The organism is Pseudomonas sp. Sample_24 (genome assembly GCF_004307605.1).
Lineage (GTDB): Bacteria > Pseudomonadota > Gammaproteobacteria > Pseudomonadales > Pseudomonadaceae > Aquipseudomonas.
Genome location: NZ_RCNW01000143.1, coordinates 1 through 55,644 on the forward strand (window position 1 = coordinate 1; position 55,644 = coordinate 55,644).

Consider the following 55,644-nt stretch of genomic DNA (forward strand, 5'->3'; position numbering starts at 1 on the left):
GTGATCGAGGTTTTTCAGCAGTTTGTCGATGGAGGGCGATTCGTCGGTCATCGGGGATGCAATTCAGTCTTCTAGTGGCGCAGGGGGGCGATTGTCGCAGAAAAGCAGCTTCAAGCGGCAAGCTACAAGCCGCAAGTTGATCGTTCCCACGCTCTGCGTGGGAATGCAGCCCGGGACGCTCTGCGTCCCAAGAGCGACGCGGAGCGTCTATTGAGGCATTCCCACGCGGAGCGTGGGAACGATCAGTCGCGGAGCGCGGGAACGATCATGTGGTGTTACTCGGTATCGTGGCCTTTACGCCGATAAGGAAATACATCAATCACCTTCCCCGCCCGAATCGCCTCTTGCAGGCTTTTCCAGTAATCGGCGTTGTACAACTCGCCATGCAAGCGATCGAACAACTTGCGTTGCCCGGAATCGGCAAACAGAAACGGTGGAAACTCTTCGGGGAAAACATCCAGCGGCCCGATCGAGTACCACGGTTCGGACGCCATTTCGTCTTCCGGGGTCCGCGGTTGCGGGATGTGGCGGAAATTGGCTTCGGTCAGGAAACAGATTTCGTCGTAGTCGTAGAACACCACGCGACCGTGACGGGTTACGCCGAAGTTTTTCAGCAGCATGTCACCGGGAAAAATGTTCGCCGCCGCCAATTGCTTGATCGCCAGGCCGTAATCTTCCAATGCCTCGTGTACCTGCGCTTCGTTGGCGTTTTCCAGGTACAGGTTCAGCGGGGTCATGCGGCGTTCGGTCCAGCAGTGGCGGATCAGCACCGTGTCGCCATCCACCGACACCGTCGATGGCGCGACTTCAAGCAACTCTTCCAGGCACGCCGGATCGAACTTGCTCAACGGGAAACGGAAGTCGGCAAACTCCTGGGTATCGGCCATGCGCCCGACGCGGTCGACGCTTTTCACCAGGCGGTACTTTTCGATCACCGTGGCGCGGTCGACGTTTTTCGACGGCGAAAACCGGTCCTTGATGATTTTGAAAACGGTGTTGAACCCCGGCAGGGTAAACACGCTCATCACCATGCCACGCACGCCGGGGGCCATGATGAACTGGTCGTCGGTGTTGGCCAGGTGATTGATCAACGCCCGGTAGAACTCGGACTTGCCGTGCTTGTAGAAACCGATCGAGGTGTACAGCTCGGCGATGTGCTTGCCCGGCAGGATGCGCTTGAGGAAGCCGATGAACTCCGCCGGAACCGGCACATCCACCATGAAATACGAACGGGTGAACGAGAAGATGATCGACACGTCCGCTTCGTCGGTGATCAGCGCATCGATCTGGATGCCGCGCCCCTCAAGGTGCAGCAGCGGGATTGCCAGCGGCCATTGCTCATCGGCGGTGTAGATGCGCCCCACCAGGTAGGCGCCCTTGTTGCGGTACAGCACCGAGGAAAACAGTTCGACGCTCAGGTCCGGGTCCTTGCACACCCAGTCCGGGAGGTTCTCGCGCAGTTGTGCTTCGAGACGCTTCAGGTCGCCGGGCAAGTCGGCGTATTCCTCGCTGAAACGGTAGTCGGCAAAGATGCTCGCGAGCATCCCGGACAACTGTCCCTGAGGCTTGTAGGTGCGGGTTTGCGCAGCACGAGCCCGGCGCAGGCTTGGCCGGGTGGTGTGGATGAACATGCAGCCATCGCTGATCAGGTCATGGCTGAACAGGCCGCAGAAAATCGAGTTGTACCAGGTTTCGGACAGTTCATCGTCGAAGCGCAAGTCGATCAGACTGATGTAAGCGCTTTTCACCAGTGGCCAGCAACTGACGTCCAGTGTGTCGGGGTCAAAGGCAGTGCGCAGGCGGCCCACCGTTTCACTGACCTTTTCTTCGTACAGGTTGATCCGCGCGGCCGACGCCGCCTGCGCCTCCTGCCACTTGGCCTGTTCGAAGCGCGCCCGGGCGCCGTCGGTGATCTGGCGAAAATGCTCGCGGTAATCGTCAAAGCCATCGAGGATCAAGCGGGCGATGTCGGCGGCTGGCCATTGCTGCGGCATGGTGAGACCTCTGCGGGAATTCGTGAGCCCTGAGCTTAGCCAGTGAAGCGGGTGCAGGAGAAGCGTAATTTTCCGGGCGCCATGGGATTGAGGCGCTTGAGAGTTCTCTGCTCGTTTTCCGGTTGCCATCGATCAGGCGCTCGGCAACACTCTCGTCCCCAACAAGGAAGGAATGTGCTGTGAACCCTGTCGATTTATTCCGATTACTGTCGCTTGCGGCCATTTGGGGTGCGAGCTTCCTGTTCATGCGCATCATTGCGCCGGTGATTGGCAGCCTTCCCACCGCTTTTTTCCGCGTCTCGATCGCCGCTGCCGGACTGCTGGTGATCCTCGGGCTGATGCGCATCAGTTGGGATTTCAAAGGCAAACTCAAAACCGTGATGCTGCTCGGGGTGATCAACTCCGGCATTCCGGCGACGCTCTATTCGGTGGCCGCGCAGGTGCTTCCGGCCGGCTATTCGTCGATTTTCAATGCCACCACACCGTTGATGGGCGTGCTGATCGGCGGCCTGTTTTTTCATGAAAGGCTCACTGGCGCCAAGCTCGGCGGCGTATTCCTCGGGTTGTTCGGCGTGGGCGTGCTGACCCGTGCCGGTCCGGTGGCGTTCGATATGGAACTGCTGATGGGAGCCGTCGCCTGCCTGCTCGCAACCACTTGCTACGGATTTGCCGGGTTTCTGGCCCGCCGTTGGCTGGATCAGGCCGGCGGTCTGGACAGCCGTTTGTCGGCGCTGGGCAGCATGCTGGGGGCGACGTTGTTCCTGCTGCCGCTATTTGGCTACAGCGTGATCAGCCAACCACCCGCCAGCTGGGGCGGTTGGAGTGTCTGGCTATCATTGCTGGGATTGGGCCTGGGATGCACGGCGTTTGCGTACATCATTTACTTCCGCCTGCTGAGTTCGGTTGGCCCGGTAAAGTCGATGACCACGACCTTCCTGATTCCGCTGTTCGGCGTGTTGTGGGGGGCACTGTTTCTGGATGAGCCGCTGTCGATGGCGCATGTCTATGGCGGCTTGTTGATTGCGGTGGCGTTGTGGATGGTGTTGAAGCCCACAGTGATGAAGGGCGCTGTGGTGGCGGCCAAGTAGATTTGTAGTGCGGCTGATGACGCCATCGCTGGCAAGCCAGCTCCCACAGGGTTCAGTGCCAAGCACAAATCATGTGCACGATACCCATCACTGTGGGAGCTGGCTTGCCAGCGATGGCGTCAGTTCAGACACTACAAGGCCGAAGCACTCACCTCCCCATCCACCAGCCGCCGAATCCCCAGCGGATTGCTGTTCTGCAACGCCTCGGGCAACAACCCATCCGGATAATTCTGGAAGCACACCGGTCGCAGAAAGCGGTCGATGGCCAGCGTGCCCACCGACGTTCCCCGCGAGTCGGACGTCGCCGGATACGGCCCGCCATGCACCATCGCCTCACACACTTCGACTCCGGTCGGATAGCCGTTGAGCAGGATCCGCCCGACTTTCTCTTGCAGCATTTCAGCCAGCCAGCGGTACTCCAGCAACTCGTCCGGCTCGCCGATCAACGTCGCCGTCAATTGCCCGCGCAGGCCGTGCAACGCTGCCGCCAACTGCGCGCGATCTTCAACTTCGATGACGATGGTGGTCGGCCCGAACACCTCCTCCTGCAACAATTCATCGCCCTTGAGCAACAGGCTGACATCGGCCTTGAACACTTGCGGCTGCGCCTGATTGCCCTGTTGCGGCTTACCGGCCACATGCGTCAGGCCCGGATGTTCGTGCAACTCGCCAAGACCTCGACCGTAACTGGCCAGGGCACCAGCGTTGAGCATGGTTTGTGGCGGTTGCTGGTTCATGCTCGCGCAGAAGGTTTGCAGAAACAGGCTGAACTGCGGCGACCGCAGGCCGATGACCAATCCCGGATTGGTACAAAACTGGCCACAGCCGAGCGTCACCGAAGCGGCCAGTTGTGCGGCGATCTGTTCGCCGCGCACCGCCAATGCTTCGGGCAGCAGGAATACCGGGTTGATGCTCGACATTTCGGCAAACACCGGGATCGGCTGCGGCCGGGTGGCGGCCATGTGGCTCAAGGCATTGCCACCCTTGAGCGAACCGGTGAAGCCCACCGCCTGGATCGCCGGATGCTTGACCAGCCATTCGCCGACGCCACCGCCATAAATCATGTTGAACACGCCCGCGGGCATTTCCGTGCGTTCGGCGGCACGGATGATCGCGTCCGCTACCCACTCGGCGGTTGCCATGTGCCCGCTGTGAGCCTTGAACACCACCGGGCAACCGGCGGCGAGCGCCGAAGCGGTGTCACCGCCAGCCGTGGAAAACGCCAGCGGAAAGTTGCTCGCGCCGAACACCGCCACCGGTCCCAGGGCGATGCGGTACTGACGCAGATCCGGGCGTGGCAGAGGCTGGCGATCAGGTAACGCGCGGTCGATGCGCGCGCCGTAGAAATCACCGCGTCGCAGCACCTTGGCAAACAGGCGCAACTGGCCGCTGGTTCGCCCGCGCTCACCCTGGATACGTCCGACAGGCAAGGCGGTTTCTCGGCAGACGGTGGCGACGAAGTCATCGCCCAATGCATCGATTTCATCGGCGATTGCATCGAGAAACTTCGCGCGCTTTTCCGCGCTCAGGTTGCGGTAGATCGGGTACGCCGCCGCGGCGGCTTTGGCGGCGGCATCCACTTCGGCTTCCGATGCTTGAAAGAAATGGCCGGGCAAGGGCTCGCCGGTGGTCGCATCGAGGCTTTGCAGTTGCAAGGTGCCGTTGGCGCTGCGACGGCCGCCGATGTAGTTGTGTCCGAGAAGCGTGGTCATAAGAAACTTCCTGAAGATTTGCAGGAACGGGTACGCGACCTGTGGGAGCCGGCTTGCCGGCGATGGCATCCGAAAAATCGGTGCAGGGCTTGAGGGCCAATCGCTGGCAAGCCAGCTTCCGCAGGTTCGTCGGATTTTCCCGATCCTTGTCAGAGGGTGCGCACCTGCCCGATGCCCAACGGCTGGGCACTTTCGCCGATACCGTTGACCAGCGGCGCGCCGAACTCATCGAGACTGATCTGAAAACGATCCCCGGGCTGGGTCTTCACACCGTCGGCGAATGACAGGGTAGCGGTGCCGAAGTAATGCACATGAACATCGCCGGGACGCAAAAACTGCGCGTATTTGAAGTGATGGAATTCGAGGTTGGCCAGGCTGTGGCACATGTTGTCTTCGCCGCTGAGAAATTCCTTCTCCCAGATCGTTTCGCCATTGCGTTTGATGCGGCTGGTGCCGACCAGGTGCTTGGGCAGTTCCCCAACGCGCAATTCCGGACCGTAGGAGCAACTGCGCAACTTCGAGTGGGCGAGGTACAGGTAATTGCGCCGTTCCATGACGTGGTCGGAGAACTCATTACCCAATGCATAACCGACCCGATACGGCAGGCCATCGTCGCCAATCACGTACAGGCCGGTCAGCTCCGGCTCTTCGCCGGCATCTTCGGCGAACGGCGGCACGGGGAAGTCCGCGCCGGGGCGCACGACAATACTTCCGTCGCCCTTGTAGAACCATTCCGGTTGCGCACCGACCTGCCCCGCTGCGGGCTTGCCGCCCTCAAGGCCCCACTTGAAGATGCGCATGGTGTCGGTCATGCCGGCTTCGACCGCACCGTCGTGCTGGTGCATTTTGTCCCGCGCCGAGGCGCTGCCCAGATGCGTCAGACCGGTGCCGCTGATCAGGCAATGCGCCGGGTCTTCATGGTCCAGTGGTGGCAGGACTTTGCCTTGTTGCAACAGCTGTGCGTAATCCGGGCCCGGCGCTGTACCGCGCGAGGCGACCTCCTCTTGCAGGCTGCGCTTGCCGCGGATCGCTGCAAGTGCCAGTTCACGGGTGTTGCGGGTGCCCTGAAGCACTTGGACTTGTGCCCCGTCGACGAGTCCGACCTGGCGTTCCCCGGCGGCGTTTTCGAATTGAATCAGGCGCATGGTGGCCCTCCAGAAAGTCAGGGTGGGCGCCGCTGAGTGACGGCGCCTGCAGGTCACTCGATGATGTTGAAGTCGCTCAGGTATTCATCGGAGATTTCCAGGCCCAGGCCCGGCTTGTGGTCATCGAGCTGGATGTAGCCGTTGACCGGTTGCGGCTCGCCTTTGAACACGTAGTAGAACAGTTCGTTGCCGACTTCGACGTCGAACACCGGGAAGAACTCTGCCATCGGCGAGGCGGTGGTAGACATGGTCAGGTGATAGTTGTGCATCTGCCCGGCGTGAGGGATCACCGGCACCGACCAGGCTTCGGCCATGGCGTTGATCTTGCGCGCAGCGGTGATGCCGCCGACGCGGTTGGTGTCGTACTGGATCACGTCGACGGCGCGGCGTTCCAGCAAGTCCTTGAAACCGTAGGAGGTGAATTCGTGCTCGCCGCCGGAGATCGGCATGATCCCCATTTTTTTCAGTTCGATGTAGCCTTCGATGTCATCGGCGATCACCGGCTCTTCCAGCCAGCGCGGTTCGAATTCGGCCAGCTTCGGCAACATGCGACGTGCGTATTCCAGGGTCCAGCCCATGTAGCATTCGAGCATGATGTCGACGTCAGGGCCGGCCAGTTGGCGCAGGGCACGCACTTGTTCGATGTTGCGACGCATGCCCGCCGGGCCGTCTTTCGGACCGTAGCCGAAGCGCATCTTCAGCGCGGTGAAACCCTGATTCAGATAGCCTTGGGCTTCTTCGAGGAACAGGTCGAGGTTGTCGTTGGCGTAGAGCTTGGAGGCGTAGGTCCAGATCTTTTCCTTGGTGCGCCCGCCAAGCAACTTGAACACCGGTTTGTTGACGGCTTTGCCCATGATGTCCCAGATGGCGATGTCGATCGCCGAGATCGCCGCCATGCCGATACCTTTGCGCCCCCAGGCGTGGCTCTGGCGGTACATTTTCTGCCAGATGTATTCGTTGTCGAACGGGTCTTCGCCGATGGCGATCGGGGCCAGGTAGGTGTCGATGATTTCCTTGGCCACACGGGGTGCCAGGGCGCAGTTACCGATGCCGACAAGACCGGTGTCGGTCTCGACTTCCACCACCAGCCAGCCGTGGAAACGGAACGAGCCCATGGCGTCGCCGCGCTCGAACAGGATGTCGCTGGCGTTGGTGCAGAAGTGCGCTTGCGGTGGAACGACTTTGCCTTTCCACTCGAATACGCGGGTACGGATCGCTTTGATTTTCATGAATACAATTCCTTGGGCTGTCGGCTTCTTGTCATTGTCAGTCGTGTGCACAGCGCCTTTTCTGGGAGGGCTCCGGCATTCGATGGGGCGACTTTAGCCAGCGTACGGGGACTGCGGATAATCACTTATGCGTATCCGGCGATAACCAGGGGTGATCACATAAAGGATTTTGTAGCGAGGTAGGGTTATCGAACCGGCACGCAAAAAAACTGTGGGAGCGGGCTTGCCCGCGATGGCGTCAGGTCAGTCACATGTGCTGTAACTGACAGACCGCTATCGCGGGCGAGCCCGCTCCCACAGGGAGTTCAGGTTGTTGGAAAAAGTGGATCAGTAGCTGTTGGCGCCCATCCGGCAAGCAATCTCGAACGCCTGGCGCGTGGCGCCGACATTGGCCTTGCCCCGCCCTGCAATATCAAACGCAGTGCCATGGGCCGGAGTGGTGATCGGGATTGGCAAGCCGCCCTGCACCGTCACGCCACGGGAGAAGCCCATCAACTTGATCGCGATCTGGCCCTGGTCGTGGTACATGGTGACAACCGCGTCGAAGGCACTGGCATCGCCCTGTACCTTCAAGAAAATCGTGTCCCCGGGATACGGCCCTTCCGCTGCAATGCCCAGTGCCTGCGCCGAGCGCACCGCCGGGCCGATGATGTCCAGTTCTTCGCGGCCGAACGAGCCGTTGTCGCCGTTGTGCGGGTTCAGGCCGCAAACGCCGATGCGCGGTTTCTCCAGGCCGTTGCGCTTGAGCGCGGTATCGATCAATTGAATCGCTTCCACCACCCGCTCCTGGCTTAGCAGGCCCGAGACCTCGGCCAGGGCGACGTGGGACGTCACCCGTGAAGTCCACAGATTGTCGAGCACGTTGAATTCGCAAAACGGTCCGTGGAAATCCAGCAACTCGGCAAACCAGTGCAATTCGTCGTTGTGCGCCATACCGGCCATGTGCAGTGAGGTCTTGTTCAGGGGGCCGAACAGGATCGCATCGGTAGTCCCCGCTTCGGTCAGGCGCAGGGCCTGTTCCAGCGTGTCGAGGCTGTAGCGACCGCCAATCACACTGGCTTCGCTGCGCGGGAATTCACCGATCGCGTCGCCGCGAAAGTCGTAAAAAAGTGGCGTCTCATCAACGAACGATAGCTGCTCAAGTGACTCTACCCGGCGATAGGGGAATTCCACGGCGGCGATGCGCATGCCGCGACGCATTTCCGCTTCGTCGGCGATCAGGATCACGTTGGCCTTGTTGCGTACTTCCGGTTCGGCCAGCAGACGTGCAATCAACTCCGGGCCAATGCCCGCAGGGTCTCCGAGGACCATGGCAATTGTGGTTTTTTTCATGCTTCACTCCTCAAGGGTTCAGGCCACGCTGGGACGAGCCATGGCGCGAACCTCTTTTATTGTTCTTGTATGGGACATCATCAGCCTCCCACATGCGGCATTGCTGAGTACTATCAAAGGCCTGGTGATAACCGTCTAATCAAAACTTGAAATAAGGCGATAGCCTCGGGTTATGTCATGTGTCGATTCCATTGCGAGCAGGCTCACCCCTGCAATAACTTCAGCCTCGTTTTACAAGCTATAACCCCAGGCTATCGGTGTATGTATTGTTTTGACTAGACGCGGCGACAACACCTTCCCACACTCAGGACCAGGCTTGCGGCTTCACGGCGCAGACAAGTCACTTATAACAAATACAAAAACGAGGCTCTTCCATCATGCGAAATGCATTCGTCCGTCGCACTTCCCGTCTGTTTCTTGGCTGCACCCTGGTCGCCGCTGGCGCGCTTCCTGCTCTTGCTCAGGCCGCCTGGCAACCGGACAAGAACGTCGAAATCGTCGTTGCCGGTGGCCCCGGTGGCGGCACCGACCAACTCGGTCGCCTGATCCAGTCGATCATCACCACCCACAAGCTGCTCGACGTCAACACCATCGTTCTCAACAAGGGCGGCGGCAACGGTGCCGAAGCGTTCCTCGACATGAAGATGAACAAAGGCGATGCCGAGAAACTGGTGATCGGCACCAACAACATTTACCTGCTGCCGCTGGTGTCCAAGCTCGGCTATCAATGGCAGGAACTGACCCCGATTGCCGCCGTGGCCGAAGATGACTTCATTCTCTGGAGCTACAAAGGCGCGCCGTGGAAAGACGCGAAAGGTTTCTACGAAGCGGCCAAGGCTGATCCATCGAAACTGCGCATGGGTGGCAGCCAGTCCAAGGACGTCGACCAGACCCTGACCCTGCTGCTCAATCAGACCAACAACAGCAAACTGGTGTACATCCCGTTCAAGAGCGGCAGTGAAGCCGCCACCCAACTGGCTGGCAAACACATCGCCGCCAACGTCAACAACCCCAGCGAAAGCATCAGCCAGTGGCGTGGCGATCAGGTCGAACCACTCTGCGTCTTCAGTAAGGAGCGCATGGGCTATACCGAAAAAGTCGCCGGCGACAAATCCTGGGCCGACGTACCGACCTGTCATGAGCAAGGCCTGGGTATCGACCAGTATCGCTTCCCACGCACCGTGTTCATGCCCGGCGATGTCAGCGCTGAACAACGGGCGTTCTATGTCGAGCTGATGCGCAAAGTCACCCAGACTGATGAGTTCAAGGCTTACGTCAAACAGAACGCGCTGGTGCCGACGTTCCTCGAAGGCGAACCTTTGACCGCCTACATCGAAAAAGACACCGCCCGCGTCACTCCGGTGTTCAAGGAAGCCGGCTGGCTGAAAAACTGAAGTTGCCAGGGCCGCTCGCTCAAGGGCGGCCGTCACCTGCTGGAGGTGTTTGATGTCCCATTCTTCGGATTCACCGGCGCTGGTCGGCACCCGTTGGGTCGAACTCGGCCTGACGCTGTTCACCACCCTGATCGGCGCCGTGGTGATGTTCGGCAGTGTCGAACAAGGCATCGGCTGGGGTGATGCCGGCCCCGAGCCGGGTTATTTCCCGTTCTACATCGGCCTGCTGCTGAGCGCCGCCAGCGTCGCCAATGGCGTGTTGACGCTGGTGCGCTGGCACGCCTTGAGCGTGGCCTTCGTCAATCGCGATGCCTTCAAGCAAGTGATGTCGGTGTTTGTACCGATTGCGCTGTTCGTGGCTGCCATGCCGTTCACCGGTATCTACCTGGCATCGGCGGCGTTCATTGCCTGGTTCATGTGGCGTGACAAAGTCCGTGCAAAACCGTACGGCAAATGGATGATCGCCAGCGTGTCCCTCGGCGCGGTACTTGCCAGCTATCTGATTTTCGCGCTGTGGTTCAAGGTCCCGCTGGATGCCGGTCCGATGGGCGACTGGATTGCCCTGGCCGGGAGAAACTTCAAATGAGCGAATTCGATTCCCTGTTGCAAGGCATGAACCTGATCCTGACCCCGGGCCACATTGGCCTGATGGTGGTCGGCGTTTTGCTGGGCATCCTGGTCGGTGTGTTGCCCGGTCTCGGCGCCCCCAACGGCGTGGCACTGTTGCTGCCATTGACCTTCACCATGTCGCCCGTGTCGGCGATCATTCTGCTGTCGTGCATGTATTGGGGCGCGCTGTTCGGCGGCTCGATCACCTCGATCCTGTTCAACATCCCCGGTGAACCCTCATCGGTGGCGACCACCTTCGACGGCTACCCGATGGCCCGTGAAGGCCGCGCTGCCGAAGCGTTGACCGCCGCGTTCAGTTCGGCCCTGATCGGTGCCTTGTGCGGCGTGTTGCTGCTGACGTTCCTGTCGACGAAAATCGCCGCGTTCGCCATGTCCTTCAGCTCACCGGAGTTCTTCGCGGTGTACCTGCTGGCGTTCTGCACTTTCATTGGCATGAGCAAGAACCCGCCACTGAAAACCGTGGTGGCGATGATGATCGGTTTCGCCATGGCGGCCGTTGGCATGGACACCGTTTCGGGCAACCTGCGCCTGACGTTCGACCAGCCGATCCTGATGACCGGGATCAGTTTTGAAGTGGCGGTGATCGGTCTGTTCGGCATCGGCGAAATCCTCTGCACCGTAGAGGAAGGTTTGGTATTCCGCGGTGAACACGCACGTATTACGCCGATGGTGATCTTGCGCACCTGGGCGAAATTGCCACGCTACTGGTGGACCATTGTGCGCAGCACCCTGGTCGGTTGCTGGATGGGCATCACCCCCGGCGGCCCGACGGCGGCATCGTTCATGAGCTACAGCCTGGCACGGCGCTTTTCGAAGAACCGCGAGAACTTCGGCAAAGGCGAAGTCGAAGGCGTGATCGCCCCGGAAACCGCCGACCACGCCGCCGGCACCAGCGCGCTGCTGCCGATGCTGACCCTGGGTATTCCGGGTTCGGCCACGGCGGCGGTAATGCTCGGCGGCTTGATGATCTGGGGCCTGCACCCCGGGCCGACGCTGTTTGTCGAACAACATGACTTCGTCTGGGGCCTGATCGCCAGCATGTACCTGGGCAACGTGGTCAGCCTGATCGTGGTGTTGGCCACTGTGCCGCTGTTCGCCTCGATCCTGCGCATCCCGTTTTCGATCATCGCGCCGATCATCATCATGGTCTGTGCCATCGGCGCGTACTCGGTGCACAACTCGTTCTTCGACGTCGTGCTGATGCTGGGCTTCGGTGCGCTGGGTTACCTGTTCAAGAAACTCGGCTACCCGATTGCGCCGCTGGTGCTGGCGGCGGTTTTGGGAGACAAGGCCGAAGATGCATTCCGTCAGTCGATGCTGTTCTCTGACGGGCAACTGGGGATTTTCTGGTCCAACCCATTGGTCGGCAGCCTGACCACTGCAGCGCTGCTGATGCTGTTCTGGCCGTTGATATCCAAGGCGCTGGGCACGCTGTTGGGCTTGCGCAAATCCCACGTCGCCAAGGCAAAATCGGTGCTGTGACACAGCAAAGCTGGCAACGCCTGACATTTGTTGTCAGGCTTGCCGCAGACTTTTCTGCGAGCGCAGCCCATGACCCGAATTCCTGTTGCCAATGTCATCCATAGTCGACTGCGTCTGCGCCAACTGCGCCTGATGCTGGCGTTACAGGAATTCGGTTCGCTGCGCCGCGCCGCCGATCACATCGGCATGACCCAACCCGCTGCCACCAAAATGCTCCACGAAGCCGAGGACTTGCTCGGTGTCGAGTTGTTCGAACGCCTGCCCCGCGGCATGCGCTCCACCCCGTTCGGGGAAACCGTCATTTACTACGCGCGCATGGTCTTCGCCGAACTCAGCGGCATGCGCGAAGAACTGGTCGCACTTGAATCCGGCAATCTGGGCCGGGTGGCAGTCGGCGCGATCCCGGCACTGGCTTCGGGTTTGCTGACACGCACCATCGCGACCTTGAAACAAAGCCATCCACGCTTGTCGATGAGCATTCAGGTCGACACCAGCGACGTGCTGGTGCAGGCGCTGTTGCAGGACCAACTGGACGTGGTACTGGGGCGGATTCCGGTCGGTGCACGGGCCGAAGAACTGCTGTTCGACAGCCTTGGCGAAGAAGCCCTGTGCGTGATCGCCGGTGCGCAAAACCCATTGGCGAAGGAGACGCAACTGAGCTGGGCCGAGTTGCAGAACATGACCTGGGTCTTGCAACAGCACCCGAGCCCGATGCGCGCGATCATCAATCAGGTGTTCCACAACGCCCGGGTCGACATCCCGAGCAGCATCGTCGAAACCACCTCGATCATGACCTTACTGTCGTTGATTCAACAAACCGACATGCTCGGCGTCACACCGCTGTCGGTGGTCGAGGATTATCCCGGCCGCGACTTGCTGGCTGTGTTGCCGATCAAATTCGAAGCACGCTTGCCACCGTATGGATTGATCACACGACGTCATCGCATCCAGTCATCGGCGATGCAGGCGTTCATGAATTCGGTAAGGGCCGAGCATGCGTTGAGCAAATGAAAAAGGCCCGGCGCCTAGTGCCGGGCCTATGCTACATCCGAGTTTTTGTGATGCAGGCAATCACCCGAACAACCAGTACCCCAACACCATCAGCACCACCACCACCAACACCGGGCGCAAGGCTCGGTAGGCCTTGGGATTACCGCGTTTCCACTGTTTGACTGCCCCGCTGAATGTGTCGCTGAAGCGCTTGCTCCAGGCATACGCCTGATTGATACCGCCTACCCGTTCGTCATCGAGGTTCTGCGGCGCGGTGGCGCGGCCCAGAAAAGCACTGATCGAACGGTTGATGCGGGTCATCAATCGGTTGCTTAACGGTCGCTCGATATCGCAGAACAGGATGACGCGAGTCTTGTCGGTCTCGTTCTTCACCCAATGCACATAAGTCTCGTCGAACATCACGTCCTCACCGTCGCGCCAGGCGTACTCCTGACCGTCGACGAAGATGCGGCAGTCATCGGAGTTCGGGGTTGACAGGCCCAGGTGATAACGCAGGGAACCGGCGAATGGATCACGGTGCGGGTTGAGGTGACTGCCGCCTGGCAGAAGCGCAAACATCGCGCCCTTGACGTTGGGAATGCTGCTGACCAGTTCCACTGTTTTCGGACATAGCAGCTCTGCCGAAGGTAATGGTTTGTCGTACCACTTGAGATAGAAACGCTTCCAGCCTTTCTTGAAGAACGATCCAAATCCGGCGTCGTTGTTTTTCTCCGCAGCGCGGATGTAACCCTCGTCGAACAGGTCCATCGCTTCGTCGCGAATGACTTCCCAGTTGTCCTTGAGACAATCCAGCTCGGGAAACCGGCTGCGGTCCAGATAAGGTTTCGAAGGCACGCTGGAAAACAGATACATCAGGGCGTTATAAGGGGCAAAGAGGGCCGAGTGGTTGACGAACTGGCGCAGGACCGGCAAACGCGCCTTGCCACGTAAATGCACATAGAGGGTACTGCCCAGAAACAGCAGCAACAACGACGCCTTCGCGGCAAAGGAAAAGGTCATCAACAGCTCCTTGGTGACAGACACGTTACACAACGCCATTTACCCGACGTTGCTGCTGGCATGATAAACATGACCAACCAAGGGAAAAACCCGCCGGCCCCGACATTCAGTGTTAACGATTACGCAACAAAGCACTTGTTAACACGCAGGGCCTGAACGCTGGCTGACGACCATCAGCCTCGATGGAGAAGGCCTATGCCCCTTCTCCATCCTCACCCGAACGAAAGCGGTTTACTGCTGGTTCTCCTGGTCGGTAAACAGATCGCTGAACAACATGCTCGACAAGTAGCGCTCCCCAGAGTCCGGCAGGATCACCACGATGGTTTTGCCCTGCATTTCCGGGGTTTCGGCCAACCTCACCGCTACCGCCATCGCCGCACCGCAGGAGATACCGCACAGAATGCCTTCCTCCTGCATCAGACGCAGGGCCATGGCCTTGGACTCTTCGTCGCTGACCAGCTCGACGCGATCAACCATCGACAAGTCGAGGTTCTTCGGCACGAAACCGGCACCAATTCCCTGGATCTTGTGCGGGCTCGGCTTGATTTCCTGACCGGCCATCAACTGAGTGATCACCGGCGAAACGACCGGTTCGACCGCCACCGAGAGAATCGGTTTGCCCTGGGTATTCTTGATATACCGCGACACACCGGTAATGGTTCCACCGGTTCCTACACCTGCCACCAGAACATCCACCGCGCCATCCGTGTCATTCCAGATTTCCGGACCGGTGGTTTTTTCATGGATGGCCGGGTTTGCCGGGTTATCGAATTGTGCCGGCATGAAATACGTGGACGGATCGCTCGCGACGATTTCCCCGGCCTTTTCAATGGCACCCTTCATGCCTTTGGCCGGCTCGGTCAGTACCAGTTCGGCCCCCAGTGCCTTGAGCACCTTGCGGCGTTCGATGCTCATGGATGCCGGCATGGTCAGCATCAGTTTGTAGCCCCGCGCGGCGGCGACAAATGCCAGGCCAATACCGGTGTTACCGGAAGTCGGTTCGACAATGGTCATGCCCGGCTTGAGTTTGCCGGTGCCTTCGGCATCCCAGATCATGTTGGCGCCAATCCGGCATTTGACCGAGTAACCGGGGTTTCGCCCTTCGATCTTGGCCAGGATGGTCACACCGCGAGGGGCAATACGGTTGATTTGAACCAGCGGCGTATTGCCGATGGAATGGGCGTTGTCAGCAAAAATACGGCTCATGGCTGGGTCCTTACGACAGCATTGAAATAGGGCATCAAGGTAAGCCTCTTGCCGGTAGGCGTCCAGTCGGGTCGAACGTCCAGACGCCAGTGCAGTCAATGGCTTTAGATCGCCAGAGATTTGCCACTATGAAACGTCGATACAGCTGGCCGCTATGGACCCTCGCCGGCCTTGTTGTGCTGCTGATTGCCCTGCATTTCGCACTGCCCTACCTGGTGCGTGACTACTTGAACGACCGGTTGGCAGACATGGGTGATTATCGCGGCCAGATTACCGACGTGGACCTGGCCTTGTGGCGTGGCGCCTACAAAATCAACGGGCTGAAAATCGTCAAGGTCGATGGCAAGGTACCGGTACCCTTCGTCAATGCGCCGTTGATCGACCTCTCTGTCAGCTGGCACTCGCTCTGGCACGACCATGCGGTCGTCGCCGAAGTCCAGTTCATCAAACCCGAAGTGAACTTCGTCGACGGTGGCGCCAACAAAAAGAACTCTCAGACCGGCCAGGGCACCGACTGGCGGGCGCAGCTGGGCAAACTGTTGCCCATCACCTTGAACGAAGTGCGGATCCGGGACGGCAAAATCAGTTTCCGTAACTTCAATTCAAAACCTCCGGTGAACATGAATGCCACCAATGTCGACGCGAGCATTTTCAACCTGACCAACGTGGTCGACACCGAAGGCAAACGCGACGCACGGTTCGAAGGCAAGGCGTTGCTGCTGGGGCACGCACCGCTTGAAACCACTGCGACCTTCGATCCAATGAGCAATTTCGAGGAGTTTGAATTCCGCATGCGAGCCAGGAAAATCGAGCTCAAACGCATGAATGACTTTGCTTCTGCCTATGGCAAGTTCGACTTCAATGCCGGCCATGGCGATGTGGTGATCGAAGCCGAAGCGAACAAAGGCCGGCTCAAGGGCTACATAAAGCCGCTGTTGCGCGACGTCGATGTATTCAACTGGCAACAAGACGTGGAAAACGAAAAAAAAGGCCTGTTCCGATCAGTCTGGGAAGCGCTGGTGGGCGGTACCGAAACCGTGCTGAAGAATCAGGGTAAAAACCAGTTCGCCACCCGGGTCGAACTCAGCGGCAGCGTGCACCAGCAAGATATCAGCGCTTTCGAAGCGTTTTTGCAGATTTTGCGCAATGGTTTCATCCAGGCATTCAATGCGCGCTACGAGCGATCGAAGCCGGATAGCGATTAACGCTTACGCGTGACGATGTAGCGGCCGTTTTCCTCGGCTGCCCTGGGGCTTTTCGATTGCAGTTGCAAATAATCCCAGCCCAGACACGCCAAGGCCAGAGAACGTGGCACCGCCTCGCGACCGCTGCTGTAGCGGCTGATACTGCGGCTGCTAACTCCCAGTGCCTCGGCGGCCTGATTGAGTGACAAGCCGGTGCGTGCACGCCAGTCGATAAAAATGCGGGTATTTTCATCCGACGCATTTTGCGCGAGAGCATCCAGATACAAGGTATCGGCGCCAATCTGGATGTCCTGCTCGGGCCATTCGACGAACCAGCCGTCATCCCCCAGCACGACCTGTTCAAAAGCACTTCCCAACAGCGGTTGTAGCCCCGCAAAGGCTTGCAGGTCTTGGCTCAAATCCAGAATCAATTGCTGACCGTCAATGAAGGTCAGGGCCATCCGGTAATCCGGCAAAGCCTGAACCGCCGACAATCGTGGTCGTTTCATGGGTAACATTGTTTCCAATCCTCCAGCAATTGCGCCTGATGAGCCCTGACCCATTGCTGCGCCTCCTTGATAATCAGCGGCGGTGCCTTGCCCGCCATCACTTCGATGGTTTCCAGGCTCAACATCACATCCAGCCCGCCACCGACCAGGTGGACGTGAGGTGGCGGATGATCCTTTTCGCGCAACTGAATGCGATAGGTATCTCGAAACCGATATTTGGTAGACATGCATCGCAAGCTATCGCCATTGTGGCGATAGCTCAATACTGGCCAGCCGCCGAGACTGAGTCAAGATGTGACGCTCCATTCAGAGACTGAATAAGCCGTCTGCGTTCACAGTCGACCGGGCAGCGCGTTATAGTCGGGGCTGACTATTTTATTGCGCCCCGCCCTGCCTCTTCAGGTCGGCGTTACCGTTCGAGGATTAGCAGATGAAGTTCGAAGGCACCCAGGCCTACGTCGCCACCGATGACCTGAAGCTGGCGGTCAACGCCGCCATCACCCTGGAGCGGCCATTGCTGGTCAAGGGCGAACCGGGCACCGGCAAGACCATGCTCGCCGAACAACTGGCCGAATCCTTTGGCGCCAAGCTGATCACCTGGCACATCAAATCCACCACCAAGGCTCATCAAGGCCTTTACGAGTACGACGCGGTGAGCCGTCTGCGCGACTCGCAACTGGGCAACGAAAAGGTCCACGACGTCCGTAATTACCTGAAAAAAGGCAAGCTCTGGGAAGCCTTCGAGTCCGACGAACGGGTGATCCTGCTGATCGATGAAATTGACAAGGCCGACATCGAATTCCCTAACGATCTGCTGCAAGAACTCGACAAGATGGAGTTCTACGTTTACGAGATCGACGAGACCATCAAGGCGAAAAAGCGTCCGATCATCATCATTACCTCCAACAACGAAAAAGAGCTGCCGGACGCTTTCCTGCGTCGCTGCTTCTTCCACTACATCGCCTTCCCGGACCGCAGCACCCTGCAGAAAATCGTCGACGTGCACTACCCGGACATCAAGAAAGACCTGGTCAGCGAAGCGCTGGATGTGTTCTTCGATGTGCGCAAGGTGCCGGGGCTGAAGAAGAAGCCATCGACCTCCGAACTGGTGGACTGGTTGAAGCTGCTGATGGCCGACAACATCGGCGAAGCGGTGCTGCGCGAACGCGATCCGACCAAGGCTATCCCGCCGCTGGCCGGTGCCTTGGTAAAGAACGAACAAGACGTGCAATTGCTTGAACGTCTGGCGTTCATGAGTCGTCGCGGCAGCCGCTAAGCACTACTGAACAGGCGTCAACCCATGTTGCTCAATCTCTTCAATGAAATGCGCGCAGCCAAGGTGCCGGTCTCGGTACGCGAGCTGCTGGACTTGATCAACGCGCTGAAACAGCGCGTGACCTTCGCCGACATGGACGAGTTCTACTACTTGTCCCGGGCGATCCTGGTGAAGGACGAAAAGCATTTCGACAAGTTCGACCGGGCCTTCGGTGCTTACTTCAATGGCCTGGAAAAGCTCGACGACCACCTGCAGGCCTTGATTCCGGAAGACTGGCTGCGCAAGGAGTTCGAGCGCTCGCTGACCGATGAAGAGCGCGCCGCGATCCAGTCCCTCGGTGGCCTGGACAAGCTGATCGAAGAGTTCAAGAAACGCCTGGAAGAACAGAAGGAACGCCATGCCGGTGGCAACAAATGGATCGGCACCGGTGGCACCAGCCCGTTCGGTTCCGGTGGTTTCAACCCGGAAGGTATTCGGGTCGGCGACGCCGGCAAGCGCCAGGGCAAGGCGGCCAAGGTCTGGGACCAGCGTGAATACAAGAACCTGGACGATTCGGTCGAGTTGGGCACCCGCAACATCAAGGTCGCCCTGCGAAGGTTGCGCAAGTTCGCTCGCCAGGGCGCGGCAGAAGAGCTGGACATCGATGGCACCATCGACCACACCGCCAAGGACGCGGGGTTGCTGAACATCCAGATGCGACCGGAGCGGCGCAACACCGTCAAGTTGCTGCTGCTGTTCGATATCGGCGGTTCGATGGATGCGCACGTGAAGATCTGCGAAGAGCTGTTCTCGGCCTGCAAGACCGAGTTCAAGCATCTGGAGTACTTCTACTTCCACAACTTCATTTATGAATCGGTGTGGAAGAACAACATGCGCCGCACGTCCGAGCGCACCTCGACCATGGACCTGCTGCACAAGTACGGCGCCGACTACAAAGTGATCTTCATCGGCGACGCCGCCATGGCGCCGTATGAAATCACCCAGGCCGGTGGCAGTGTCGAGCACTGGAACGAAGAAGCCGGTTATGTGTGGATGCAGCGGTTCAAGGAAAAGTACAAGAAACTCATCTGGATCAACCCGTATCCGAAGGACACTTGGGGCTATACCTCATCGACCAATATTGTGCGGGACTTGATCGATGACCAGATGTATCCGCTGACCTTGCGCGGGTTGGAGGAAGGAATGCGGTTTCTTTCCAAGTGATTTGTGTTGCCTGGTCTGACGCCATCGCGGGCAAGCCCGCTCCCACAATGATTTGTGTTGTTCATAAATTTTGTGAACAACGTTCAACCCTGTGGGAGCGGGCTTGCCCGCGATGCTTTTAGCGGCTCAAAAACCGCTGTAAATACTCGACCTGTTCCCGATGCGCCACCTCCTGCACCACCGGCTTCAACCGCACCTGCCCCCCCGGCAGACACTGCGCCAATCGTGCCAGCGCCAACGGCGTCAACGCCCCCAATCGCGGATACCCACCAATGGTCTGCCGGTCATTGAGCAATACAATCGGCTGCCCGTCCGGCGGTACCTGGACCGCCCCCAGCGGAATGCCTTCGGAGATCATCGGTTTGCCCTGGTACTGCAACGCCGTGCCCAACAGGCGAATGCCCATGCGGTCGGCGCGGCTGTCGAGGCTCCATGCGTTGTTGAACGCATCGAACAGGCTTTGTCCGCTGAATTGGCCGATCTGCGCGCCGATGACCAGGTCCAAAGGAGCCTCGAGACTCAGGTCCGGCCGCTGGCCTGCGGTCAATTCCCGCAACAACATCACTGAATTGCCCGAATAGCTCAAACTCGCGCCTTTGGTCAGCGCGTGGCCCATGCCGTCCAGCCCGCCGAGCGCCTCACGGACCACTGTCGCGCTGCTGCCCAACACCTTCGGCGCATCGAACCCGCCCGGTGCGGCCAGATAGGCACGCGCACCGAGCAATGGCTGAGTGAATTGCAAACGCTGACCTTTGTTCAGCCGGAAACTGCGCCAAGGGGCCAACGCCTCACCATTGATGCGTGCACCGAGGTCCGCTCCGGCCAACGCCAATACACAATCTTCTTCGGCCACAACAGTGAACCCGCCAAGGGTGATTTCAATCACCGCGGCATCCAGCGCGTTACCCAGCAACCAATTGGCCCAGGACATCGAACGCCAATCGGCGGCGCCACCCTGGGTCACGCCCAGATGCCGCACACCGAAACGGCCGGCGTCCTGCAACAGACACAACGGCGTACTCGCCTCAATCGTCAACTGGCTCATGCCTGGGCCTCCAGAGGCGTATCGTCCCCGCCCAGATTGATGAATTCGGCATGACCTACAGCTTCAAAGCGCACCGTATCGCCCGGTTGCATCAGGCTGTAGCCGTCACGGTTGCGGTCAAACAATCGGGCGGGCGTGCGGCCGATCAGATTCCAACCACCCGGCGACACCACCGGATAGGCTGCCGTTTGTCGCTCGGCAATGCCGACACTGCCGGCGGCGACTTTCTTGCGCGGGGTGTTCAGGCGCGGTGCGGCCAGCACCTCTTCCACCAGCCCCATGAAAGCGAAGCCGGGGGCAAAGCCCAAGGCGAACACCTGATACTCACGCTCGCTGTGACGCCGGATCACCTCCTCCACTGCCAAGCCGCTGCGTTGCGACAACAGCCTCAGCTCGGGGCCGACACTCAGGTCGTACCACACCGGCAACACGTGACAGGTGCCACGAGTGCGCGCGTTGGGCGACAGATCGATCAACGCTTCGGCGATCAATTCACGGGCCTGGGCCGGGCTCAATGCTGTCAGGTCGTAATGCACCATCAACGTTGTATAGGACGGCACAAGATCGATCAGATGCCCGGCAAACGCTGCCCGCAGACTTTCGCTGGCGGCGAGCATCCACGGCATGTTGGCTTCTGCGATCTCATCGAACAGGCGCACCATCAGGCAATCCAGCGCGACCACTTCCACCCGCAGTTTCATGACGTGCTCTGCTGGTTCAGGGCTTGGCGGATCCGTTGCACCGCGGCCACCGAACTGGCGTTGTCGCCGTGCACGCAGAGGGTGTTGGCCTGCAGGTGCAAGGCGCTGCCATCGCTGGCGGTGAGGTGTTCGCCACGGGCAATGGTCAGCGCCTGCCCGATGATTTTTTCCGGATCGTGATGCACCGCCCCCGGCAGTTGTCGCGAAACCAGCATGCCGGCGCTGTCGTAGGCACGGTCAGCGAAGGCTTCGAACCACAGGGTCACGCCATATTCATCACCCAGTTGCTGCGCGGCGCTGTTGTCCCTGGTGGCCATCAACATCAACGGCAGGTCGCGGTCATAGGACGCCACAGCTTGCAGCACCGCACGCAATTGCGCCGGATTGGCCATCATGTCGTTGTACATCGCACCGTGGGGCTTGACGTAACTGACGCGTCCGCCCTGCGCCCGGCAGATGCCATCAAGCGCGCCGATCTGGTAATGCACAATATCCTGCAGTTCCTGGGTGGCGTAGGCCATGGAGCGCCGGCCGAACCCCACCAGGTCCTGATAGGCCGGATGGGCGCCGATCTGCACGCCATGGCTGAGCGCGAGGCTGACAGTCTTGCGCATGATGCTCGGATCACCCGCGTGAAAGCCGCAGGCGATGTTGGCGCAATCGATGAAAGGCATGACCTCAGCGTCCAGACCCATGGTCCAGTTACCGAAGCTCTCGCCGATGTCGCAGTTCAATAGCAGGCGGCTCACGGTGAACACTCCTGTAGGCTTTGTTCTTTTTGGCTGCGGGACATATCCGTATGACACGTCCGCAGATTATCAGTTACTGAGCGTCGAGTTGCTTGCCACGGGTTTCCGGCAGGCTCAAGGCTGCAAGGATCACCACGCCGTAGGACACTGCTGCAAAGGCGCCGATGCCCACGCTCAGCGGCACGGTCTGGCTGAGCAGACCGATCAGCAGCGGGAACAACGCCGCCAGCGCCCGACCGATGTTGTAGCAAAAGCCCTGGCCGGAACCGCGAATGCGCGTAGGGAACAATTCGGTCAGGAACGCGCCCATGCCACTGAAAATCCCCGAGGCGAAGAACCCCAGCGGAAAGCCCAGCCACAGCATCACGCCGTTGCTGACCGGCAATTGGGTGTAGAGCAAAACGATGGTGAACGAGCCGACAGCGAACAGGATGAAGTTCTTTTTGCGGCCGAGGATGTCGGTCAGGTACGCGCTGATGACATAACCGACGTAGGACCCGACGATCACCATCGCCAGATACCCGCTGGTATTGAGCACGCTCAGACCGCGCTCGTTTTTCAGGAAGGTTGGCAGCCAGGACGTGATTGCGTAATAACCGCCCAGCGCGCCGGTGGTCAGTAACGAAGCGCGAATCGTGGTGAACAGTATGCCCGGAGCGAAGATCTCGTAGAACTTCGACGGATTGCTTGGCTCCTGCCTGGCTTTGGCTTCGCGGTAGATTTCCGGATCTTTCACCAAGCGACGGACGAAAATCACGAAAATCGCCGGCACGATGCCGAGGATGAACAGCGCGCGCCAGGCGTCTTCCGGCGGCAATACAGAGAACAGCAGCGCGTACAGGATCGCGGTCAGGCCCCAGCCCAGCGCCCAGCCCGATTGCACCATGCCCACGGCCTTGCCACGGTCCTTGGCGCGAATCACCTCGCCGATCAACACCGCGCCCGCGGTCCATTCGCCACCGAAACCGAAGCCCATCAACGTACGGGCAATCAGCAGCTGTTCGTAGTTCTGCGCGAACCCGCAAAGGAAGGTGAAGAAGGCAAACCACAGGACGGTCAGTTGCAACGTTCGCACCCGGCCGATCCGATCGGAGAGAATCCCCGCGACCCAACCACCGATGGCGGACGCAATCAACGTGCTGGTGTGAATCAACCCGGCCTGGCCAGTTGTGATGCCCCACATGGCAATCAGGGTCGGCACCACGAAGCTGAGCATCTGGGTGTCCATGCCATCCAGGCCATAGCCGATCTTGCAGCTCCAGAAGGTGCGGCGTTCCTGCTGATTGATATTGCGATACCAGTCGAAAGGTCCCGGGCGAGCCGTGGCTTTCGCAATGGCGGGGGTGTCGGACGCACTCATGGCAAATCTCCGCGCTGATTTTATTGGTATTGTTCTGAGCCCCGACGACGCCTATCGTGGGAACCGGATGGCCAGATTTTTGTGCGCCCTGCCGTGCTGCGTCCAACTAATAAAAACCTGCCTTAGGCATAAGAAATCTTTATCCCATGAACCTGAAGTTCCTCGAGACCTTTGTCTGGGTCGCCCGACTCAAGAGTTTTCGCCTGACCGCCGACAAGTTGTTCACCACCCAGGCGTCGATTTCCAGTCGCATCGCCGTGCTGGAAAGCGAACTTGGGGTGAAGTTGTTCCTGCGTGATTCACGCGGCGTGAGTCTGACGCCCGAAGGCTTGAAAGTGCTCGATTACGCCGAGCAAATGATGGACACCATGCAGGCACTCAAGCAGTCGATCGAGACCCGCTCGAGCAAGGCCGGGCGCGTGCGCATCGGCGTGATGGACACCGTGATCCACACGTGGCTCAGCCCGTTGGTGGCGCAGATGACCGATCACTATCCGCTGGTGGAAATCGAGCTGGTGGCCGATACCTCGCTGAACCTCTGCGATCAGCTGCAAAAAGGCTTCCTCGATGTGATCCTGCAGACCGACCTGTTGCGTCAGGAAAGCGTGCGCAGCCTAGAACTGGCGAGCCACCCGATGGGCTGGATCGCTGCCAGTAACTCCCTCTATAACCGCGCGTATTCGGGCATTGCCGACCTGGCGAATGAACGGATCATCACCTACTCGAAGAACTCCCACCCGCATCAGGAAGTGCTTGCCCTGATGCAGGCCAATGGAGTGGCCGCACCGCGACTGAACTGCGTGAATTCGGTGTCGGCAATTACCCGGTTGCTTCGGGACGGGTTTGGAATTGGCGCGTTGCCCCCGGTACTGGTGGCCGAGGAACTGGCGCGCGGAGAACTGACCTTGCTCGACATCGATCAACGCCCACCGGACTTACAGGTGGTGGTGTCGTGGCGCGTGGGCGTGGAGTGGGCCGAAGAGATTGTGGCGCTGTGTCAGCAGGTGCTGGAGGGGTATGCACGGAAGGTGGGTGAGAATTACATCGTTTTGGCCAGCGGATGATCGTTCCCACGCTCCGCGTGGGAATGCAACCCGGGACGCTCCGCGTCCCATTAGAGCCGAACGCGGAGCGTCCGTTGAGGCATTCCCACGCAGAGCGTGGGAACGATCTGTCAAAGTCCGCGTAAATCCCGCTCTTCAATCGGCCGGCTCTGGCGCAGGCGTTTGCCGCCCAGCACCACCCAGTCGATCAGGCGAAACAGGCACTCGATGCCGAACGACAGCAGCAACGCACCGCTCATGCCCCAGATCATCGCTTCCGGGGTCAGCAGGATCTGGTAGCTGTAGCCATTCCAGGTTTCCTTGCGGATATCCGGGTCGGCCGCCAGCACCACTTGCAGGAACCGGATGTACCACGGGCCTTGCATCGCCTGGAACTGTTTATCCAGCGCAACCTGACGGCTCAGCAGGTTTCCCAGGCTGTCGGCATCGCTGCGAAAGATCGGGTCTTCACTGGCACGGTAATGCGCCACCAGCGCCTGCATATCGCCCTTGAAAAACTGATTGGCGGTGTTCTGGAAGCCGCTCAACCCGGCCTGAGCTTCAATCAGGTGCGCTTCGACCCGCTTGGCGTAATCGTTGATGAACCCCGGCACCTGGACACCGATCAACAGTCCCGCCGCGAACAACACCAGCCGTAGATAACTGAGCAACATGGGTATCGGATCCTTATGAGGTCTGGCCCTGACTGACGCATTCACCGCGTCGCCACAGGCTCCATTGACCCGGTTCGTAACGGGTCCAGGTTTCGTTTTCGGTCAACGGTTCGGTAGCGATCACCGTCACCACGTCGTTGGGAGTGGTTTCAGCCTGGAAGTCGACGATCACATCGACATCCTTCAAGCGTGCCGGGCCAAACGGGGCGCGCCGGGTGATCTGTGCCAGCTTGGTCGAGCAATAACAGAACAACCAGTCGCCATCGCTGAGCAGGCAGTTGAACACGCCTTTGCTACGGTATTCGGCGCACGCAGCCACCAGATCCGGCAACAACGCTTCGACGTCGACCGGCTCGGGGAACGCCGCACGTACGCGGTTGAGCAAATCGCAGAACGCCGCTTCGCTGTCGGTATCACCCACGGGGCGATAGAAACTGGCCGTCGGCTGAAAATCCGCCAGTTGGCCGTTATGCGCGAAACACCAGTTGCGGCCCCACAGTTCACGGACGAACGGGTGCGTGTTGGACAGGCAGACCTTGCCGACGTTGGCCTGACGAATATGGCCGATCACCACTTCGCTCTTGATCGGGTAGCGCTGCACCAGATTCGCCACTTCCGACTCGCAACTCGCGGCCGGGTCCTGGAACAGCCGCAAGCCGCGACCTTCATAGAAGGCGATGCCCCAGCCGTCACGGTGCGGACCGGTGCGCCCGCCGCGCTGCATCAGCCCGGTGAAGCTGAACACGATATCGGTCGGGACATTGGCGCTCATGCCCAATAACTCACACATGCTCGGACTCTCGCTCAATGGCAGGGGGCAAGGTTACAGGCGAGGTTCGACCCGCATGCGCTGGGGATTGCTCGGCACAGGTGGACGGCCGTAACGATCATCGCCAGCACCACCAAAAGGATGCTCCTCTTCTTCCGGATCATCGGCACGGGCGGCGGCTTTGGCGGCGGCAGCCTGTTCCTTGCGAGCGTTTGCTCCACGTTCGATGGCGAAGCGGATTGCCACGAAGACCAGGTAGAGACCGAAGGCGATCATGCCGTACATGAACAGATCGGAGATGGCCCGCCAGGCGTTGTTGCCGACCTTGAACAGCAGGTCCAGGGCGGTAATGGCGATGGCCGGGGCGACTTTTTCCTTCACCGGGTCAATAATCGTCGGGCTGAACAACAGCACCGCCACCAGCAACCGCAGCGGCTCACGCAGCCAGCGCCACATCCAGCGGGTAATGCGCATCCACACCAACAGGCAGCCCAAAGCGGCAAAGGCGTAGAGGCCCCAAGCGATCAGATAGTCGTTCTCGGTCATGGTGTCCATGGCAAGGCAGGCAAAGAGGCGCTTATGATAACGGCTTTTCGCCCGTCAGGCTGCCCCGCTGATGGCGTCGACCATTTCGTACATTGTTCGAGAGCCCTTCATGCCCATATCCGCCAACATTTGCGACGCCCCGATCGCCCACAAGGCCGAAGGCGCCGACCCGTATGCCTGGCTGCAGGAGCGCGACACCGATGCGGTGCTCGACTACCTAAAGGCTGAAAACAGCTATCAGCAAGCGCAAACCGCCGATCAGGCCGAACTGCGTGAAACTCTGTTTGAAGAGATCAAGGGACGGATTCTTGAAACCGACCTGTCCCTGCCCTCGCCATGGGGACCATACCTGTATTACACGCGCACCACGGCGGGCGATGAATACGCCCGTCATTACCGCTGCCCGCGTCCGGCCGACGACAGCCTGACCCTCGACGAAAGCCGGGAACAACTGCTGCTGGACCCGAACGTGCTGGCCAACGGCGGTTTCTTTTCCCTCGGCGCGTTCAGCATCAGCCCGGACCACCAACGCCTGGCCTACAGTGTCGACGCCACTGGCGATGAGATTTACACGCTGTTCGTGAAGGAATTGTCCGACGGACGTGTCAGCGAACTGGAGTTCCAGGACTGCGACGGCAGCATGACCTGGGCCAACGACAGCCTGACGCTGTTCTTCGGCGAACTGGACGACACCCACCGCCCGCACAAGCTGTACCGCTATCGCCTGGACGGCACGGCGGCCGAAGAAGTGTTCCATGAACCGGACGGCCGCTTCTTCATGCATTGCTACCGCGCCAGCTCTGAACAGCAGTTGCTGCTGTCCGTGGGCAGCAAGACTACCAGCGAAGTCTGGGTGCTCGACGCCAACCAGCCACAACAGGCCTTTGCCTGTATTGCGCCGAGGGTCGAAGACCACGAGTACGACGTCGACCATGGCGCACTCGATGGCCAATGGACCTGGTTCATCCGCACCAACCGCGACGGCATCAACTTCGCGTTGTACACCGCTGTCGATACCGGCGTGGCACCGATCGAGGCCCAATGGCAGCTCCTGATCCCCCACAGTGACACGGTGATGATCGACGGCATGAGCCTCAACGCGAGTGCCATGACCCTGAGCCTGCGTGAAGGTGGCCTGCCCATCATCGAAGTTCACCCGCAGGATTTGCCGAGCTACCGGGTGCAGCTGCCGGACGCGGCGTACAGCCTGCATGTGCAGAACAGCCTGGAGTTCGTCAGTGAACGGATTCGCCTGCGTTATGAAGCACTGAACCGTCCGGCACAGATCCGCCAATTGCAATTGAGCAACGGCGAACAGCAAGTGCTCAAGCAAACCCCGGTGCTCGGTCCGTTCGATGCCGACGCCTACGTCAGCCAGCGTCTGTGGGCTACCGCCCCCGACGGCACGCAGGTACCGATCAGCCTGGTGATCAAGCGCGAAGCGCTGGGCAAACCGGTGCCACTGTATCTGTACGGCTACGGCGCCTATGGCGAAAGCCTCGACCCTTGGTTCTCCCACGCGCGCCTGAGCTTGCTCGATCGCGGCATGGCGTTTGCCATCGCCCACGTGCGCGGCGGTGGCGAATTGGGTGAAGCCTGGTATCGCGCAGGCAAACAGGAACACAAGCAAAACACCTTCAGCGACTTTATTGCCTGTGCCGAGCACTTGATCGCCAATGGATTCACCCGTGCACCGCAACTGGCGATCAGTGGCGGCAGCGCCGGTGGCCTGTTGATCGGCGCGGTGCTCAATCAACGCCCGGAGCTGTTCGGTGCGGCGATTGCAGAAGTGCCGTTCGTCGACGTGCTCAACACCATGCTCGACCCGGACCTGCCGCTGACCGTCACCGAATACGATGAGTGGGGCAACCCGCAGGAGCCGGATGTCTATGATCGACTCAAGGCCTACGCCCCGTACGAAAACGTCAAGGCGCAAGCCTATCCGGCCATGCTGGTCATCGCCGGGTACAACGACAGTCGCGTGCAATATTGGGAAGCGGCCAAGTGGGTGGCGAAATTGCGCACGATGAAAACCGACACCAACCCCCTGCTGCTCAAGACCGAACTGGGCGCCGGCCATGGTGGAATGAGTGGCCGATACCAGGGATTGCGTGACGTAGCACTCGAATATGCATTTTTGTTCAAGGTTTTGGGCGTTGCCTGAGGAACTTGGCCTGATGAACCGGTCTTAATTCCGGACACCGGAAGCCGACAGAACACCGTCCGCTGTAGGAGCACAGCTTGCTCGCGATGGCGGCGACTCATTCAACATTGATATTGAATGTGGCGGCCTCATCGCGAGCAAGCTTTGCTCCTACAGGGCAATGTGAAACCCGGAACAGACACAACAAAAAAGACCGCACGACATGTCAGAACCGACCTTACTGAACAACGAAATCCGCGACTGGCTGATGGACTGCGGCCTGTTCAATCAGCTGTTTCCAGCCGACTTCGCCGCGGCTTCGGGCTATTTCAGCATCAGCACCATTACCGAGGGCGAAGAGATATTCCACGAGGGTGATGCCGGCACGTTCATGTGCATCATCCACACCGGCCAGGTGGCCGTGCGGAAAACCACCAGTGACGGCCAGCAGGTGACCATCGCCACGTTGCGCAGCGGTCGTTCGTTCGGCGAAATGGCCGTACTCGACGGAGAGCGGCGCTCTGCCAGTTGTGTGGCCGCGAGCAACTGTCAGTTGCTGAACCTGGGCAAGGACTCGCTGGAAAAAATGCTCAACGACGCCCCGAAAATCGCCGCCAAGATCATCCGCGCCCTCGCCGTCTCCCTTTCCAAACGCCTGCGCATGGCTGACGGGCAACTGCTGACACAGCAGGTCTAACCACCGGGCGACTTGGCTTTCGGCGGGTTTGTCTCAATGCCAGGCAACGGCTGATCCTTGATCGGCGGGCTCGGCCTTTCGATCGGCACCAACGGCGGACCGCCGCTGCCCGGACCCACTTTGGGCAAAGGCGCCGGGCTGATTTGCGGATACGGCGTAGGCGTCGCGGTACCCGGTGAACCGGGCATGGGTGCAGGGCTGACAGGCAGAGATTGCAGCGGTTGGGCCTGCACTGCAGTAATCGAGAGCGCGGCCATGGCAATGACCGTTAGAATGGTGCGCTTCATCAATGGCTCCGTTGGCCTTGTTGTCATTTGCAGGCTACTCCCAACTGCGTCGGTTTGCCTTCCCCTGTGCTGCCATTTTTCCTCAAGTGAGCCCCATGAAACGTTTCGTTCTGCTCGATACCGCCCCCATTCCCGAGAACGGCGGCGCCCTGTGCCTGTTCGAGTATGGCGAGGATTTCGTCATCAAGATCCAGGGCGGCGACGGCGGGCAGTTGATGAACACGCGAATGCACGGATCTGAAGATGCTTTGGCCGAAATCCCTTGCCGCAAGGTCGCCGGTCGTCCGAATTCACGGGTGTTGATCGGTGGCCTGGGCATGGGTTTCACCCTTGCCTCGGCACTCAAGCACCTGGGCAAGAGCGCTGAAGTGGTGGTCGCCGAATTGGTACCCGGCGTGGTGGAGTGGAACCGTGGCCCTTTGGGCGAGAAAGCCGGCAACCCGCTACTGGACCCGCGCACTGTCGTGCGCATGGAAGACGTGGCCAAAGTGCTGCAAGCCGAGCCGCAGGGCTTCGACGCGATCATGCTCGACGTCGACAACGGCCCCGAAGGCCTGACCCAGCGGGCCAATAGCTGGCTCTATTCCGCCGGCGGCCTCAGCGCCTGCGCCAAAGCCCTGCGCCCCAAAGGCGTGCTGGCAGTCTGGTCAGCCAGCGCCGACCGGCAGTTTTCCGACAAACTGAAAAAAGCCGGGTTCAAGGCCGAGGAAGTGCAAGTCTTTGCCCACGGCAACAAGGGCACCCGCCATACCATCTGGATTGCCGAGAAGCTCAAGGGCTGAGCTAAACTGGCTGCATAACCGTCATTAGTCTTTCTACAAAGGTGAACCCATGAGTTCGTCCACCCCAACCAACACGTCGAAGCTCGATCGCATCCTTGCCGACAATCAGCGCGACAAGGAAATGGGCTACCGTGACAAAGCCCTGAAGATGTATCCGCACGTGTGCGGGCGCTGCGCCCGTGAGTTCTCCGGCAAGCGCCTGAGCGAACTGACCGTGCACCACCGCGACCACAACCATGACAACAATCCACAGGACGGCTCGAACTGGGAGTTGTTGTGCCTGTACTGCCACGATAACGAGCACTCGCGTTATACCGACCAGCAATACTTCGGCGAAGGTTCGCTGAGCACGCCGAAAATCGCCAAGGCCACGCATAACCCGTTTGCCGCGCTGGCCGGCTTGATGAAGAAAGAAGACTGAAGGTCTTGCACTGATCGTTCCCACGCTCTGCGTGGGAATGCCGCCAGGGACGCTCCGCGTTCCGCTTCTGAATGTGACGCAGAGCGTCACGGGATGCATTCCCACGCGGAGCGTGGGAACGATCACTGACCACCCCTCCCCCAATCCCCGTATAATCGCGCTTTTTTCGCAAAAGGCACCCCGCTCGTGGCAGACAAACGGTACAGCTGCATTGGTTTGTTCAACCCCAAATCACCGGAGAATGTCGGCTCCGTGATGCGCGCCGCTGGTTGCTATGGCGTGGCGTCGGTGTTCTACACCGGCAAGCGTTATGAACGGGCCGCCGATTTCGTCACCGATACCAAGCGCGTCCATTACGACATCCCACTGATCGGCATCGATGACCTGAAGAAAATCCTGCCCCTCAATTGCGTTCCGGTCGCCGTGGAACTGGTCGAGGGCGCCCGTCCGCTGCCCGAGTACACCCACCCGGACCGCGCGCTGTACATCTTCGGCCCGGAAGACGGTTCGCTGGATAAGGAAATTCGCGACTGGTGCGAAGACGTGGTCTACATCCCGACCACCGGCTGCATGAACCTGGCCGCTACGGTCAACGTCGTGCTCTACGACCGCATGGCCAAAGGTCTCAATACTCGTTCGGGACCAAAATTCCGCTGAGTTGCCGCACATTCGATGGAACAAGCGGCACGCCTGCGCAGTCAGCTTAACTATCGATTACTGAAACAGTCCTTGCTGCCTGGAGACAGATCATGAGCGAACTCAAACGCGTAGAACGCATCGAATCCACCCCCTTCCAGAGCCCGTCCGATCAAAACGTTCAGGGCTGGGAACGCATCGGCTCGCTGGCCGGGGGCGTGGTAATGGTCGGCAAGGGTCTGCGGCGCGGCGGCATCTTTGGCCTGATCCAGGTGGCTATCGGCGGCGTGGCCCTGGCCCGTGGCATCACCGGCCACAGCTCGGCCAAAAGCCTGCTGGAAAAAAGTCGTCAGGACATGGACAACGTGCGGGCAAGAATCCAGCGTGCCGGTGAAGAGTTGAAGACGCTGAAGGCCAATGCCGAAGCGGCGACCAAAACCGCTACGGTCACCGGCAATGATTCGTTGAAGTCGCCGAAAGCCTGAAAATCACAAGATCGCAGCCTGTTGCCGCTCCTGCACAGCTCATTTGCAGGAACTGCGGCAGGCTGCGTCTTTTGATCTTTACCGAAGCAACTCGCTATCCAACACCCTGGAAGGCTCACCAAGTACGCTCTCACTGAGCTGCACGAACACCTTGGTATCGATGCTTTCCAGCCGCATCGCTCCGCGCACCACATCATCCAGCGAACGCTTGTTGCGCGTCTTCAGGCGAATCTCGCGGTCCAGATCCTGCAACAACACCACTGCCCTGGCCACTTGCGCCGGATTGACCTGCTCCCCGCGCAATGTCGTGACCTTCTGGCCAGACTTGAGCAGTTTTCCATGCAGGCTCTCGAACCGCTCATCGCTCATGCCGCCGGCGCGGCGCAGCAATTCAATGGCGTAGTACTCGGCAAATCCTTCGCTGATCCAGTCACTGCGCTGTGAGTCATTGATCCGACCGAACACCTGGGCCAGTTCACGCACCAGCGCGCTGCCGCCGCTTTCGCTGACCAGTGGCAAGCGACTGTTGAAGTAGATCGACTCATGCGCCGCCACGCTGCCGCGCCACATCGGTTCGTTGGCACCCACAATCAATAACTTGGTGGGGTGCCGAGGAAACACAGCTTGGACTTGCGGCCAGACAAACGTCAGCAGCGTCAGTACATCCATTCGCCGCATGCCCTGGCCTTGCGGGGACGTCACCGTGACTTCGGTTTCACCGAGCCGGGTGCGGCGGCTGCCAAGGTTGCCCGCAAGCATCCAGCCCGTGGGCCGGTCGAACAGACGGGAAACGTTGTCGATGCGGAACTTGTTCTTGCCGATTCGCGGCCAGGCCGTCTCGACGCTTTTCCAGCCATTGGGCAACTCAAACTCAAGGCGTGAAACCAGTTCGATCCCGTCTTGCTGATCAAGCCTGGCGGCGGGCACCAGATCGTCGCCGCGCATCAACGCCCAACTCGGTGTCATGCGTGTATCGAAGCTGGCGCTTTTGCGGCCATGGCTGATACGCACGCGATAGGTCAGGCTGGCCTTGTCCGACGCCGGGCGCCAGATGCCGCGGGCCTGCTTGCCGGGTGTGAGCTGCCATTGACCGTCGGCCTTGAAATCGCTGTAACGGCTGCCGTCGCCGAGGGCGAAATCCAGGCTGCGTACCGCCGAGCCCTGGGCCAGGGTCAAGCGCACTTGCGCCTGATCACTGTGCGGTAACAGCAGCACGTGGTAATCCAGATCGACCTTCTTCGCCGCCCACACCGGCGAACTCAATAGCCATATTCCTGCGATCAGCGCCCGCTGCCACCCCACAGCCATACACACTCCTTGGTGAAACCGTTGACTCGCAGTTCGCTTAACCCGCGCGGAAAATCAGGTGATCTTCCCAATCATCTTCCGGCACGCTGCCTTCGGCGAGCATGCGTCCGGACTGGGAAATACGCTCGTGGTGCACTGCGTCGCGATCACCACAGACCAGGTGATGCCAGAGTGGCAAATCCTTGCCTTCGCTGACCAGGCGATAACCGCAGGTCGGTGGCAGCCACTTGAACTCGTCAGCCTTGCCGGGCGTGAGCTGGATGCAATCGGGTACGGAGTCGCGACGGTTCGGGTAATCGGTGCACTGGCAGGTTTTCAAGTCCAGCAGTTTGCAGGCGATGCGCGTGTAATAGACGCTGTTGTCGTCTTCATCTTCAAGCTTTTGCAGGCAGCACAGGCCACAACCGTCGCACAGCGATTCCCATTCCTCTTGATCGAGTTGATCGAGGGTTTTGCGTTTCCAGAACGGTTCTACTTTGGCGGCCATGGTTCGAGCATCGACATCAGGTGATGAAAAGGCCGCCAGTCTAGTGCCCGCAGCCCTGCGGGCCAAGCATTGGCGACTGTCGGTAGAACGCGCTTGTCAGTTTTGGCGGCGCCAAGTAGGGTTTTGCGTCGCCCCGATGTTCAAATGTCACAAGGAATCTCTTGATGAGTGCAAATCCACGCGTTGCCGATTACGCCATTCACCCTCAGTTCACCGATCGCTGGTCGCCCCGCGCCTTTACCGGCGAGGCCATTCCAGAAGAAACCCTGCTGAGCTTCTTCGAAGCCGCCCGCTGGGCACCGTCGGCGTACAACTCGCAGCCTTGGCGCTTTCTTTACGCGCGTCGCGATACGCCAAACTGGGAACGCTATCTGGGCCTGTTGAACGAGTTCAACCGAAGCTGGGCGCAACACGCCTCGGCACTGGTCATCGTGATTTCGAAAACCACTTTCGCGGTACCTGGCGCCACTGAAGAAACCCCGGCGCTGTGGCATACCTTCGACACCGGTTCGGCCTGGGGCCACCTGGCGCTGCAAGCGAGCCTGAGTGGCTGGCACACTCACGGCATGGCCGGTTTCGACCAGGAACTGACCCGCAAGGAGCTGAACATTCCTGAAGGCTATGCCCTGCACGCGGCCGTGGCAGTCGGCAAGCTGGGCGACAAGGCCACCCTGGCCGAGTACCTGCAAGCCCGTGAAGAGCCAATCCCGCGTCGTCCGTTGAGCGAACTGGCCACTGAAGGCGATTTCTCCCTCTAAATGAGGGCACCGTTGTACCTGTAGGAGCCAGCCTGCTGGCGAAGAATGCCCAGACGCCGCGATCATTCAGACAGGGCACGTTATCGTTCCCGTCCATCGCGAGCAGGCTCGCTCCTACAGTTTTGATCGCACTGGGCTCAATACCCGCGATTGAAATCCACTTCCCCGCGCAATGCCTCGCCCGCCTGATAGGCCCGCAGGTTCTCGACAAACAGTTTGACCATCAACGATGGCGAAGTCGGTGCCGAACTGTGTCCCGTCAGCAACAGACCCCAGGCTGTCCAGAACGGATGGCGCTGCGGCAGTGGCTCCTGGCGGCAGACGTCAATCACCGCACCTGCCAGATGACCTTCTTTCAATGCTTCCACCAGATCAGCATCGACCACCGCAACGCCACGCCCGACATTGATGAACAGTCCGGTTGGCTTGAACTGCCTGAACAGCGCCGCATCGTAGATATCGTGGGTGTTTGGGGTGTTTGGCAGCAGATTGATTACATAATCCACTTCACCGACCAAGCGCGGCAAATCCGCCATCGTGCCGACTTCGACAAATGGCGCCTGCTCCCGGGCACTGCTGGCAATGCCATACAGTTCAACGCCAAACGGCATCAGGAACTGCGCAACGGTCTGGCCGATGTCACCCGTGCCGACAATCAGCACCTTGCGCCCCGCCAGGCTCTGACCATGGCGACTGTCCCATTTGCGTTCGACCTGGCTGACCAACCGCGCCAGCACTTCGCGCTCATGGCCCAGCATGTAGGTGAGCACATACTCGGCCATCACCTGGCCAAAAATCCCCACGGCGCGGGTCAGGCGGTAGTGCCGCGGCAGGCCGTCCGCCAGCAGCGGCGTAATGCCAGCCCATGTCGATTGCAGCCATTGTGGTTGGTGACCCTGGCGCAGCAAAGTCGCCAGTAAATCAGGCTGGCCGAGCCAGATCGGGCAATCGGCAGCCTGTCGGGCCAGTTCGGCAGAGTCGCCACTGGTCAAGACTTCCAGATCAGGCGCGGCCTCCCGCAACAGGCGGGCGTACACCGGGTGGTCGTGTTCAGCAATCAGAACGCGCATGCATCAAACCTTTCAAAAACAGTGCAGACGGCCGCCGGCAGAGCTTCGCCCTGCCAGCGCGACCATCGCCAAAATCATTCCAGTGTTTCATCAAGACTCTGAACAGAGCCTGTCTGCCGATCACATAGGGTCGTTGCGTCGCAATAACTCTTCCGGCAAATGTTCGATGTACTCGTCCTCGGCCGGTGGCATTTGCAGGTGGTAACCCTGCTTGTCGAGGTTCTCCAGCACCACCGTGATGTCCTCGCGCGACAGTTTGCGCTCCGGGCTCAACACCAGGTCGAAGGCGTGGATGGCTTTGCCGAAGGCGGCCATCAAGGTTTCCGGTACGCGTTCCAGAGCATCGCTCTTGAGTACATAAAGGTACATTTCATTGCGTTTGGTGCTGCGGTAGATGGAGCAAATACGTTTCAAGGCTGTTCTCCGGCGGTGGCCAGGCTGTCGAGCAGCGCCTGGCCCATCAATTCGCGGCGCCAGCCACGCAGCGAATCAGGCAATTGGTAGGGACCATTGGGGAAGCCGCTTTTGAGCAGCGCTTCCAGGGTTTTCTTGCGCAGCATCAGTTCCGGCGCAATGTTCAGACGCTCGGCTTCAACCTGGCCGATGGCTTTCAGCTGTTTGAGCAGTGCGGCGGCGTCCACTGGCAACGGCTCCGGCACGGCGGGCGGCCATTGATCGGGCGACACACTGCCAGAGCGCTTGATCAGATCAAGCAGAAACTCGCCGTCCTGACGCACGGTACGCGGATGCATGTCTTCGATCTTCGCCAACGCGCCAAGGTTGTCTGGCTGCGTGCGCGCCAGCGGCCACAGCGAATGCTCGCGGATGATGCGATTGCGCGGCAGGTCACGGGCACGGGCTTCTTTTTCGCGCCAGGCGCAAAGTTCACGCAGTACCGCGAGCTGAGCGCGGGACAGCTTCCAGGCCAGTTTGGCGTCGCGATAGACCTCGTACGGGTCGATCTCGCGACGCAGGTTGGCGACCAGTTCGGCACCGTCCTCCAACACCCAGGCATATTTGTCGTCGGAAAGCTTCGGGCGCAGTTTTACGAACACCTCTGCCAGATGTACGGCATCTTCAGCGGCGTAACTGATCTGTGTTTCGGAAAGCGGACGTTGCAACCAGTCGGAACGGGTCTCGCCCTTGGGCAGATCGATGCCGAGCACTTCCTGCACCAGTCGCGAATATCCCATCGAGAACCCAAGGTTCAGGTAAGCGGCGGCCAGTTGCGTATCGAACAGCGAGGCCGGCAGGCTGCCGGTCAGGCGCAGCAAGACTTCAAGGTCTTCACTGCACGCATGCACGACTTTGACCACGGCTGAGTTTTCCAGCAACGCGGCCAGAGGTTGCCAGTTATCGATGGTCAGCGGATCAATCAGGTAAGCGCGTTCGCCATCGCCAATCTGCAGCAGACCTGCGATCGGATAAAAGGTGTCGACCCGCATGAATTCGGTGTCGAGGGCAACGAATGGCAACTTTTGCCACTCGGCGCAAAATTGACCGAGGCTATCGTTGTCGCGAATCCAGTGAATATCGATGGCCACACGGCTCTCCCTTGAAGAATGGCCCGCAGTATATATCGCCCCCGGCGATTTCCGCGCATCCACTGAACAAGAGCATCAACGAAAACACCTGGCGTACCCGAAGAATAGGCCGTCAACTCCCATTCGACCTGCTTTGCAGGACATGCAGGCCAAACCATCTCGGATCACGCAACACTCATTTATTCGCCAACACGCCATCGATCACTGCTGCGCGGCATCCGGCAAACATATCCAGATCCTGGTTATAGACTTTGCTGTTGACCTCCAGCAACCCCAGCATCGAGTGGAACAGGTTGTCCTGGCTAAGAGGCTTTTCACGGCTTAGCTGCAGACAATGGGTGTCGACGGAGAATGACTTTTGATAACTGTCGGAGAACCAGGCGAGCATCGCCACATGCTTTTGTTGGTCCGGCGCCAGCATGTACGGCGTGCCGTGGAGGAAAAGGTTGTACTCGCCCAGAGATTCGCCATGGTCCGACAGGTAAAGCATCGCCGTATCGACCTTGTCCTGATTGTTGCGCAGCAAATCGATCAGTGTCGACAGCACATGGTCGGTATACACCAGGGTATTGTCATAGCCATTGACGATACTTTCACGGCTGCAATTGTTCAGCGCATTACTCTCACAAACCGGCGTGAATCGTTCGTACTCTTTCGGGTAGCGCTTGAAGTATTCCGGGCCGTGACTGCCCATCTGGTGCAACACCAGTACCGTGTCTTTATCCAGGTTATCGATGAAATGCTGCAGGCCTTGGAGCAGGATCTCGTCGCGGCACTCACTGTTGGCGCACAACACCGGGTCCTTCAACTTGCTGACATCTTCGAGTGTGACCCGATCACAAGTGCCTTTGCAGCCCGACTGGTTGTCGCGCCAGATCACGTCCAGACCCGCGCGCTTGAGCACGTCCAACAGCCCCTCTTCGTTCTTCGCCTTGCTCGCGCTGTAATCCTTGCGCCCCATATTGGAAAACATGCACGGCACCGAGACGGCGGTTTCAGTGCCACAGGAATGCACATCGGTAAAGGCGATCAGGCCGGCTTCTTTACTCAGCGTTGGCGTGGTGTCGCGGTCATAGCCGAGGATGCCAAAGTTCTCGGCCCGGGCGCTTTCACCCACCACCAGCACCGTCAGGGATTTGCGGCCATGGGTCTGCCAAACCGGATTTCGCTGGGCGTCTTCGCCAACAGTGGCAAAGGGTTGTCGGGCAGACGCGACCTGCTCACGCAAGTAGCCAAAAGATGCCCCGATGTAGTTGCTGGGCACCACCATCAGTCGCAATTCGTGGTGATTGCGAAACAATGAAGCAAGGCCCTGATAGTTGACCAGTGCCACACCGCCGATGACGGCTAGCGACGCCACACTCACCAGAACTTTACTCAACAGTTCACGGTGCCAGCGACGGTAATTGATCGGTGTTTTCCACAACAGCAACGACGGTAATACACCCAACATCAGAATATAAACAAACAACTTTAGTGACAGTAAGTCACGAACTTCCGTGGCATTGGTTTCAGCAAAGTTACGAAACATGCCGGCATCGATCAGTACGCCGTACTGACTCATGAAATAGGCGACGCCAGCGCTGACCATGAACAACAGCGTCAGCACGGGCTTCATGACGGGCCGAAACGCCAGCAAGGTCAGCACAATGTTGAAGGCGGCGAGGATCATCGCACCGAAAGCCACGCGCATGACGACACCCTTGCCATCTGCCGCCGTAATCTCGAACAAGTGTTGCCACAAGACAAAGTTGAAAGCTGCTAATAAGAATGCGCTGGCAATCAGTGTCACCCACTCGGAGCGCACGGCTTTAATCTTCAACATGAGATTGGCTGTTCCTGAAAAGAAGTGCCCACGGCGTATGTGAAAATTTCATTTACCGCGACAACACTGATTCTGCGCAGTCGACCATCAATTTTTTGTGAAAAAGAAGCCAACGATTAGTTGGCCTCTGAGATTAGCCTGACACTTTTAGAATATTTGAGAATGATTCAGCTGTAGTTCAGGGAGCGGGTGAATACAACTCCATTCCCTTATGGGAGCGAGCCTGCGCGCGATCGCGGTTTATCAGGCAACGGTGATGCTGAATGTCATGCCCTCTTCGCGAGCAAGCTCGCTCCCGCAGGGACCTATTTAATTTTTGAATACCGCGGCGGATTTTCTGATTTGCCGCCTCCCCCACTGGCGCGCCTAATCGATCTCCTGTTTCTCAAGGACCGATTATGGAAAACGTTCGCGCAACCTCCCGCCCTGCCCTCTGGTTAATGCTCAGCATCATTCTTGTAGCCCTGAACCTGCGCCCCTCCATGGCCGCCGTCGGGCCTTTACTGTCGGCCATTCGTGGCGACATCGCGCTGAGTTTCAGCCTGGCGTCACTGCTGACCATGCTGCCCGTCATGGCGATGGGCCTGGCGATGTTCTTCGGGCTAGCCGTCAGTCAGCGCCTGGGTTCACAACGCACCGTTGTGCTTTCGCTATTGATCATCGGTATCGCCACCGTCTCGCGGTTATTCATCGATTCGGCGTCCGAACTGATCCTCAGCGCCGTACTGGCCGGCATCGGTATTGCGCTGATACAGGCGCTGATGCCGGTGCTGATCAAATCCCGCTTCAGCGACCATGTATCCCTGTGCATGGGGCTTTACGTCACGTCGATCATGGCCGGTGCCGCTATCGCCGCTTCTTTCGCGCCACTGGTGATGGTCCGCACGGGTAGCTGGCGTGCCGGCCTGGCGATCTGGGCCCTGCTGGCGGTGTTGGCGTTGCTGTTCTGGTACGGCCAACGCGCCAGGATGCCGGTTCAGGACGCAAAGCCATCGAGCAATGGATCTTTCTTCGGCAATTCCCGCGCCTGGCTGCTGGCGGTTTTCTTTGGTTTGGGCACGGCGTCCTACACCTGTGTTCTGGCCTGGCTGGCGCCGTATTACGTGGAAAAAGGCTGGAGCGAACAAAACGCCGGACTGTTGCTGGGCTTTTTGACCGCCATGGAGGTGCTGTCGGGCCTGCTGACGCCCGCCATCGCCAATCGCAGCCGTGATCGACGCCTGGTGCTGGCGGCGTTGCTGGCGTTGATCATCGCCGGTTTCTGCGGGCTGATCTTGAGTCCGCAACACCTGAGCCTGCTGTGGCCGTGCCTGCTGGGCCTGGGCATTGGCGGGTTGTTCCCGATGAGCCTGATCGTGTCGCTGGATCATCTGGATGAACCCCGACGCGCCGGTGGCCTGACCGCATTCGTGCAAGGAATCGGTTATTTGATCGCCGGGCTCTCGCCGCTGTTGGCCGGGATGATCCGCGATCAGCTCGGCAGCTTCGAATGGGCCTGGTGGTCACTCACCGCAGTGATGGTCCTGATGCTATTGATGGTCTTGCGCTTCAATCCGCGGCACTACGCCCGACACTTTCACTGACTTGCCAACAGCTGCTCACAGTTGCATGCCTGCGCGAGATTCTCCTCGCGCTGGCATTCCGCTAGGATCGTTCGCACAAGTTTGCGCACGATCCGCGCAATATGCGCAGTGGGACGCAAGGAATGCTCAACAGTAACGTGTTACGAAAGCTCGACATGCAGGACCTCATGGTGTTCGTCGCCGTGTATGAGCAACAAAGTGTCACCGAGGTCTCCGAAGCGCTGAGCGTCAGCCAGTCCACCGTGAGTTACTGCCTGAAAAAACTGCGCAACGGTTTCTCCGACGACTTGTTCATCAATACCCGCACCGGCATGCACCCCACTTCCAAAGCCAGCAGCATGTACCCGCATGTGCTGAAGATTCTCGAAAGCATCAACCTGTGCCACAGCGGCGCACCGGCATTCGATCCGGCCTTGCAACCGGCGACCTTCAACATTTGTGCCCCGGAATACTTCGAGCAGTTGATCCTGCCGCAATTGCTGAAGCGCTTTGCTATGGCCGACCTTGCGGTGATGGTCAACGTGCACAAATTCGAAACAGACATTCCGGTCGATGCTCTACGGAATGGCAGCCTTGATCTGGTGATTGGCTTCGGCCCGAACTTTCACCGCAGCCACGGCGATTTCAATGCGCAGGTGCTGATGGAGGATGATCTGGTGTGTGTCTTCGACAGGCGTGCCACGCCGCTGGAACCGCGGCTGAGCCTGCAAACTTTCGTCGAGCGCCGGCATGTGTTCCCAACGCCCTGGACTTCCACCACCAATATGGTCGACGGTTGGTTGGCGCAGCAGGCGCAACAACGGCAGATTGTCGCTCGAGCCAACAGCTACGGCGCGGCGCTAAAGATGATCACCGGCACTGACTTCATTCTGACCTTGCCCAGACGGATCCAGCAATTACTGGCCGAGCAGGCCGCCTTCGACCACCGTGAAGCCCCCGAGGGCTTGCCGGGCTTCACGCTCGACATGCGCTGGAGTCAAAGGCTGGATCAAGACAGCGCCAACACCTGGTTGCGTGAGCAAGTGATGATGGCTTGCGCCGACCAGAAGATGTCCTGAAATTCAGACGGCGATTGCGGTCTTGGCGTACGACTCGCGATCGATGTCGAGAATCTCCACACATAGCTGAACTTCAACGCCGGCCGGCCACGCACACAAATCCTGCACCACCGCTAACAGGCTGGCGGACAACTGCTGCTTGATCTGCGCAGAACGACCGCTCAACACCGCCAGCTTCACGTGCACGAACGCCCGCTCGGCCAATGCGGTCCCGATCTTGAACGTCTCGACCTTGACCGCGCGACTCTTGATGTCGGACTCGGCACCGAACTGACCGGAAGCCACCAGCGTATTGTTGAGCCGCATCAGCGCCACATCGGCATTCAGATCAGGCAGATTGGCGGTATATTCCAGGTGCAGGTGAGGCATGGCAGGATTCCTGTAGATCAATGGCAAGTACGTACATATAGCACAGCGCTGCCGTGGTTATTGGGGTAGCGACATCAGATCGCGTTCACCCATGAATGCTTCAATTCGTGACCGCAACCAGCGTTCGGCGGGATCGCTGTCGGCATGACTGAGCCAGACCATGGACAGTTCCAGGGTCGGGGTCTTGAACGGAAACGGCTCCATGAACAACTGACCCGAAGCCGCCATCGCTGCAGCGGTGTAGTCCGGCAGGCTTGCAATAAGATCGGTCCCGGCAAGCAACGCTGGCAGCGAACTGTATTGAGGCACCGAGAGCACCACCTGACGCGACCGACCGATCTGCGCCAGCCACTCATCCGCAAAACCGCTGACGTTGGCGATATGGGACACCAGCACATGCGGGCGCGAGCAGTATTCATCAACCGTCAATGGCGTATCGCATGCGTCGGCGCGCAATACGCTGGGAGAGATGTGACGCAGCAATTTACGCTTGGCATTGGCGGGCAGGCCGCGAGTCTGGCTGATACCCACCGTAATATCCCCCGACGCCAGCAGGTCTGGAATTCGCCAATAATCAACATTCTGCACAACGAAAACCACCTTCGGCGCCTCCTGGCGCAACGCGCGCAGCAGGGGCGGCAACAGACCGAACTCGACATCGTCGGACATCCCGATCCGAAAGGTCATGGTGCTGTTACCCGGGTCGAAATCGTGGGTCAGGCTCAACGCCACCGATAACGAATCCAGTGCCGGCGACAGATAGCGAAAGATCTCTTCGGCCCGCGCCGTCGGCTCCATGCGATGACCGACGCGAATGAACAAAGGATCATCGAACATCGTACGCAAGCGGTTGAGCGCCGAGCTGATGGTTGGCTGGCCGAGAAACAGCTTCTTCGCCACCTTGGTGACATTACGCTCAAGCATCAGCGACTCAAACACCACCATCAGGTTGATGTCGGCCTTGCGTAGTTCGTTGCGATTCATCCATTGCCCCCGCGCTAAAAAACTGCCGACAGTTTAGGGAGCTGCTGCAATCGGCGTCTATGCGAGTAAACAAATGTTTCAGGGATTTTTGCGTTATATGCAAACACGCTCACGCGGGTGGCCCCTACCGTTTCTTCATCGGGCGGGATTTACCGCCGCCCCGTTGAAAACGAAGCTGCCCTGCTCGAGCAGCTTCACCACCTGACAGCTAGATTTCCTTCACCGGCGTCTGGTCGCACGTGCCCTTGATCAAACTGATGGCGTGCACGCAATCAGACTTGTTCACGTAGGCCTCCCCACTGGCTACCGTTTCATGATTCCCCGCCCTCAAACGCCAGCGCCATTGGCCTTTGCCAGTCATGACGGTGCCACGGGTTTGCCTGTAGATCTCGAAATACATTGCTCGCTCCTTGCGATTGATAATGGTGACAGGTACATGACCTGTGCTGACAGAGTAGCCGAGCGAGTGGACGTATAACGGCAAATAAAAAGTCAGAAAATATTGCCGACAACTTCTGAATTACAACGACGCAAAAGCCGCCCCCACTTCAGAACGCCCATCTTTCATATTACTACTCACAACATAACGAAAAAATTACGCAAACTCTTCCGAGCAGCTACACAAACGGTACAACTTAATCAATTTACTGTTACTCCAGCTTTGCTACTGTGCGCGCACATTCAGAGACACCACAAATAATAAAAACAACACAACCCAAGCAACAAACCATTCACCCCATAAAAACAAGGAACCCTATATGCAAGTACAAGTAGCCAAGCGCAACTCTTTATTGTGGAAGTCCGCCGTTACATTCGTCAAACATCGCTACATGAAGTCTTACGAGGCAATAATAGAGCCCTCTCCCGAATATTTTCTGATCGTTCTGAACAATGCTGACTCCATTCAATCCTGTGCCGGCCTGACTTTTGCCAAGTCAAGTCCACTGCTATCCGAATGCTATCTGGACGCGAGTTGCCAAGAAACACTTTCTACAATCACCAATACCCACATCGAGCGCGACTGCATCGCAGAAGTCGGCAGTGTTGCATCAATCAACCCAATCGCCGGACAGACACTGTTCAACATGCTCTCGGTAGTGACCTGGTGCATGGGCGCACGCTACTTGTTGTGTACCAGCACACCCCGCTCGATCGAAGTCATGGGTAACTGCAACGTCAGGTTCAACAAAATCTGCAACGCCGATCCGCAACGGATGACGCCCAAGGCAGAAATCGAGTGGGGTTCCTACTACGACCAGACGCCCATCACCGGCTATATCAAACTGGGCGAAATGGCCCACCACTATCACGAAACAATCCTCAAAACCGTGTTTCAGCCTCAGGTACAGAGTGGGCAAGCAGCATGACTCATCTCGTCTCGGACTTGCTGGCCCAAGTGCAACGCACCCCGGATGCCGCGTGCCTCGTCGATATTGCATCGGCCGATGGTTCAGGTGGACGTTGTTTGAGCTACGCCCAAATGCTGGAACATGCCAGACAGTTGGGGCAGCACATGACCGCCCGGTTCACTGGTGAACAGCGCACTATTGGCATCGTCATGCGCAATGCCAGCGACTGGGTTATCGCTGACCTGGCTTGCCTGCTCCATGGCTTCACTTCGCTGCCACTCCCTTTGGGGTTCAGCAAGTACCAGGCTGAGCATCTGGCGTTTGAGTGTTCGGGATTTCTGGTGGATGACAAAGGTCTGGAAACCCTGGAAAAACGCTGGGAAATCAGCTTGAAAGCCAGTCAGCAGATTCATGTGTCGAACGCGCTGCAGACACCGATTTCAATGCCTTCGGGTCCAGCCATCATCGAAAGCCCGGACGCCGAGTGGATCTGCAAGGTCATCCATACGTCTGGCACCACCAGCAAACCTAAAGGGGTTAAGCAAAGCCTTGGTGGCCTGAGCTCGGTCTTGCATTCGCTGCTCGACGCAGTGCCGGCAACGTCGCAAAAACGCTACCTGTCGGTGGTGCCCTTGAGCCTGTTGATTGAACAGGTCACGGCGGTTTACCTGCCGTTGCTATCCGGCGGTACGGTTTACTTCCTTGACGAGCACACCCCGTTGATAGGCGAGACAGGGTTCACTGCAACGGCGATTCTTCAACAGTTGTTCGCTGTCCGCGCAAGCGCGGTCACCGTACCGCCGATCATGCTCGACGCATTCCTCGACTTTGCCGAATCAAATACGGCCTCTCAACTTCTTTCGTTTCTGCGCGACCAGCTGTACATCACCGCAGGTGGCGCTCCAATCAGCAGTGAGAAACTTCAACGCCTCGGCGACTTCGGTATTCAAGTTTATCAGGGCTACGGACTGAGCGAGAACGGCTCGGTCATCAGCGTCAATACGCCCACCGCCAACAAACCGGGCAGCGTCGGCAAACCCTTGCCTCATGTACAGGTCAGGGTGACTGCCGAACAACGGGTGGAAATTCAAAGCACCTCACTCTTCCGGGGCTATTCATGGGTCGACCCGAGTGCCTGCTCCTTTACGGAAGATGGCTGGTTGCGCACGGGCGATATCGGCACGCTCGATGGTGATGGCTTTCTCTTCATCACGGGGCGCGAGAAAAACATTATCTGCCTGCCTAACGGCCGCAATGTTTCTCCGGAACAGATCGAGCTCGAATTCAAAGAGCAATCCGGTGTGAACGATGCCCTGCTATTCATGACGGCTCTTGGGCAACTGGCAATTGTGCTCAACGTCGGACCAGCGTTTGACCAACAGATCACTCAGGAATGGGCGCAACAGCGTTTCTCGGAAGTCGAACGACCTGAGCTCATTTGGCCATTGGCGCCGGACTCTGCGCTGCTTCAAAGCCTCTGCGCCCTCAACGGCCCCGCCCGCAGAGCGCACGCCACCGACTTGCATCGTCAAACTCACATTCTCTGAAGGAGCATCGAAATGACTCAATCAATCTATCCGGCGCGGGTCATCGGCGACGGCGAGCAAGCGTTGATCAACGACACTCAAGGCCTCTTCGAAGAGCTCTCGAACACGGGCGTGATCATCTTGCGCAACTGCATCCGCTCCGTGGATGAGTTCGGCGCCTTTGTGAAAAAACACAGCTCACGCCTGAGTCTGGATCCGGGCCGCGAGATTACCCAGAGCGGGGCGCAACTGGTGGATGCAGGAACCGATGCCGTCGGTCTGCACTGCGAGAACGGCAACGCTCCGATCTGGCCTGACCTGACCTGGTTCTTCTGCGAGATTGCCCCCACCAAAGGATCACAAACGACGTTATGCGATGGGGTTTCGGTCTATCGGGATCTGAGCGAACAGACGCGCCGGCATTTCGAAAACAAACGGATCCGCTACCGCCGCACAGTTCCCGGCGAAAAATGGCGCAAATTCGTCTGCCACCACAATCCGCAGATTCAACAAATGGATGACGCCCGTTTTGAACATCTGAGCGAGATCATCGGCGAGCAATCGAACACCCGGATGGCGTACAACCCGGATACCGACTGCGTTACCTATGCGTTCTGTGTTCGGGCATACCAGACCTCGAGTTTTTGTAATTTTCCGGCCTTCGCCAACAGTATGCTCGGCCCCTCGTTCAACTATGAAAAGCCAGTGATCGACTTCGAAAACGACGAGGAGATCTCCCCCGACCTATGGGCGGAAATCACCCACGTCACTGAACGCCACACTCACATCGTGGGCTGGAACGACCTGGATCTGGTGATGATCGATAACCGCAGGGTCATGCATGGCCGAAACCCGATCATCGATGCTCAGCGACGCATCTACAACGCACTGAGCTACCGCTGATGGTCGCGCATACGAATGACCCGGGCCAAACCTGGGCGGTAAAAGGCCAATACGAGAGTTTCATCGACAACAATGGCCATCATTTGATCGACTTGAGTGGCGGGTTCGGACTGCAGGTACCCGAGGTGGTAAATGCAGTGAGCCGCCAGATAGACAAAATCGGCCTGTCAAACCGCGTCCTGTTGTCTGCGCCGTTAATCCAGTTGTGCAAGCAACTCAGCGAGTTAATGCCCGAAGGGCTAGAAAACTCCTATGTCTGCAATTCTGGTGACGAGGCATTTGAAGGGGCGCTGAAACTGGCCCGCTCGATCAACCCTCACCGACGCACCATTATCAGTGTCGGCGGCGTGGCACATGGATCGCTGTCTTACGGACGCTATCTGAGTGCTCCACACTTTTACCCGCAGCTTGGTGATTTTCTTGGAATCAAGGTCGTGCATGTGCACTCGGTGCACGATCTGCCAGACAAGGCGATCTGGCAGGATTGTTTCGCCTTGTGTTACGGCCCGCTGCGCACGACTCACGACGGCTTGCTTGAAGCGGTTGAGCCGACGCTGATCGCCAGCCTGGAGCGGATCGCCAACAGCCGGCGAATTCCTACCCTGTTCAACGATGTGGACACCTGCCTGGGCAGCGTCGGACATTTACTCTCGCAAGACTTGAGCGGTGCCCGGCCGGATATTGTTGTGCTGGGTAAAAGCCTGGGCGGTGGTTGCATCCCCATCGGCACCTACACCTGCAGCCATGCGCTGGCTTACAAAGCCTATGGCAAAGCTTCGCCCGCCAAACACGGCAGCACCACCGCTGGCAATCCACCGTCGTGCATTGCGGCGCAAGCCGCCCTGAACCATGTCAGGGACCATCGGCTGGACAGCCGCACCCATCGCAACGGTACAGTGCTCGCGGCAGAACTGGCTGACTTCAATGCTCTGGCTATCGGCGGCATCGTCAAAGTACCGCTAAACAGCATCGAACAGGCTTTCGAGCTGCAACAGTCGCTGTATACCGCCGGCGTGCATATACGCCGACCAGGCGGCCCCGAACTGCTGTTGCGTTGCCCATTGGTTGCGCGAACCGAACGCGTCGTCGACGCCGCCCGCATCATTAAAAGGACCCTCGAACATGCCGCTTGATCAGCTGCTGGACGACTGCTACAGACACTGGACACCCTCGGCAGCCAAACTTTATCGCATCGCCAATACCGGCATCGAGCACACGGCCGACGGCGCAATCGTCACCGACCATCGTGGCAATCATTTCATCGACTGCGCCTGTAGCTATGGAATATTCCTGGTTGGCCATCAGAATCCACAGGTCAAGAACGCCAGCCAACGCCAACTGAACCGAATGGCCTGGCAACCCGAAGGCCTGTCCCACGATTCGCAACGCCTGCTGAGCGAAACCCTCAAACGCCTGGCTCCCGGGGAATGGGGCGACGTCCGGTACACCATGACCGGTGCCGAGGCCATTGAGCAAACACTGCGCTACGTACTCAAACGCCAGTTTCCACGCCAGCGGATCGTGGTCATGCGTAATGCTTATCATGGCAAGACACTCACCACCATGGCGATCCTCGGTCAGCAGTACCAGAGCAATCAGCATGGCTTGAATCGCCTGTCTGTCGATTTCATCCCCTACGGTGATTTCACAGCACTGGAGGAGTCAATCGATGACCATGTAGCAGCGGTCTACATCGAACCGATACTGGGAGGGGCTTACCTGACTCTTCCCGAGAAGGGTTACAACACACGGATCCGGGAACTGTGCAGCGCCCATGGTTGCCTGATGATCGCCGATGAAATCCAGACCGCCTTCGGGCGTTGCGGCAAATGGTTCGCCGTTGACTACGACAATGTAGTGCCCGACATCATGGTGCTGTCCAAAGGGCTGACCGGTGGTTATGCCGCGATCGCGGCAGTGATGTACAGCCGTGCGCTAATCGACCATATGCCGCTCGACCCGCTGGAAAATCTGGTCTGCGGCCAGGGTGGTTTGCCTTTCGCCTGTGAAACCGCCCTGGCGGCGATACGGGCAATTGAAGACAACCGCTTGATCGAACTTTCCCTGGCAGCCAGCACAATGCTGGGCCAGGGATTGCAGCGACTGGCGCAAAACTACCCACAGATCATCAGCGACGCTCCGTCAATCGGTCTGATGACCGGCATCCGTCTCAAGGGCGCGGTATGGGAAGCCATGATCAGCATGGAACTGACCAAACGCGGGGTTCACGCAGGGCACTCGATGAACGAAAAAGCCGCGGCGCCGGTGTTGCGTTTCTATCCTCCGCTGACCATCAGCGTCGACGAAGTCAGACAGGTGCTCATGGCCCTGGAGGAGTCACTCGAAGTCGTCGCGGCCAAGCCACGGTGGATGCTCAAACTGATGGCGCCGATCATCCGTAACCTCTACCGCATCCCCTACGCAATGACCCCACGGAGTGCTGGCAAATGATCCGAGTGGACGAACTTTCCCTGACTGAAATGGCGTCGCTGATCCGTCAGTCGTCCCTGACCAGCGAAGCCATCACTCGCCACTACCTGCAGGCGCTGGCGGAACGCAACCCTGCCATCAACGCGGTGATCCAGAAACGCACCGATGAAGCGATTCTGGCCGAGGCCCGAGAAGCAGACATCGCGGTATCGCAGGGCCAGATCCTGGGATCGCTGCACGGTGTGCCGATCACCATCAAAGACGTGTTGCACGTCAAAGGGTATAGGCTGTCGCGCGGAATCGGTGAGTTTCTGGGCGATACCAGTCAGAACGATGCCACCGCCGTGGCGCGGCTACGTGCGGCCGGCGCAATCATCATCGGCCTGACCAATGTTCCCGAACTGTGCATGGCCTTTGAAACCGACAACCTTATCTATGGCCTGACCCGCAACCCTCACAACCTGAACCACTCGGCGGGCGGTAGCAGCGGCGGTGAGGCCGCCGCAATCGCTGCCGGGACTTCTCCCGCAGGACTGGCGTCGGACGCCTGCGGCAGCGTGCGGATACCGGCCCATTTCAACGGCATCTGCGGTTTCAAATTGACTCAAGGTCGAGTACCGCTAACCGGACAGTTTCCACGGGAACGCGCGGGACTTTTCCACCACACCTCCAGCTTCGGCGTCATGGGTCGCTATGTTGCGGACGTTGAGGTCCTTGGACGGCTCATCGCCGGTCCCGATGGACACGATCCTGATACTGTCGATGTCCCGTGGCAAGGCGCGGACAAACCACTGGATCAACTCCGAGTGGCGTTTGTATATGAAACCGCTCGTGTATCGCCTTCACCCGCCGTCGCCAGGACGCTCGACCGGGTGCGAGAACTGACCCGCGCGATTGTCGCCAGCGTCAGCAATGAGCAGCCACCCATGCTCGAAGAGTCCTGCGAGGTGCTGTGGCGCCTGTTCATCACCGGCGGCGACTCGGCACGTGGCTGGAAGCAGTTGTTCAGCGATATCGACAAACGGTCCTTCACCCCAGCCCTGAAAGGCTTGGTGACGATGAGCGAGGAAGTGGAATGCAGCATCGATCAGGTGAAATCGGACTGGAACAATCTGGACCGTATGCGCTACCAATTAGCGGCGTTCTTCAGAAGCCACGACCTGCTGATCACTCCGGTTCATCCTGAGGTCGCGTTCGAGCACGGCCGTTCCCTGGATGATCGTCACCAGTATGGCTACGTGTTCCCGTTCAGCTTGTCGGGCTCACCGACGCTGGTCATACCGGCAGGTATCGATCAGACAAGCGGCCTGCCCATTGGCATCCAGATCGTTGCCCCGCACTGGCAGGAGGGGCGATTGATCGAGTTCGGCAAACGCCTCGAAGCTGCCTTGCCAAAATGGCAGGCAGTGATTCCCGTGCCGTAAGTCTTTACGAGACACCACAAACAAAAAAGCCCCGTAGCTTGTTCAGCTACGGGGCTTTTTCTATGTAATGGCGGAGAGATAGGGAGGCGACCCCAAATACACTCAACGCCCTATAGAACAAGCAATTTATAGACTAAACACTTCAAAAGTAGTACAAACAAGTAGTACAAATAGCATTCAGGGCCGTAGTCGATGGCTGACCACTTGATCAAAAAAAAGAACGAAGAAAATTGGTACGTCAGACTGAAGGTGCCAAGCGACGTTGTATCGAAAATCGGACGCAGCGTCTTCATTAGGTCTTTGAAAACTACATCCCATCGTGAAGCTTTGCACGCAAGTCATGCGTACTTGGCTGCGTGGAGGGCTCAGATCGCGGCTGCACGTGGACAACGGACGCTACCCAGCGACTGGCAAGAAAACGCCATACGTCTCACTTTGGCCTTAGATGAAATGAACAAACAGAAAAAACGTGCCGCCATTGGTGAACCCTATACAGGGCCGAAGCGGGATGTAGAAAGGCTGGAGGCTTTCATGTTGGCCGATCCAGATTTTTTGAAGGGTGTACAGGCGATCCTTCCGCCTACCACTGGCAATGAACTGCAAGACAAGTTGAACGCTTACAATGTGGTGACGGAGTTCCTGAAAGATGTGCTCCATGATGTCTACACCGAGGGCTTTAACATAAATGATGAGCAATCTCGCGAACTAGTCGAGATCATTGCAAGCCCGACCACACATCGACACGAACCTGCTATCACTGAGGCTCGCCTTGAGGCCTTTCAGAAACATCGAAAAGCCCAACATATTGATCAAAAAACGATTGATCAGCAGGAGTCCAAGCTACGAAAGTTGGCAGCCTTCTTAAAGCAATCTCAGAACCATCTCTCGTCGGAAAGCGTTGGGGAATGGTTGAATGGCCTAGAGCTTGCGTCGAAAACCCTTACGCAATATCTGCTAGCAGGAAGCATGTTTTGGAAGTGGGCAATACGATACGACGCCCCATGGCGCTCTGAATTCAAAGATAGGGCGAATCCATTCGAGAACCATGACCTTCCCAAGGTACGAGGCAAAGCGAGAGCGGATGCGCGTAGAAAAGACTACACCATTGCCGAACTGGCCAAATTGCTAGAAGCAGCGAGGCATCGAAATCTTAACCCGCTAGCAGACCTTATTACTCTGGCTTCGCTGACAGGGGCGCGCATAGAAGAACTATGCAAGCTTCGTGTCGAAAACCTGCTGACGGCTGAAGGCGTAGAGTTTTTCGACATCACTGACAGTAAAACTGCCGCAGGAATTCGACGGGTACCTATCCACCCGAGCCTCAAAGCGACAGTCAAACGACTGGCTACGGATACCAAGGATGGTTATCTGATCCCATCTTCGAGCCGGAATAAGTACGGGAAGCGTTCTGATGCCCTATCGAAGGCATTTGGCCGCCTGAAGACCGACCTTGGTTTTGGTACGAGTCACGTATTCCACAGCATTCGGATAACTGTCATCACCCAGTTGCTAAGGCAAGATGTGCCAGGACCGATCATTGCACAATTGGTAGGGCACGAAACAGGCCTAGTAACCTTTGACATATACAGCAAAGGAGCAAGCCCCGTTCAAATGCTTGCAGCCATATCAAAGCTCCCCTCAATTCTGGGGGCCAAACTATGACCGGCCAAATAGAAGAGTACTGGTACCTGCTAGCAGGTACATGGTACTTGGTACCTGGATGGGACCCGAAAAATCCCCCCCCTCCGGCCCTTCTTGACATGGAGGGCTTTTTGGATGAAGTCCAATCGAAGGAAAAGCCCCCCTTTAAATTTGCTCAATACACAAAATCAAGAGCAAATACCAGTCAACGGAAAGTGAGGCAGTTAAAAATTGAATGGCAGGTTCCGAGGCACCTAGATAGAAACACTCTCACACACCATTTCGAAACGAGAACCAGAGTCAAGCTTTAAAATTTGCCTACTCTGCCGATCTACCTTTTTAATGGCAAAGAACTCAGACATCTCAACAATACTACTTCTAACTTCTAGCCGATCCAGAGCACTATCAGTGACATAATAAAGACCGTGATGAATACAGGCACCCGGATCACTATCAGTACATTTAAACACAATCATGTCTTCAACATCATTTATTTGAGACAACGCTTCAATTGCATTTATTTTGAGCATCCCAGACTTAGCAGAAAAGCTATCTCGCCCTCGATGTTTTAACTCATTAAGAGTATCTAGAATTTTCATTACATCATTATCTTTGCAAGACCAAAACAGCGAAACATAATCCTCGTTCGCTCGAAGCTCAAGCGCATCATCAGTTACCATATCGGTGCTTTCGCACTCAAGTTCAATTTCGCTCATAATGCTTGCCCAATCAATTTCGTCCTTGATGTGGGAGCTTTTTAAATAGCGAAAAAGATACGGAATGATTTCGATAAATCGCGGCATTCATTTGCCCCCTAAGAACTCCAAAAGACTCTTGATATGCTCGGAGTTTTCAATATTTTTTGTTAGTTTGGCGGTACCAGTTATTCGAACCAAGCCCCCAAATCGGCCTTTAGACGCATACGAAAAATCGACAGAGCCTGGGGCGTGCACCAATAAAGAAAGCGTCCCAGACTTTTTAATTGTTACGCCGACACCGCCAGTCTTCTCATCAACGAAAAAATTAGCATCAGGACGGTCGAGATCCGGAAGGTACCTACAAAACTCCGAAAGAGAGGACAGCAATTTCTCTTCCTGCTTTGCGCTTTCTTCCTCTTCAAACTTCTTCAAACGGCAATAAACAGCATGCTCTAAGCGTTTGTAAACAGAGTTGCTAATGCACGCATTTTTTTCTTTTTCTGGGTCTGCAAAGAAAACAAGTTTGGCATCAACAAATTTAGGGCTAAAAGAGCTATGAGATATCAGGCTATACCATTCAGCCCTATAACTATCGCAGGCGTCGTCAAGAATGTCTTCAACTGGATTAACGGTCAGGCCTGTGTAGTGCGTAGTTTCCGGAACAGTTTTTTCTGTTAAGCCTACATACTCCTTTACTTCTAAAGCAAGGTTCTCTGAGCGTCCTTGACGAAAATTTAAAAACATGTAATCCATCGCATTACGCCCCTCTCGCAATCACTTTTCAAGGAAATCAACAAGAGCATCACGCAAGTTCTTTGCAGATTCCTTAGTTAAGGCTATCGAGTAAAATATTTTTGACTCTTTCGCATTGGGGGCATCCACAAGATCAACCACTATAACTTCAGGGGTAATCCCAATCCTAAAGCCCATTGGCATAACTGGCGGTGTCGTCCGAGATAGTTCACTCTTTTTAAGCGGCTTATCTTCGTTTTCCATTTTGCTTCCTTTAACATGTGTAATAAAATTACAGTCTATCCTAGCATGTAAATCAAGAGTACATGCACCCTGCCCCCGCCAAAAACCAGATGAGAGACCATGAAAAATGGTGCTTTGTGAGTCGCCTCCCCTTTAGACGAGCCCCCGTCATGCAGCTTTTGTTTCTCGCTTGATCCTGTAGACCGTGGCAATGCCGCAGCCAGCAAGCAGTGCTACCTCATCAGCGGACATCGTCGGATGCTTACGCATCACGTCTTGTACCTTGTTCCACTTGGCAACGCTCCTACCTCTACCTGCTGGTTTCCATTCAGGATCAGCGGCACGTTTGTTTTCCAGCCCCTGCTTGATGCGCTCCACACGCTTCTCCTGATCCAGACGTGCCATGGTTGCCATCAAATCAATCAGCATATTGTTGATCACATCCATTATTTGGCCTGTAATCCCCTGTGCTTCAACCAGCATGTGACTGGTAGGCAGATCGGCCACCACTAACCGAAGCCCCTTGGATTTGATGGTGGCTTTGAGAGTGTCCCAGTCAACCTGTGAGAGGCGGCTGAGACGATCAACAGACTCAACCAACAGCACGTCTCCACTCTGGGCTGTATTAAGCAAAGCAAGCAACTCAGGACGGTTGAGCTTGGTGCCAGTGATGTTCTCAGCGTAAACGCCAATGATGTGCAATCCTTTCTCGCAAGCGAACATCTCTAATGCGATCTTTGCTCGGTTCGCGTCCTGGTCTTTGGTCGATGCTCGGAGATAGAGGTGGGCGTTCATCAGGGCGCTATCCTTTATCATTAAATTTGATAGACAAATGATAGTTGAATCATATATCTGTCCACAATAGGTATTTGATAGCGCCTGACAAGCGGATAGCGAATTACCAAATACGTAGACTTCTTTGATAGCGGTTATGTCCTCAACTTGAAAATCCCAGCAGCGATGGCCGAGGCATTTGTGTCGAGCGTATCCAGCGCCATGATGGCGTTGTTATGTGCTTCGGGCGAACCAGTTGACCTTGCCCACAAGGCGACTTCTTCAATTGCTGCGGCTAGTGCGTGCTGGTTGTGCAGCAGCAAGGTTAGTACGTCCGCTGTGGCTATGTTGGCGTCTGTGCTGTCTGGCATGATGGTCATCCTTGAGTGGGTGGTGATCGAATGTTGGCAGCCGGGATTATCGAGCAAGCGGAATTTTAATAGTCCAAGCCCCCTGCGGAAAGACGCTGAGGGGCTCGTCAATGTTTTTTGGCTATGCTGATTTCAGCATCGAGGACGACACATGAATCACGAACCCTCAAAGCGCCTCGCGTACATCCGGGGTCCATTGATCACAAGGTTAGATCCTCTGTCGTGAATACCATCGTGAATGAACGGTAGGGCTGGAAATCACTAGGCCTAAGTCCCTGCATTTCTGGCAGTCGACCGACGTTTTTGACCGCCGCCACCGCTGAGTTATCGAATGGAGTATCTCCACTGGACCTGGCTACACTGACCGACTTCATTGTGCCATCCGGTAACATACCGATCTGTAGTACGACTTTCATGCCTTTCTTTGCTGACGGTGGACGAGCCCAGCCTTCTGATGCCCGAGCACGAATCAGATCATCAAAACTGCCCGCAACTTCATCACCAACATCATCGGCCGGTGCTTGCTGACGCTCAGGTTTGTCTAGAGGTATTTGTCGCACTTCTTCCAAGTGTTTCGCTGGAAGTGAATTTTGCGAGGGTTTATCATTTGTGGTTAATCTAGTTACCACAATATTTCCGAACCGATCAGTGCCAATAACACGTACAAGCTGCCCTTGCAGCTGTCGACCGTTGAAGTCTCCATTTTCTGAGGTTATTCCAAGACCCGACAACCCACTAAATGCAACCACGTAGCATATGCCTGGATCGCACATGGTGATGACAGAGGCTTTGTCTAGCTTGAACAGCTTGTTCTTGAACCAGTCTAAACCCTTAT

Annotated in this window: 56 protein-coding genes and 1 pseudogene; 25 read left to right on the forward strand and 32 right to left on the reverse strand. The window is 57.9% G+C overall.

Annotation, left to right across the window (positions count from 1 at the left end):
- Window positions 1-275 precede the first annotated feature (275 nt).
- Window positions 276-1,994: a bifunctional isocitrate dehydrogenase kinase/phosphatase gene (gene aceK, locus D8V06_RS06695; protein WP_130930654.1), complete on the reverse strand. Its 1,719-nt coding sequence runs from the start codon at window positions 1,992-1,994 to the stop codon at window positions 276-278.
- Window positions 1,995-2,173: 179 nt separating this feature from the next.
- Here aceK and D8V06_RS06700 point away from each other — a divergent pair, with 179 nt between their 5' ends.
- Window positions 2,174-3,082, forward strand: coding sequence for a DMT family transporter (locus tag D8V06_RS06700; protein ID WP_130906667.1), 909 nt, complete (start codon window positions 2,174-2,176; stop codon window positions 3,080-3,082).
- A gap of 131 nt (window positions 3,083-3,213) precedes the next feature.
- Here the strand turns inward: D8V06_RS06700 and D8V06_RS06705 are convergent, their stop codons facing one another.
- The 4 genes from D8V06_RS06705 to D8V06_RS06720 all read right to left on the reverse strand — a co-directional run bounded on the left by D8V06_RS06705 (window position 3,214) and on the right by D8V06_RS06720 (window position 8,500).
- Window positions 3,214-4,794, reverse strand: coding sequence for an aldehyde dehydrogenase (NADP(+)) (locus D8V06_RS06705; protein WP_130930655.1), 1,581 nt, complete (start codon window positions 4,792-4,794; stop codon window positions 3,214-3,216).
- Between the two features lie 149 nt (window positions 4,795-4,943).
- The gene (gene araD1 / locus D8V06_RS06710) at window positions 4,944-5,939 is read right to left on the reverse strand and encodes an AraD1 family protein (protein ID WP_056855973.1); all 996 of its coding nucleotides are present in this window, start codon (window positions 5,937-5,939) and stop codon (window positions 4,944-4,946) included.
- A 53-nt stretch (window positions 5,940-5,992) separates the two neighbouring features.
- A complete protein-coding gene (locus D8V06_RS06715; RefSeq protein WP_056855974.1) occupies window positions 5,993-7,168 on the reverse strand; it encodes an L-rhamnonate dehydratase in 1,176 nt (391 codons plus the stop codon).
- Between the two features lie 327 nt (window positions 7,169-7,495).
- A complete protein-coding gene (locus D8V06_RS06720; RefSeq protein ID WP_130930656.1) occupies window positions 7,496-8,500 on the reverse strand; it encodes a 4-hydroxythreonine-4-phosphate dehydrogenase PdxA in 1,005 nt (334 codons plus the stop codon).
- A 377-nt stretch (window positions 8,501-8,877) separates the two neighbouring features.
- On the opposite strand from D8V06_RS06720, the gene D8V06_RS06725 reads away from it, so the two are divergent.
- From D8V06_RS06725 to D8V06_RS06740, 4 genes are all read left to right on the forward strand, one after another.
- The gene (locus tag D8V06_RS06725) at window positions 8,878-9,894 is read left to right on the forward strand and encodes a tripartite tricarboxylate transporter substrate binding protein (protein ID WP_056855976.1); all 1,017 of its coding nucleotides are present in this window, start codon (window positions 8,878-8,880) and stop codon (window positions 9,892-9,894) included.
- 52 nt (window positions 9,895-9,946) lie between these two features.
- Window positions 9,947-10,480 carry a tripartite tricarboxylate transporter TctB family protein gene (locus D8V06_RS06730; protein ID WP_056855977.1) on the forward strand — a complete coding sequence of 178 codons (534 nt, stop codon included), beginning with the start codon at window positions 9,947-9,949 and terminating at the stop codon, window positions 10,478-10,480.
- Window positions 10,477-12,006 (forward strand): tripartite tricarboxylate transporter permease, encoded by a 1,530-nt coding sequence (locus tag D8V06_RS06735; protein WP_056855978.1) that lies wholly within the window; start codon window positions 10,477-10,479, stop codon window positions 12,004-12,006. The genes D8V06_RS06730 and D8V06_RS06735 overlap by 4 nt, the downstream gene beginning before the upstream one ends.
- A gap of 69 nt (window positions 12,007-12,075) precedes the next feature.
- A complete protein-coding gene (locus D8V06_RS06740) occupies window positions 12,076-13,017 on the forward strand; it encodes a LysR family transcriptional regulator (RefSeq protein WP_056855979.1) in 942 nt (313 codons plus the stop codon).
- A 60-nt stretch (window positions 13,018-13,077) separates the two neighbouring features.
- On the opposite strand, the gene D8V06_RS06745 is transcribed toward D8V06_RS06740, so the two are convergent.
- Complete coding sequence (locus D8V06_RS06745) at window positions 13,078-14,016, reverse strand: aspartyl/asparaginyl beta-hydroxylase domain-containing protein (RefSeq protein WP_130930657.1); 939 nt, start codon at window positions 14,014-14,016, stop codon at window positions 13,078-13,080.
- A gap of 231 nt (window positions 14,017-14,247) precedes the next feature.
- The gene (cysK, locus tag D8V06_RS06750; RefSeq protein ID WP_056855982.1) at window positions 14,248-15,222 is read right to left on the reverse strand and encodes a cysteine synthase A; all 975 of its coding nucleotides are present in this window, start codon (window positions 15,220-15,222) and stop codon (window positions 14,248-14,250) included.
- Between the two features lie 128 nt (window positions 15,223-15,350).
- On the opposite strand from cysK, the gene D8V06_RS06755 reads away from it, so the two are divergent.
- Window positions 15,351-16,427: a DUF748 domain-containing protein gene (locus tag D8V06_RS06755; protein ID WP_130930658.1), complete on the forward strand. Its 1,077-nt coding sequence runs from the start codon at window positions 15,351-15,353 to the stop codon at window positions 16,425-16,427.
- Here D8V06_RS06755 and D8V06_RS06760 read toward each other — a convergent pair.
- Together D8V06_RS06760 and D8V06_RS06765 are read right to left on the reverse strand one after the other, a co-directional pair.
- Window positions 16,424-16,924 (reverse strand): DUF2442 domain-containing protein, encoded by a 501-nt coding sequence (locus D8V06_RS06760; RefSeq protein ID WP_056855984.1) that lies wholly within the window; start codon window positions 16,922-16,924, stop codon window positions 16,424-16,426. The two genes, D8V06_RS06755 and D8V06_RS06760, sit on opposite strands and share 4 nt — an antisense overlap.
- On the reverse strand, window positions 16,912-17,142 hold the full coding sequence (locus D8V06_RS06765; RefSeq protein WP_177434391.1) for a DUF4160 domain-containing protein: 231 nt from the start codon (window positions 17,140-17,142) through the stop codon (window positions 16,912-16,914). Before D8V06_RS06765 ends, D8V06_RS06760 begins: the two co-directional genes overlap by 13 nt.
- 203 nt (window positions 17,143-17,345) lie before the next feature.
- On the opposite strand from D8V06_RS06765, the gene D8V06_RS06770 reads away from it, so the two are divergent.
- Together D8V06_RS06770 and D8V06_RS06775 are read left to right on the forward strand one after the other, a co-directional pair.
- Window positions 17,346-18,191, forward strand: a complete 846-nt coding sequence (locus D8V06_RS06770) for a MoxR family ATPase (RefSeq protein WP_056855986.1) — start codon at window positions 17,346-17,348, stop codon at window positions 18,189-18,191.
- Between the two features lie 24 nt (window positions 18,192-18,215).
- Complete coding sequence (locus D8V06_RS06775) at window positions 18,216-19,394, forward strand: VWA domain-containing protein (protein ID WP_056855987.1); 1,179 nt, start codon at window positions 18,216-18,218, stop codon at window positions 19,392-19,394.
- A 118-nt stretch (window positions 19,395-19,512) separates the two neighbouring features.
- Here D8V06_RS06775 and D8V06_RS06780 read toward each other — a convergent pair whose 3' ends face one another.
- From D8V06_RS06780 to D8V06_RS06795, 4 genes are all read right to left on the reverse strand, one after another.
- The gene (locus D8V06_RS06780) at window positions 19,513-20,439 is read right to left on the reverse strand and encodes a biotin-dependent carboxyltransferase family protein (RefSeq protein ID WP_130904313.1); all 927 of its coding nucleotides are present in this window, start codon (window positions 20,437-20,439) and stop codon (window positions 19,513-19,515) included.
- The gene (locus tag D8V06_RS06785; RefSeq protein WP_056855989.1) at window positions 20,436-21,140 is read right to left on the reverse strand and encodes an allophanate hydrolase subunit 1; all 705 of its coding nucleotides are present in this window, start codon (window positions 21,138-21,140) and stop codon (window positions 20,436-20,438) included. Before D8V06_RS06785 ends, D8V06_RS06780 begins: the two co-directional genes overlap by 4 nt.
- Window positions 21,137-21,889: a 5-oxoprolinase subunit PxpA gene (locus D8V06_RS06790; protein WP_056855990.1), complete on the reverse strand. Its 753-nt coding sequence runs from the start codon at window positions 21,887-21,889 to the stop codon at window positions 21,137-21,139. The genes D8V06_RS06785 and D8V06_RS06790 overlap by 4 nt, the downstream gene beginning before the upstream one ends.
- Before the next feature lie 73 nt (window positions 21,890-21,962).
- Window positions 21,963-23,249 (reverse strand): MFS transporter, encoded by a 1,287-nt coding sequence (locus tag D8V06_RS06795; protein WP_056855991.1) that lies wholly within the window; start codon window positions 23,247-23,249, stop codon window positions 21,963-21,965.
- A gap of 146 nt (window positions 23,250-23,395) precedes the next feature.
- Between D8V06_RS06795 and D8V06_RS06800 the strand changes: the two genes are divergently transcribed.
- On the forward strand, window positions 23,396-24,313 hold the full coding sequence (locus D8V06_RS06800; RefSeq protein WP_130906675.1) for a LysR family transcriptional regulator: 918 nt from the start codon (window positions 23,396-23,398) through the stop codon (window positions 24,311-24,313).
- A gap of 110 nt (window positions 24,314-24,423) precedes the next feature.
- On the opposite strand, the gene D8V06_RS06805 is transcribed toward D8V06_RS06800, so the two are convergent.
- Genes D8V06_RS06805 through D8V06_RS06815 form a run of 3 tightly spaced genes read right to left on the reverse strand, consistent with a single transcriptional unit; the run spans window position 24,424 to window position 26,290 of the window.
- Window positions 24,424-24,966 carry a DUF2937 family protein gene (locus D8V06_RS06805; protein WP_130906676.1) on the reverse strand — a complete coding sequence of 181 codons (543 nt, stop codon included), beginning with the start codon at window positions 24,964-24,966 and terminating at the stop codon, window positions 24,424-24,426.
- 13 nt (window positions 24,967-24,979) lie between these two features.
- Entirely contained in the window at window positions 24,980-25,756 is a 777-nt protein-coding gene (locus D8V06_RS06810) for a class II glutamine amidotransferase (protein WP_130906677.1), read from the reverse strand.
- 33 nt (window positions 25,757-25,789) lie between these two features.
- Window positions 25,790-26,290 (reverse strand): MFS transporter, encoded by a 501-nt coding sequence (locus tag D8V06_RS06815; protein WP_130904309.1) that lies wholly within the window; start codon window positions 26,288-26,290, stop codon window positions 25,790-25,792.
- A 100-nt stretch (window positions 26,291-26,390) separates the two neighbouring features.
- On the opposite strand from D8V06_RS06815, the gene D8V06_RS06820 reads away from it, so the two are divergent.
- Together D8V06_RS06820 and D8V06_RS06825 are read left to right on the forward strand one after the other, a co-directional pair.
- The gene (locus D8V06_RS06820) at window positions 26,391-28,445 is read left to right on the forward strand and encodes a S9 family peptidase (RefSeq protein ID WP_130930659.1); all 2,055 of its coding nucleotides are present in this window, start codon (window positions 26,391-26,393) and stop codon (window positions 28,443-28,445) included.
- 202 nt (window positions 28,446-28,647) lie between these two features.
- Window positions 28,648-29,121, forward strand: a complete 474-nt coding sequence (locus tag D8V06_RS06825; RefSeq protein WP_130906679.1) for a cyclic nucleotide-binding domain-containing protein — start codon at window positions 28,648-28,650, stop codon at window positions 29,119-29,121.
- On the opposite strand, the gene D8V06_RS06830 is transcribed toward D8V06_RS06825, so the two are convergent.
- A complete protein-coding gene (locus tag D8V06_RS06830) occupies window positions 29,118-29,408 on the reverse strand; it encodes a hypothetical protein (RefSeq protein ID WP_056855998.1) in 291 nt (96 codons plus the stop codon). The genes D8V06_RS06825 and D8V06_RS06830 overlap by 4 nt on opposite strands.
- A 95-nt stretch (window positions 29,409-29,503) precedes the next feature.
- On the opposite strand from D8V06_RS06830, the gene D8V06_RS06835 reads away from it, so the two are divergent.
- The 4 genes from D8V06_RS06835 (at window position 29,504) to D8V06_RS06855 (ending at window position 31,732) form a co-directional block, all read left to right on the forward strand.
- Complete coding sequence (locus tag D8V06_RS06835) at window positions 29,504-30,190, forward strand: hypothetical protein (RefSeq protein ID WP_056856304.1); 687 nt, start codon at window positions 29,504-29,506, stop codon at window positions 30,188-30,190.
- A 49-nt stretch (window positions 30,191-30,239) separates the two neighbouring features.
- On the forward strand, window positions 30,240-30,611 hold the full coding sequence (locus D8V06_RS06840; RefSeq protein ID WP_007944009.1) for a YajD family HNH nuclease: 372 nt from the start codon (window positions 30,240-30,242) through the stop codon (window positions 30,609-30,611).
- A 186-nt stretch (window positions 30,612-30,797) separates the two neighbouring features.
- Window positions 30,798-31,268, forward strand: coding sequence for an RNA methyltransferase (locus D8V06_RS06850; protein ID WP_056855999.1), 471 nt, complete (start codon window positions 30,798-30,800; stop codon window positions 31,266-31,268).
- A 92-nt stretch (window positions 31,269-31,360) separates the two neighbouring features.
- The gene (locus tag D8V06_RS06855; RefSeq protein WP_056856000.1) at window positions 31,361-31,732 is read left to right on the forward strand and encodes a DUF2892 domain-containing protein; all 372 of its coding nucleotides are present in this window, start codon (window positions 31,361-31,363) and stop codon (window positions 31,730-31,732) included.
- A 78-nt stretch (window positions 31,733-31,810) separates the two neighbouring features.
- Here D8V06_RS06855 and D8V06_RS06860 read toward each other — a convergent pair whose 3' ends face one another.
- Both D8V06_RS06860 and D8V06_RS06865 read right to left on the reverse strand, forming a co-directional pair.
- Window positions 31,811-33,040: a hypothetical protein gene (locus D8V06_RS06860; protein ID WP_130930660.1), complete on the reverse strand. Its 1,230-nt coding sequence runs from the start codon at window positions 33,038-33,040 to the stop codon at window positions 31,811-31,813.
- Window positions 33,041-33,077: 37 nt separating this feature from the next.
- Window positions 33,078-33,527 (reverse strand): YcgN family cysteine cluster protein, encoded by a 450-nt coding sequence (locus D8V06_RS06865; RefSeq protein WP_056856002.1) that lies wholly within the window; start codon window positions 33,525-33,527, stop codon window positions 33,078-33,080.
- 164 nt (window positions 33,528-33,691) lie between these two features.
- Between D8V06_RS06865 and D8V06_RS06870 the strand changes: the two genes are divergently transcribed.
- Window positions 33,692-34,285 carry a nitroreductase family protein gene (locus D8V06_RS06870; protein WP_130930661.1) on the forward strand — a complete coding sequence of 198 codons (594 nt, stop codon included), beginning with the start codon at window positions 33,692-33,694 and terminating at the stop codon, window positions 34,283-34,285.
- Window positions 34,286-34,422: 137 nt separating this feature from the next.
- Here D8V06_RS06870 and D8V06_RS06875 read toward each other — a convergent pair whose 3' ends face one another.
- The 4 genes from D8V06_RS06875 to D8V06_RS06890 all read right to left on the reverse strand — a co-directional run bounded on the left by D8V06_RS06875 (window position 34,423) and on the right by D8V06_RS06890 (window position 38,724).
- Window positions 34,423-35,355 (reverse strand): D-2-hydroxyacid dehydrogenase, encoded by a 933-nt coding sequence (locus tag D8V06_RS06875; RefSeq protein ID WP_056856004.1) that lies wholly within the window; start codon window positions 35,353-35,355, stop codon window positions 34,423-34,425.
- A gap of 120 nt (window positions 35,356-35,475) precedes the next feature.
- Window positions 35,476-35,769 (reverse strand): YcgL domain-containing protein, encoded by a 294-nt coding sequence (locus D8V06_RS06880; RefSeq protein WP_053155806.1) that lies wholly within the window; start codon window positions 35,767-35,769, stop codon window positions 35,476-35,478.
- Window positions 35,766-36,899: a ribonuclease D gene (gene rnd, locus D8V06_RS06885; RefSeq protein ID WP_056856005.1), complete on the reverse strand. Its 1,134-nt coding sequence runs from the start codon at window positions 36,897-36,899 to the stop codon at window positions 35,766-35,768. Before rnd ends, D8V06_RS06880 begins: the two co-directional genes overlap by 4 nt.
- A gap of 175 nt (window positions 36,900-37,074) precedes the next feature.
- Window positions 37,075-38,724, reverse strand: a complete 1,650-nt coding sequence (locus D8V06_RS06890) for a phosphoethanolamine--lipid A transferase (protein WP_130904302.1) — start codon at window positions 38,722-38,724, stop codon at window positions 37,075-37,077.
- 398 nt (window positions 38,725-39,122) lie between these two features.
- Here D8V06_RS06890 and D8V06_RS06895 point away from each other — a divergent pair, with 398 nt between their 5' ends.
- Complete coding sequence (locus D8V06_RS06895) at window positions 39,123-40,307, forward strand: cyanate transporter (protein WP_130906682.1); 1,185 nt, start codon at window positions 39,123-39,125, stop codon at window positions 40,305-40,307.
- Between the two features lie 122 nt (window positions 40,308-40,429).
- The gene (locus tag D8V06_RS06900) at window positions 40,430-41,365 is read left to right on the forward strand and encodes a LysR family transcriptional regulator (RefSeq protein WP_130906683.1); all 936 of its coding nucleotides are present in this window, start codon (window positions 40,430-40,432) and stop codon (window positions 41,363-41,365) included.
- A gap of 3 nt (window positions 41,366-41,368) precedes the next feature.
- Here the strand turns inward: D8V06_RS06900 and D8V06_RS06905 are convergent, their stop codons facing one another.
- The 3 genes from D8V06_RS06905 to D8V06_RS06915 form a co-directional block, all read right to left on the reverse strand.
- Window positions 41,369-41,734 (reverse strand): 5-carboxymethyl-2-hydroxymuconate Delta-isomerase, encoded by a 366-nt coding sequence (locus D8V06_RS06905; RefSeq protein WP_130904299.1) that lies wholly within the window; start codon window positions 41,732-41,734, stop codon window positions 41,369-41,371.
- 57 nt (window positions 41,735-41,791) lie between these two features.
- The gene (locus D8V06_RS06910; protein ID WP_056856008.1) at window positions 41,792-42,718 is read right to left on the reverse strand and encodes a LysR substrate-binding domain-containing protein; all 927 of its coding nucleotides are present in this window, start codon (window positions 42,716-42,718) and stop codon (window positions 41,792-41,794) included.
- Between the two features lie 208 nt (window positions 42,719-42,926).
- Entirely contained in the window at window positions 42,927-43,118 is a 192-nt protein-coding gene (locus D8V06_RS06915) for a DUF1508 domain-containing protein (RefSeq protein WP_130930662.1), read from the reverse strand.
- 358 nt (window positions 43,119-43,476) lie between these two features.
- On the opposite strand from D8V06_RS06915, the gene D8V06_RS06920 reads away from it, so the two are divergent.
- The 7 genes from D8V06_RS06920 (at window position 43,477) to D8V06_RS06950 (ending at window position 52,012) form a co-directional block, all read left to right on the forward strand.
- On the forward strand, window positions 43,477-44,085 hold the full coding sequence (locus D8V06_RS06920; protein WP_130930663.1) for a thermostable hemolysin: 609 nt from the start codon (window positions 43,477-43,479) through the stop codon (window positions 44,083-44,085).
- Window positions 44,082-45,614, forward strand: a complete 1,533-nt coding sequence (locus tag D8V06_RS06925; protein ID WP_130930664.1) for an AMP-binding protein — start codon at window positions 44,082-44,084, stop codon at window positions 45,612-45,614. Before D8V06_RS06920 ends, D8V06_RS06925 begins: the two co-directional genes overlap by 4 nt.
- Window positions 45,615-45,626: 12 nt before the next feature.
- Window positions 45,627-46,496, forward strand: a complete 870-nt coding sequence (locus tag D8V06_RS06930) for a TauD/TfdA family dioxygenase (RefSeq protein WP_130930665.1) — start codon at window positions 45,627-45,629, stop codon at window positions 46,494-46,496.
- Window positions 46,496-47,629, forward strand: a complete 1,134-nt coding sequence (locus tag D8V06_RS06935; protein ID WP_130930666.1) for an aminotransferase class III-fold pyridoxal phosphate-dependent enzyme — start codon at window positions 46,496-46,498, stop codon at window positions 47,627-47,629. Before D8V06_RS06930 ends, D8V06_RS06935 begins: the two co-directional genes overlap by 1 nt.
- Window positions 47,619-48,947, forward strand: a complete 1,329-nt coding sequence (locus tag D8V06_RS06940; RefSeq protein ID WP_130930667.1) for an aspartate aminotransferase family protein — start codon at window positions 47,619-47,621, stop codon at window positions 48,945-48,947. The genes D8V06_RS06935 and D8V06_RS06940 overlap by 11 nt, the downstream gene beginning before the upstream one ends.
- Entirely contained in the window at window positions 48,944-50,350 is a 1,407-nt protein-coding gene (locus tag D8V06_RS06945; RefSeq protein WP_130930668.1) for an amidase, read from the forward strand. The genes D8V06_RS06940 and D8V06_RS06945 overlap by 4 nt, the downstream gene beginning before the upstream one ends.
- A 192-nt stretch (window positions 50,351-50,542) precedes the next feature.
- Complete coding sequence (locus D8V06_RS06950; protein WP_130930669.1) at window positions 50,543-52,012, forward strand: tyrosine-type recombinase/integrase; 1,470 nt, start codon at window positions 50,543-50,545, stop codon at window positions 52,010-52,012.
- 233 nt (window positions 52,013-52,245) lie between these two features.
- Here D8V06_RS06950 and D8V06_RS06955 read toward each other — a convergent pair whose 3' ends face one another.
- The 6 genes and pseudogenes from D8V06_RS06955 to D8V06_RS06980 all read right to left on the reverse strand — a co-directional run.
- The gene (locus D8V06_RS06955; protein ID WP_130930670.1) at window positions 52,246-52,794 is read right to left on the reverse strand and encodes a hypothetical protein; all 549 of its coding nucleotides are present in this window, start codon (window positions 52,792-52,794) and stop codon (window positions 52,246-52,248) included.
- Window positions 52,795-53,442, reverse strand: a complete 648-nt coding sequence (locus D8V06_RS06960) for a hypothetical protein (RefSeq protein ID WP_130930671.1) — start codon at window positions 53,440-53,442, stop codon at window positions 52,795-52,797. It lies immediately after the preceding gene.
- A gap of 21 nt (window positions 53,443-53,463) precedes the next feature.
- A complete protein-coding gene (locus D8V06_RS06965; protein WP_130930672.1) occupies window positions 53,464-53,685 on the reverse strand; it encodes a hypothetical protein in 222 nt (73 codons plus the stop codon).
- 147 nt (window positions 53,686-53,832) lie between these two features.
- A complete protein-coding gene (locus tag D8V06_RS06970; protein ID WP_130930673.1) occupies window positions 53,833-54,459 on the reverse strand; it encodes a recombinase family protein in 627 nt (208 codons plus the stop codon).
- A gap of 134 nt (window positions 54,460-54,593) precedes the next feature.
- Window positions 54,594-54,809, reverse strand: coding sequence for a hypothetical protein (locus tag D8V06_RS06975; protein WP_130930674.1), 216 nt, complete (start codon window positions 54,807-54,809; stop codon window positions 54,594-54,596).
- A 200-nt stretch (window positions 54,810-55,009) separates the two neighbouring features.
- Window positions 55,010-55,345 (reverse strand): annotated as a pseudogene (locus D8V06_RS06980) (cell envelope integrity protein TolA); the annotation flags it as partial.
- Window positions 55,346-55,644 lie beyond the last annotated feature (299 nt).

Excerpts from the sequence above, each read along its gene's own strand:
- aceK (WP_130930654.1), bottom strand. The coding sequence starts at position 1,994 with ATGCCGCAGCAATGGCCAGCCGCCGACATCGCCCGCTTGATCCTCGAT.
- D8V06_RS06705 (WP_130930655.1), bottom strand. The coding sequence starts at position 4,794 with ATGACCACGCTTCTCGGACACAACTACATCGGCGGCCGTCGCAGCGCC.
- araD1 (WP_056855973.1), bottom strand. The coding sequence starts at position 5,939 with ATGCGCCTGATTCAATTCGAAAACGCCGCCGGGGAACGCCAGGTCGGA.
- D8V06_RS06715 (WP_056855974.1), bottom strand. The coding sequence starts at position 7,168 with ATGAAAATCAAAGCGATCCGTACCCGCGTATTCGAGTGGAAAGGCAAA.
- D8V06_RS06720 (WP_130930656.1), bottom strand. The coding sequence starts at position 8,500 with ATGAAAAAAACCACAATTGCCATGGTCCTCGGAGACCCTGCGGGCATT.
- D8V06_RS06725 (WP_056855976.1), top strand. The coding sequence starts at position 8,878 with ATGCGAAATGCATTCGTCCGTCGCACTTCCCGTCTGTTTCTTGGCTGC.
- D8V06_RS06730 (WP_056855977.1), top strand. The coding sequence starts at position 9,947 with ATGTCCCATTCTTCGGATTCACCGGCGCTGGTCGGCACCCGTTGGGTC.
- D8V06_RS06735 (WP_056855978.1), top strand. The coding sequence starts at position 10,477 with ATGAGCGAATTCGATTCCCTGTTGCAAGGCATGAACCTGATCCTGACC.
- D8V06_RS06740 (WP_056855979.1), top strand. The coding sequence starts at position 12,076 with ATGACCCGAATTCCTGTTGCCAATGTCATCCATAGTCGACTGCGTCTG.
- D8V06_RS06745 (WP_130930657.1), bottom strand. The coding sequence starts at position 14,016 with ATGACCTTTTCCTTTGCCGCGAAGGCGTCGTTGTTGCTGCTGTTTCTG.
- cysK (WP_056855982.1), bottom strand. The coding sequence starts at position 15,222 with ATGAGCCGTATTTTTGCTGACAACGCCCATTCCATCGGCAATACGCCG.
- D8V06_RS06755 (WP_130930658.1), top strand. The coding sequence starts at position 15,351 with ATGAAACGTCGATACAGCTGGCCGCTATGGACCCTCGCCGGCCTTGTT.
- D8V06_RS06760 (WP_056855984.1), bottom strand. The coding sequence starts at position 16,924 with ATGTTACCCATGAAACGACCACGATTGTCGGCGGTTCAGGCTTTGCCG.
- D8V06_RS06765 (WP_177434391.1), bottom strand. The coding sequence starts at position 17,142 with ATGTCTACCAAATATCGGTTTCGAGATACCTATCGCATTCAGTTGCGC.
- D8V06_RS06770 (WP_056855986.1), top strand. The coding sequence starts at position 17,346 with ATGAAGTTCGAAGGCACCCAGGCCTACGTCGCCACCGATGACCTGAAG.
- D8V06_RS06775 (WP_056855987.1), top strand. The coding sequence starts at position 18,216 with ATGTTGCTCAATCTCTTCAATGAAATGCGCGCAGCCAAGGTGCCGGTC.
- D8V06_RS06780 (WP_130904313.1), bottom strand. The coding sequence starts at position 20,439 with ATGAGCCAGTTGACGATTGAGGCGAGTACGCCGTTGTGTCTGTTGCAG.
- D8V06_RS06785 (WP_056855989.1), bottom strand. The coding sequence starts at position 21,140 with ATGAAACTGCGGGTGGAAGTGGTCGCGCTGGATTGCCTGATGGTGCGC.
- D8V06_RS06795 (WP_056855991.1), bottom strand. The coding sequence starts at position 23,249 with ATGAGTGCGTCCGACACCCCCGCCATTGCGAAAGCCACGGCTCGCCCG.
- D8V06_RS06800 (WP_130906675.1), top strand. The coding sequence starts at position 23,396 with ATGAACCTGAAGTTCCTCGAGACCTTTGTCTGGGTCGCCCGACTCAAG.
- D8V06_RS06805 (WP_130906676.1), bottom strand. The coding sequence starts at position 24,966 with ATGTTGCTCAGTTATCTACGGCTGGTGTTGTTCGCGGCGGGACTGTTG.
- D8V06_RS06810 (WP_130906677.1), bottom strand. The coding sequence starts at position 25,756 with ATGTGTGAGTTATTGGGCATGAGCGCCAATGTCCCGACCGATATCGTG.
- D8V06_RS06815 (WP_130904309.1), bottom strand. The coding sequence starts at position 26,290 with ATGGACACCATGACCGAGAACGACTATCTGATCGCTTGGGGCCTCTAC.
- D8V06_RS06820 (WP_130930659.1), top strand. The coding sequence starts at position 26,391 with ATGCCCATATCCGCCAACATTTGCGACGCCCCGATCGCCCACAAGGCC.
- D8V06_RS06825 (WP_130906679.1), top strand. The coding sequence starts at position 28,648 with ATGTCAGAACCGACCTTACTGAACAACGAAATCCGCGACTGGCTGATG.
- D8V06_RS06830 (WP_056855998.1), bottom strand. The coding sequence starts at position 29,408 with ATGAAGCGCACCATTCTAACGGTCATTGCCATGGCCGCGCTCTCGATT.
- D8V06_RS06835 (WP_056856304.1), top strand. The coding sequence starts at position 29,504 with ATGAAACGTTTCGTTCTGCTCGATACCGCCCCCATTCCCGAGAACGGC.
- D8V06_RS06840 (WP_007944009.1), top strand. The coding sequence starts at position 30,240 with ATGAGTTCGTCCACCCCAACCAACACGTCGAAGCTCGATCGCATCCTT.
- D8V06_RS06855 (WP_056856000.1), top strand. The coding sequence starts at position 31,361 with ATGAGCGAACTCAAACGCGTAGAACGCATCGAATCCACCCCCTTCCAG.
- D8V06_RS06860 (WP_130930660.1), bottom strand. The coding sequence starts at position 33,040 with ATGGCTGTGGGGTGGCAGCGGGCGCTGATCGCAGGAATATGGCTATTG.
- D8V06_RS06865 (WP_056856002.1), bottom strand. The coding sequence starts at position 33,527 with ATGGCCGCCAAAGTAGAACCGTTCTGGAAACGCAAAACCCTCGATCAA.
- D8V06_RS06870 (WP_130930661.1), top strand. The coding sequence starts at position 33,692 with ATGAGTGCAAATCCACGCGTTGCCGATTACGCCATTCACCCTCAGTTC.
- D8V06_RS06875 (WP_056856004.1), bottom strand. The coding sequence starts at position 35,355 with ATGCGCGTTCTGATTGCTGAACACGACCACCCGGTGTACGCCCGCCTG.
- D8V06_RS06890 (WP_130904302.1), bottom strand. The coding sequence starts at position 38,724 with ATGTTGAAGATTAAAGCCGTGCGCTCCGAGTGGGTGACACTGATTGCC.
- D8V06_RS06895 (WP_130906682.1), top strand. The coding sequence starts at position 39,123 with ATGGAAAACGTTCGCGCAACCTCCCGCCCTGCCCTCTGGTTAATGCTC.
- D8V06_RS06900 (WP_130906683.1), top strand. The coding sequence starts at position 40,430 with ATGCTCAACAGTAACGTGTTACGAAAGCTCGACATGCAGGACCTCATG.
- D8V06_RS06905 (WP_130904299.1), bottom strand. The coding sequence starts at position 41,734 with ATGCCTCACCTGCACCTGGAATATACCGCCAATCTGCCTGATCTGAAT.
- D8V06_RS06910 (WP_056856008.1), bottom strand. The coding sequence starts at position 42,718 with ATGAATCGCAACGAACTACGCAAGGCCGACATCAACCTGATGGTGGTG.
- D8V06_RS06915 (WP_130930662.1), bottom strand. The coding sequence starts at position 43,118 with ATGTATTTCGAGATCTACAGGCAAACCCGTGGCACCGTCATGACTGGC.
- D8V06_RS06920 (WP_130930663.1), top strand. The coding sequence starts at position 43,477 with ATGCAAGTACAAGTAGCCAAGCGCAACTCTTTATTGTGGAAGTCCGCC.
- D8V06_RS06925 (WP_130930664.1), top strand. The coding sequence starts at position 44,082 with ATGACTCATCTCGTCTCGGACTTGCTGGCCCAAGTGCAACGCACCCCG.
- D8V06_RS06930 (WP_130930665.1), top strand. The coding sequence starts at position 45,627 with ATGACTCAATCAATCTATCCGGCGCGGGTCATCGGCGACGGCGAGCAA.
- D8V06_RS06935 (WP_130930666.1), top strand. The coding sequence starts at position 46,496 with ATGGTCGCGCATACGAATGACCCGGGCCAAACCTGGGCGGTAAAAGGC.
- D8V06_RS06940 (WP_130930667.1), top strand. The coding sequence starts at position 47,619 with ATGCCGCTTGATCAGCTGCTGGACGACTGCTACAGACACTGGACACCC.
- D8V06_RS06945 (WP_130930668.1), top strand. The coding sequence starts at position 48,944 with ATGATCCGAGTGGACGAACTTTCCCTGACTGAAATGGCGTCGCTGATC.
- D8V06_RS06950 (WP_130930669.1), top strand. The coding sequence starts at position 50,543 with ATGGCTGACCACTTGATCAAAAAAAAGAACGAAGAAAATTGGTACGTC.
- D8V06_RS06955 (WP_130930670.1), bottom strand. The coding sequence starts at position 52,794 with ATGCCGCGATTTATCGAAATCATTCCGTATCTTTTTCGCTATTTAAAA.
- D8V06_RS06960 (WP_130930671.1), bottom strand. The coding sequence starts at position 53,442 with ATGGATTACATGTTTTTAAATTTTCGTCAAGGACGCTCAGAGAACCTT.
- D8V06_RS06965 (WP_130930672.1), bottom strand. The coding sequence starts at position 53,685 with ATGGAAAACGAAGATAAGCCGCTTAAAAAGAGTGAACTATCTCGGACG.
- D8V06_RS06970 (WP_130930673.1), bottom strand. The coding sequence starts at position 54,459 with ATGAACGCCCACCTCTATCTCCGAGCATCGACCAAAGACCAGGACGCG.
- D8V06_RS06975 (WP_130930674.1), bottom strand. The coding sequence starts at position 54,809 with ATGCCAGACAGCACAGACGCCAACATAGCCACAGCGGACGTACTAACC.